The 57,671-nt window shown below is 52.7% G+C and carries 46 protein-coding genes and 9 tRNA genes (1 of these 55 running past the window's edge); 31 read left to right on the forward strand and 24 right to left on the reverse strand.

Annotated features, from left to right (window positions below; all coding sequences use genetic code 11):
- Both ACTUJZ_RS00005 and ACTUJZ_RS00010 read left to right on the forward strand, forming a co-directional pair.
- A partial coding sequence (locus ACTUJZ_RS00005; RefSeq protein ID WP_463634222.1) for a transposase occupies window positions 1–480 on the forward strand: 480 nt, incomplete at its 5' end.
- Between the two features lie 610 nt (window positions 481–1,090).
- Complete coding sequence (locus tag ACTUJZ_RS00010; protein WP_463634223.1) at window positions 1,091–2,878, forward strand: GGDEF domain-containing protein; 1,788 nt, start codon at window positions 1,091–1,093, stop codon at window positions 2,876–2,878.
- A 34-nt stretch (window positions 2,879–2,912) separates the two neighbouring features.
- On the opposite strand, the gene ACTUJZ_RS00015 is transcribed toward ACTUJZ_RS00010, so the two are convergent.
- The 6 genes from ACTUJZ_RS00015 to asnS form a co-directional block, all read right to left on the reverse strand.
- Window positions 2,913–6,062: an efflux RND transporter permease subunit gene (locus ACTUJZ_RS00015; protein ID WP_463634225.1), complete on the reverse strand. Its 3,150-nt coding sequence runs from the start codon at window positions 6,060–6,062 to the stop codon at window positions 2,913–2,915.
- Between the two features lie 9 nt (window positions 6,063–6,071).
- The gene (locus ACTUJZ_RS00020; protein WP_463634226.1) at window positions 6,072–7,220 is read right to left on the reverse strand and encodes an efflux RND transporter periplasmic adaptor subunit; all 1,149 of its coding nucleotides are present in this window, start codon (window positions 7,218–7,220) and stop codon (window positions 6,072–6,074) included.
- Between the two features lie 115 nt (window positions 7,221–7,335).
- Window positions 7,336–7,938 carry a PqiC family protein gene (locus ACTUJZ_RS00025; protein WP_463634227.1) on the reverse strand — a complete coding sequence of 201 codons (603 nt, stop codon included), beginning with the start codon at window positions 7,936–7,938 and terminating at the stop codon, window positions 7,336–7,338.
- Window positions 7,938–9,581, reverse strand: a complete 1,644-nt coding sequence (pqiB, locus tag ACTUJZ_RS00030) for an intermembrane transport protein PqiB (protein ID WP_463634228.1) — start codon at window positions 9,579–9,581, stop codon at window positions 7,938–7,940. Before pqiB ends, ACTUJZ_RS00025 begins: the two co-directional genes overlap by 1 nt.
- On the reverse strand, window positions 9,574–10,722 hold the full coding sequence (locus ACTUJZ_RS00035; protein WP_463634229.1) for a paraquat-inducible protein A: 1,149 nt from the start codon (window positions 10,720–10,722) through the stop codon (window positions 9,574–9,576). The genes pqiB and ACTUJZ_RS00035 overlap by 8 nt, the downstream gene beginning before the upstream one ends.
- 167 nt (window positions 10,723–10,889) lie before the next feature.
- Window positions 10,890–12,287 carry an asparagine--tRNA ligase gene (gene asnS, locus ACTUJZ_RS00040; RefSeq protein WP_463634230.1) on the reverse strand — a complete coding sequence of 466 codons (1,398 nt, stop codon included), beginning with the start codon at window positions 12,285–12,287 and terminating at the stop codon, window positions 10,890–10,892.
- Window positions 12,288–12,582: 295 nt separating this feature from the next.
- Between asnS and ACTUJZ_RS00045 the strand changes: the two genes are divergently transcribed.
- Entirely contained in the window at window positions 12,583–12,954 is a 372-nt protein-coding gene (locus tag ACTUJZ_RS00045; RefSeq protein WP_463634231.1) for a hypothetical protein, read from the forward strand.
- Between the two features lie 11 nt (window positions 12,955–12,965).
- On the opposite strand, the gene ACTUJZ_RS00050 is transcribed toward ACTUJZ_RS00045, so the two are convergent.
- Window positions 12,966–13,937 (reverse strand): calcium/sodium antiporter, encoded by a 972-nt coding sequence (locus tag ACTUJZ_RS00050; RefSeq protein WP_463634232.1) that lies wholly within the window; start codon window positions 13,935–13,937, stop codon window positions 12,966–12,968.
- Window positions 13,938–14,277: 340 nt separating this feature from the next.
- On the opposite strand from ACTUJZ_RS00050, the gene ACTUJZ_RS00055 reads away from it, so the two are divergent.
- Window positions 14,278–15,744, forward strand: coding sequence for a RimK family protein (locus ACTUJZ_RS00055; RefSeq protein ID WP_463634233.1), 1,467 nt, complete (start codon window positions 14,278–14,280; stop codon window positions 15,742–15,744).
- A complete protein-coding gene (locus ACTUJZ_RS00060) occupies window positions 15,744–16,859 on the forward strand; it encodes a peptidase C39 family protein (protein ID WP_463634234.1) in 1,116 nt (371 codons plus the stop codon). The genes ACTUJZ_RS00055 and ACTUJZ_RS00060 overlap by 1 nt, the downstream gene beginning before the upstream one ends.
- A 75-nt stretch (window positions 16,860–16,934) precedes the next feature.
- Here ACTUJZ_RS00060 and ACTUJZ_RS00065 read toward each other — a convergent pair whose 3' ends face one another.
- The 3 genes from ACTUJZ_RS00065 to bioA form a co-directional block, all read right to left on the reverse strand.
- Complete coding sequence (locus tag ACTUJZ_RS00065; protein WP_463634235.1) at window positions 16,935–17,204, reverse strand: hypothetical protein; 270 nt, start codon at window positions 17,202–17,204, stop codon at window positions 16,935–16,937.
- A 235-nt stretch (window positions 17,205–17,439) separates the two neighbouring features.
- On the reverse strand, window positions 17,440–17,970 hold the full coding sequence (locus tag ACTUJZ_RS00070; protein WP_463634236.1) for a DUF2937 family protein: 531 nt from the start codon (window positions 17,968–17,970) through the stop codon (window positions 17,440–17,442).
- Between the two features lie 26 nt (window positions 17,971–17,996).
- Window positions 17,997–19,268: an adenosylmethionine--8-amino-7-oxononanoate transaminase gene (bioA, locus tag ACTUJZ_RS00075; protein WP_463634237.1), complete on the reverse strand. Its 1,272-nt coding sequence runs from the start codon at window positions 19,266–19,268 to the stop codon at window positions 17,997–17,999.
- A 98-nt stretch (window positions 19,269–19,366) separates the two neighbouring features.
- On the opposite strand from bioA, the gene bioB reads away from it, so the two are divergent.
- Genes bioB through bioD form a run of 4 tightly spaced genes read left to right on the forward strand, consistent with a single transcriptional unit; the run spans window position 19,367 to window position 23,053 of the window.
- Entirely contained in the window at window positions 19,367–20,455 is a 1,089-nt protein-coding gene (gene bioB, locus ACTUJZ_RS00080; protein ID WP_463634238.1) for a biotin synthase BioB, read from the forward strand.
- Window positions 20,455–21,621: an 8-amino-7-oxononanoate synthase gene (gene bioF, locus ACTUJZ_RS00085; protein WP_463634239.1), complete on the forward strand. Its 1,167-nt coding sequence runs from the start codon at window positions 20,455–20,457 to the stop codon at window positions 21,619–21,621. The genes bioB and bioF overlap by 1 nt, the downstream gene beginning before the upstream one ends.
- Window positions 21,614–22,372, forward strand: a complete 759-nt coding sequence (locus ACTUJZ_RS00090; protein WP_463634240.1) for a methyltransferase domain-containing protein — start codon at window positions 21,614–21,616, stop codon at window positions 22,370–22,372. The genes bioF and ACTUJZ_RS00090 overlap by 8 nt, the downstream gene beginning before the upstream one ends.
- Window positions 22,373–23,053 carry a dethiobiotin synthase gene (bioD, locus tag ACTUJZ_RS00095; protein WP_463634241.1) on the forward strand — a complete coding sequence of 227 codons (681 nt, stop codon included), beginning with the start codon at window positions 22,373–22,375 and terminating at the stop codon, window positions 23,051–23,053.
- On the opposite strand, the gene pepE is transcribed toward bioD, so the two are convergent.
- Window positions 23,021–23,746 carry a dipeptidase PepE gene (pepE, locus tag ACTUJZ_RS00100; protein ID WP_463634242.1) on the reverse strand — a complete coding sequence of 242 codons (726 nt, stop codon included), beginning with the start codon at window positions 23,744–23,746 and terminating at the stop codon, window positions 23,021–23,023. The genes bioD and pepE overlap by 33 nt on opposite strands.
- Window positions 23,747–23,920: 174 nt before the next feature.
- Here pepE and azu point away from each other — a divergent pair, with 174 nt between their 5' ends.
- From azu to ACTUJZ_RS00125, 5 genes are all read left to right on the forward strand, one after another.
- Window positions 23,921–24,370, forward strand: a complete 450-nt coding sequence (gene azu, locus ACTUJZ_RS00105) for an azurin (RefSeq protein WP_463634243.1) — start codon at window positions 23,921–23,923, stop codon at window positions 24,368–24,370.
- Window positions 24,371–24,472: 102 nt separating this feature from the next.
- Window positions 24,473–24,952, forward strand: a complete 480-nt coding sequence (locus ACTUJZ_RS00110) for a low molecular weight protein-tyrosine-phosphatase (RefSeq protein ID WP_463634244.1) — start codon at window positions 24,473–24,475, stop codon at window positions 24,950–24,952.
- Window positions 24,949–25,917, forward strand: coding sequence for a FecCD family ABC transporter permease (locus ACTUJZ_RS00115; RefSeq protein WP_463634245.1), 969 nt, complete (start codon window positions 24,949–24,951; stop codon window positions 25,915–25,917). Before ACTUJZ_RS00110 ends, ACTUJZ_RS00115 begins: the two co-directional genes overlap by 4 nt.
- Window positions 25,914–26,657 (forward strand): ATP-binding cassette domain-containing protein, encoded by a 744-nt coding sequence (locus tag ACTUJZ_RS00120; RefSeq protein WP_463634246.1) that lies wholly within the window; start codon window positions 25,914–25,916, stop codon window positions 26,655–26,657. Before ACTUJZ_RS00115 ends, ACTUJZ_RS00120 begins: the two co-directional genes overlap by 4 nt.
- 104 nt (window positions 26,658–26,761) lie before the next feature.
- Window positions 26,762–28,102 (forward strand): class II 3-deoxy-7-phosphoheptulonate synthase, encoded by a 1,341-nt coding sequence (locus ACTUJZ_RS00125; RefSeq protein WP_463634247.1) that lies wholly within the window; start codon window positions 26,762–26,764, stop codon window positions 28,100–28,102.
- Between the two features lie 31 nt (window positions 28,103–28,133).
- On the opposite strand, the gene ACTUJZ_RS00130 is transcribed toward ACTUJZ_RS00125, so the two are convergent.
- The gene (locus ACTUJZ_RS00130) at window positions 28,134–28,481 is read right to left on the reverse strand and encodes a hypothetical protein (RefSeq protein ID WP_463634248.1); all 348 of its coding nucleotides are present in this window, start codon (window positions 28,479–28,481) and stop codon (window positions 28,134–28,136) included.
- A 182-nt stretch (window positions 28,482–28,663) separates the two neighbouring features.
- Here ACTUJZ_RS00130 and ACTUJZ_RS00135 point away from each other — a divergent pair, with 182 nt between their 5' ends.
- The 5 genes from ACTUJZ_RS00135 (at window position 28,664) to ACTUJZ_RS00155 (ending at window position 33,460) form a co-directional block, all read left to right on the forward strand.
- Window positions 28,664–29,053, forward strand: coding sequence for a DUF3224 domain-containing protein (locus ACTUJZ_RS00135; protein ID WP_463635213.1), 390 nt, complete (start codon window positions 28,664–28,666; stop codon window positions 29,051–29,053).
- A 68-nt stretch (window positions 29,054–29,121) separates the two neighbouring features.
- Window positions 29,122–29,463, forward strand: a complete 342-nt coding sequence (locus tag ACTUJZ_RS00140; RefSeq protein WP_463634249.1) for an FKBP-type peptidyl-prolyl cis-trans isomerase — start codon at window positions 29,122–29,124, stop codon at window positions 29,461–29,463.
- Between the two features lie 217 nt (window positions 29,464–29,680).
- Complete coding sequence (locus ACTUJZ_RS00145; protein WP_463634250.1) at window positions 29,681–30,454, forward strand: hypothetical protein; 774 nt, start codon at window positions 29,681–29,683, stop codon at window positions 30,452–30,454.
- A gap of 266 nt (window positions 30,455–30,720) precedes the next feature.
- Window positions 30,721–31,383 (forward strand): PA14 domain-containing protein, encoded by a 663-nt coding sequence (locus ACTUJZ_RS00150; protein WP_463634251.1) that lies wholly within the window; start codon window positions 30,721–30,723, stop codon window positions 31,381–31,383.
- Window positions 31,384–31,594: 211 nt separating this feature from the next.
- Window positions 31,595–33,460, forward strand: coding sequence for a diguanylate cyclase (locus ACTUJZ_RS00155; protein ID WP_463634252.1), 1,866 nt, complete (start codon window positions 31,595–31,597; stop codon window positions 33,458–33,460).
- A gap of 42 nt (window positions 33,461–33,502) precedes the next feature.
- Here ACTUJZ_RS00155 and ACTUJZ_RS00160 read toward each other — a convergent pair whose 3' ends face one another.
- The 4 genes from ACTUJZ_RS00160 to ACTUJZ_RS00175 form a co-directional block, all read right to left on the reverse strand.
- Window positions 33,503–33,928 (reverse strand): hypothetical protein, encoded by a 426-nt coding sequence (locus ACTUJZ_RS00160; protein WP_463634253.1) that lies wholly within the window; start codon window positions 33,926–33,928, stop codon window positions 33,503–33,505.
- A gap of 63 nt (window positions 33,929–33,991) precedes the next feature.
- Window positions 33,992–34,207 carry a DUF3820 family protein gene (locus tag ACTUJZ_RS00165; RefSeq protein ID WP_463634254.1) on the reverse strand — a complete coding sequence of 72 codons (216 nt, stop codon included), beginning with the start codon at window positions 34,205–34,207 and terminating at the stop codon, window positions 33,992–33,994.
- Window positions 34,204–35,994, reverse strand: a complete 1,791-nt coding sequence (locus ACTUJZ_RS00170; protein ID WP_463634255.1) for an ABCB family ABC transporter ATP-binding protein/permease — start codon at window positions 35,992–35,994, stop codon at window positions 34,204–34,206. Before ACTUJZ_RS00170 ends, ACTUJZ_RS00165 begins: the two co-directional genes overlap by 4 nt.
- A gap of 64 nt (window positions 35,995–36,058) precedes the next feature.
- Window positions 36,059–38,014 carry an acyltransferase family protein gene (locus ACTUJZ_RS00175; RefSeq protein ID WP_463634256.1) on the reverse strand — a complete coding sequence of 652 codons (1,956 nt, stop codon included), beginning with the start codon at window positions 38,012–38,014 and terminating at the stop codon, window positions 36,059–36,061.
- A gap of 236 nt (window positions 38,015–38,250) precedes the next feature.
- On the opposite strand from ACTUJZ_RS00175, the gene katG reads away from it, so the two are divergent.
- From katG to ACTUJZ_RS00190, 3 genes are all read left to right on the forward strand, one after another.
- Window positions 38,251–40,464 carry a catalase/peroxidase HPI gene (katG, locus tag ACTUJZ_RS00180; RefSeq protein ID WP_463634257.1) on the forward strand — a complete coding sequence of 738 codons (2,214 nt, stop codon included), beginning with the start codon at window positions 38,251–38,253 and terminating at the stop codon, window positions 40,462–40,464.
- A 197-nt stretch (window positions 40,465–40,661) separates the two neighbouring features.
- Window positions 40,662–41,630, forward strand: coding sequence for a GTP 3',8-cyclase MoaA (moaA, locus tag ACTUJZ_RS00185; protein WP_463634258.1), 969 nt, complete (start codon window positions 40,662–40,664; stop codon window positions 41,628–41,630).
- Between the two features lie 39 nt (window positions 41,631–41,669).
- A complete protein-coding gene (locus ACTUJZ_RS00190; RefSeq protein ID WP_463634259.1) occupies window positions 41,670–42,209 on the forward strand; it encodes a GNAT family N-acetyltransferase in 540 nt (179 codons plus the stop codon).
- Here the strand turns inward: ACTUJZ_RS00190 and ACTUJZ_RS00195 are convergent.
- Both ACTUJZ_RS00195 and ACTUJZ_RS00200 read right to left on the reverse strand, forming a co-directional pair.
- Complete coding sequence (locus tag ACTUJZ_RS00195; protein WP_463634260.1) at window positions 42,206–43,843, reverse strand: hypothetical protein; 1,638 nt, start codon at window positions 43,841–43,843, stop codon at window positions 42,206–42,208. The genes ACTUJZ_RS00190 and ACTUJZ_RS00195 overlap by 4 nt on opposite strands.
- 59 nt (window positions 43,844–43,902) lie before the next feature.
- Window positions 43,903–44,952 (reverse strand): Kelch repeat-containing protein, encoded by a 1,050-nt coding sequence (locus ACTUJZ_RS00200; RefSeq protein WP_463634261.1) that lies wholly within the window; start codon window positions 44,950–44,952, stop codon window positions 43,903–43,905.
- A 306-nt stretch (window positions 44,953–45,258) separates the two neighbouring features.
- Here ACTUJZ_RS00200 and ACTUJZ_RS00205 point away from each other — a divergent pair, with 306 nt between their 5' ends.
- Window positions 45,259–47,274, forward strand: coding sequence for a S8 family peptidase (locus tag ACTUJZ_RS00205; RefSeq protein WP_463634262.1), 2,016 nt, complete (start codon window positions 45,259–45,261; stop codon window positions 47,272–47,274).
- Between the two features lie 75 nt (window positions 47,275–47,349).
- Here ACTUJZ_RS00205 and ACTUJZ_RS00210 read toward each other — a convergent pair whose 3' ends face one another.
- The 5 genes from ACTUJZ_RS00210 to ACTUJZ_RS00230 all read right to left on the reverse strand — a co-directional run bounded on the left by ACTUJZ_RS00210 (window position 47,350) and on the right by ACTUJZ_RS00230 (window position 50,884).
- The gene (locus ACTUJZ_RS00210) at window positions 47,350–49,308 is read right to left on the reverse strand and encodes a PAS domain-containing hybrid sensor histidine kinase/response regulator (RefSeq protein ID WP_463634263.1); all 1,959 of its coding nucleotides are present in this window, start codon (window positions 49,306–49,308) and stop codon (window positions 47,350–47,352) included.
- Window positions 49,309–49,310: 2 nt separating this feature from the next.
- Window positions 49,311–50,126, reverse strand: a complete 816-nt coding sequence (locus tag ACTUJZ_RS00215; RefSeq protein WP_463634264.1) for an alpha/beta fold hydrolase — start codon at window positions 50,124–50,126, stop codon at window positions 49,311–49,313.
- A gap of 481 nt (window positions 50,127–50,607) precedes the next feature.
- A tRNA-Val gene (locus ACTUJZ_RS00220) sits at window positions 50,608–50,683 on the reverse strand.
- Window positions 50,684–50,707: 24 nt separating this feature from the next.
- A tRNA-Val gene (locus tag ACTUJZ_RS00225) sits at window positions 50,708–50,783 on the reverse strand.
- A 25-nt stretch (window positions 50,784–50,808) separates the two neighbouring features.
- Window positions 50,809–50,884: transfer RNA gene (locus ACTUJZ_RS00230), tRNA-Val, on the reverse strand.
- Window positions 50,885–51,137: 253 nt separating this feature from the next.
- Between ACTUJZ_RS00230 and gltX the strand changes: the two genes are divergently transcribed.
- The 6 genes from gltX to ACTUJZ_RS00260 all read left to right on the forward strand — a co-directional run bounded on the left by gltX (window position 51,138) and on the right by ACTUJZ_RS00260 (window position 53,698).
- Window positions 51,138–52,547: a glutamate--tRNA ligase gene (gltX, locus tag ACTUJZ_RS00235; RefSeq protein WP_463634265.1), complete on the forward strand. Its 1,410-nt coding sequence runs from the start codon at window positions 51,138–51,140 to the stop codon at window positions 52,545–52,547.
- Window positions 52,548–52,658: 111 nt separating this feature from the next.
- Window positions 52,659–52,734 (forward strand) — tRNA-Ala (locus ACTUJZ_RS00240).
- A 203-nt stretch (window positions 52,735–52,937) separates the two neighbouring features.
- Window positions 52,938–53,013 (forward strand) — tRNA-Glu (locus tag ACTUJZ_RS00245).
- 150 nt (window positions 53,014–53,163) lie between these two features.
- Window positions 53,164–53,239 (forward strand) — tRNA-Glu (locus tag ACTUJZ_RS00250).
- 117 nt (window positions 53,240–53,356) lie between these two features.
- Window positions 53,357–53,432: transfer RNA gene (locus ACTUJZ_RS00255), tRNA-Glu, on the forward strand.
- Between the two features lie 190 nt (window positions 53,433–53,622).
- Window positions 53,623–53,698 (forward strand) — tRNA-Glu (locus ACTUJZ_RS00260).
- 372 nt (window positions 53,699–54,070) lie between these two features.
- Here ACTUJZ_RS00260 and ACTUJZ_RS00265 read toward each other — a convergent pair.
- A complete protein-coding gene (locus ACTUJZ_RS00265; RefSeq protein WP_463634266.1) occupies window positions 54,071–54,421 on the reverse strand; it encodes a hypothetical protein in 351 nt (116 codons plus the stop codon).
- Window positions 54,422–54,615: 194 nt separating this feature from the next.
- Between ACTUJZ_RS00265 and ACTUJZ_RS00270 the strand changes: the two genes are divergently transcribed.
- A tRNA-Ala gene (locus ACTUJZ_RS00270) sits at window positions 54,616–54,691 on the forward strand.
- A gap of 616 nt (window positions 54,692–55,307) precedes the next feature.
- On the forward strand, window positions 55,308–57,671 hold the beginning of the coding sequence (locus ACTUJZ_RS00275) for an Ig-like domain-containing protein (protein ID WP_463634267.1). The gene runs 7,350 nt beyond the window's last position; 2,364 of the gene's 9,714 nt are visible here — the first part of the coding sequence; the start codon lies at window positions 55,308–55,310; its stop codon lies beyond the right edge, outside the window.

Consider the following 57,671-nt stretch of genomic DNA (forward strand, 5'->3'; position numbering starts at 1 on the left):
TATCAAGCCTGGCAGACGCTTGATGAGCAGGTGAGCGCCATCAGCCAGCGCATGCGACACAGAATCAATGCGCATCCAAAGTGTAAAAAGCTCCAGGCGCTGGAAGGGGTTGGCGAAGTCAACGCGCTGGGATTATATCTGGCAATGGGCGATACCGGTGCCGCGTTTAAAAATGGCCGCGAGGCTGCTGCATGCATCGGTTTAACCCCGAAACAATACTCGACAGGGGGAAAAACCGTCTTGCTGGGTATCAGCAAATATATTGCCAACAAAAAGCTGCGGGCTAATCTGATACAAGGCGCGCTGGCAAAAGCCAGGGTGCTTACCTACAAAGAGCCCGAAACCCCCAAAGACATGTGGCTTAAAGCGCTGATTGAACGAAGGGGCCTGCGCCGGGCTGCTGTCGCGCTGGCGAATAAAACGGTGCGAACAGCCTGGTCAATACTGCACCACAATACAGAATACCAGGCGGTTATCTAAACAAAAAATCTTTAACACAGAGTTACTGCAACACGAAAATGCCAAAGTAAACAGGTTAGACCGACCTTCAAAAGCCTGATCATCCCGGCAGTAAGCTGATACTGATTTCGCGAATAGGCATGAAGGTGCGAATACATGCATGGACAGGGTTAGCTACCCAAATAGAGTCCGAATATACGCACGCATCAAACTTTTTACTGGGTCACAAACGTGTTGCTTAACAGGAGGAGTCCATATACGGGATGACGATGGGAAAGCGTCGGGGTGTCCAAGTGCTCCGTCATAGCGGCGTACGCCGCTATCTTCTTGGGGACCTGAGGTGTGTGTATGGGGAAAAGGAAGTCTGAGGCAAAGCCAGGAAGGCAGAGAGATCCCGACTTTCGCGGGATGACCACGGGAGAGTGTTGGGATGACGGGTTTGAACTGCGGGGTGACGGAACGAAACGTCAGGGGAGCGGGGTGTTAAATGCCGGAGGCGGCGGAGCATCAAATGCCAGGGTTTCGAATATGACCGAGACGCGGTATAGTGCTGTCCAAAGTTCTGCCCGGGATGGGGCAGGTAGGAAAAGTGCGGCGGAGAAAGGATACGTTGAGAGCAGTTCTGTATTGTTTGCTTTGGGTCATTGCCCTGCCAGCAACAGCGGTTCCGGTAAGCGCGTACATTGATGCCCGTACTCAGTTGTTGCAGTTAAGCCCCGCCGAACGTGAGCGCCACGAACATACCCGGTTGCTTTTTGCCGCCGATACTCCACTCAGCCAGTATTTCAATCTGACATCCAAAGTCTCTGCTGACGCTGGTCCTGCGCTGGTGGTGCCACAAGAGTTAATCACACAACTTACCGATCATCCGTATGTGCAGCTTGAAGCGCAAATCCTACGTCAGGGTGCGCTTATTCGCGAGCAGGAAGCTCCCGCGCTGGACCGGTTGACAGAACTGGCCGAGCAGGCCCGGGCTCAGGATTGGCCGCGGCTGGAGCGCCTGGCCACGCGAATGTCTGTGCGCCAGGCCATCTTCCATGGCTATTATTTTAGCGCCATCATGCAAATCCAAAAAGTTGTGCAAATGCTGGCACCGGGCCCGGCCCAGGCTGATCCGTTTGAGTACCGCCTGGCCGATGCCTATCTGGATCTGGCCGACATTTTTTATTATCTGGGTGATGGCAATATGTCACTAAAATATTGCCAGTTTTATCAGCAATACCCGGCACCGACCGCGGAGGCGAGGATTTCCGGTGGGCTGTGCGAAGTGCGGGCCCGTAGCCATTTGCAGCAATACAACACCCTGTGGCCATTACTGGCCAGCCTGAAACAGCAGGCCCGCCAGCATCAACTGGCAGAGCAGGAAGTCCAGCTGGCGCTGGCCACCGCCAAGGCTTACCTGAAGCAGGAAAAGTACCGCCTGGCCAACGAGTTTGCTTCTGAAGCACGCTTTGTTGCCCGCTACAATCAGCTGCGGCCGATGCCCGGCCTGGACCAGTATCATGCGGTTGAGGCCGCCGCTGCGCTGGGTCTAAAGCAATTTGAACTTGCTCAGCTGCACCTGGAGCATATGCAAGACTTGTTGCAAACCCACCGGGTCAACCAGGCTCGCTATCATTATCAACTGGCTCAGCTCGAACTGCAGGCCATGCTGTATACCCAGCAAGGGGCGTATGAGCTGGCTAACCAGCTATACCGCCAGATGCGGGCCTTGGAGAGCGCTCGACAGCAGCAGTTCGACGTATTAGAAGAAGTCTCGGCGTTCACCGACAAAATTCATCGCCAGCAATTATCTTACCTGGCATTGCAGGCCACGCTAAACGAAACCCGTTCTGACAATATGGCTACCCTGGCGGCTGTGGCCAGTGTGTTCGCCGGGATCCTATTGTTGCTATCAATGCGTTTGCTACATCAAAAAAAGCGGGTGGAGGAGTCAGTAAAAAAAGATCCGCTGACCTTGCTGGATGCCCGCTGGTACAGTTTGCAGCAACTGCAGCAGATATTGGATAGCAACCCTGAAGTGGTCAGTGTGGCATTGCTGGATATTGACCGGTTTGCCCAGGTCAACAAAGCACTGGGCTCGGTAGCCGGTGACAAGGTGCTCTCCGATGTGGCTGCGATGATCCGGGCACAGGCTGGCCCAGATGACGTGGTCGGCCGCTACGGTGGCGAGGCATTTGTGCTGGTGTTGGTCAACAAGCGGCAGCATGAAGCCGAGAATGTGGTAGAACGCTTACGGGCCCATCTTGGGCAAACCGACTTTAGCCGCGAGACCACCACAGTGCGTCTGCGCTTTTCCTGCGGGCTGGTCAGTGTGCGAGGAAAATATCATGCGGGGGCGCTGATGGAGGAATGCGAAGAACTGTTGCAAGTGGCCAAGGCCCGAGGGCGTAACCAAACCCGCAGTAAAACCGTGTAGCCGGCACCAAAGTGCCGGCGGTTAGCCTTAATCTTTAGCCATTGACTGGGCTTTGCTCGGGCGGTTGCGGGTGCAAGGTACGCTGACGCGCCGCTCTGATCAGCCAGCCACAACCGCGCTTGGCGTCTTCCAAAACTATGTACAAACAGGGCACCAGCAACAGGGTGACCAGCGTGGCGTACATCACGGCAAAGCCTAATGCCGCTGCCATGGGGATCACAAAGGCGGCCTGCAGGCTGGTTTCAAACAAGATGGGCAACACCCCGGCAAAGGTGGTGATGGAGGTCAGTGTGATCGCCCGAAACCGCGCAGTGCCAGCCAGCGCCACCGCTTCGCGGATGGAATGGCCATCGCGCCGGGCCTGGTTCACATAATCGGTCATTACCAGTGAGTCGTTGATGACCACCCCGGCCGCGGCGATGATGCCAAAAAAGGACATCATGGATAAATCCAACCCCAGCAAGAAATGGCCCCAAATTGCCCCGGTCATGCTAAAGGGAATCACTGACATGATGATAAGTGGCTGACCGTAACTTTTCAGCGGCACAGCCAACAGCACATACACCATGATCATGGCGGCAATAAAGAACATCTGCTGTTCATTTTGCTGCGCCTGTTGCTCTTCAATATCTCCGCCTAGTTGGGTCAGCACACCCGGGTAACTGGCCTGCAGTTCCGGCAGTAAGTCTTTGCGTACGGCAGCCACCGCTTCACCGGGCTCCACGGCTTCTTCATCAATGGCACCCCACACATACACACTGCGAAACCCGCCTTCACGCCGGATATAGCTGATACCCGGTGCTTCGGTCAGGCTGACCACATCGCCCAGCATTACCTCACGGCCGCCGGGTGTGCGGATCACCGAGTATTTTAGCTCGGCAAATTGCTCGCGGGTCAGTTGCGGGTAACGCACCATCACCCGCACTTCTTCGCCATTGCGGATCACGCGCTGGGCTTCGCCGCCATAAAAGCCGGCGCCCACCTGGCGAGCCACATCGGCCAGCGTCATGCCTAAGTCATAGGCCACCGGGCGCAGGGTCATCTGCACTTCCTTGCTGCTCGGGTCGATGGTGGAGCTGATATCGTACAGCCCGGCTTGTTGCTGCAGCATGGCGATAAACGCCCGGCCGGCCGCGTTAAGCTCAGCAATGTCAGCGCCGTATAACAAAAAGCCAAATTCGCCGTCGCCGCCACCACTGTTTACATCATCGGCGATGGATAAGGATTTCATGCCGGCGATTTCGGGCATGGCTTCGCGCCAGCGGCGGGCCAGTTCGAAAGTATTGAAGGGTCGTAGTGGCTCATCCACCAGCGGCACCACTACACGGCCACTGGTCCGTTCCTGATTAAACGCCAGAATATCCCGCACCATGGCCTGGCCGGTTTCCTGTTCAATCTCGGCATCTACCTGCCAGATGATGTTCTCGATGGTTTTTAGGGCATCGATGACCGCACGATCAGAAGCAGTTTCGTTCATTTCGATACGAATAGACGGAAAATCATGGGGCACTTTAGGGTTAGGCACATTACGCACATAATTGGCCATGATCAGGCCTACGCTGATCATCAGCACCACCGCAAACAAAGCCAGTACGGTATAGCGCCAGTGGGTGGCTTTGAGTACCAGGCGTTTGTAGGGGCCGTGCACAAACCCATTAAAGCGTTTATTAAAGCGCGCTCGCCACGAATGTTCGGCCACCGGCGGAAAGCGGGTATGGGCAATATGCGCCGGTAAGATCAGCTTGGATTCAATCAGGCTGAAAGCCAGACACAGGATCACCACTACCGCAATGTTATAAAAGAACGCACCATCCGGGCCACTGCTCAACGTAAACGGGGCAAATACCGCGATGGTGGTCAGTACCCCAAAGGTGGCCGGTGTGGCGACCCGTCGGGCACCGCGAATGACATTGTCCACGCCGCTACCTTTACTCTCCACCTCGGTATAAGCACTCTCGCCAATGACAATGGCATCATCCACCACAATCCCCAGCACCATGATAAAGGCAAACAACGAAAGAATGTTGACGGTCACACCAAACATCGGCATCAGCATCAATGCACCAAGAAAGCAGATGGGCAGCCCCAGCATTACCCAAAATGCCAGCCTGAAACGCAAAAACAGGGTCAGCAGCAGGGCTACCAGTAATGCCCCTTCGGCCAGGTTGGTCAGCATCATCTCCAGCCGGGCATTCAGGTAATAGGTCATATCCACCAGCACCTCGAGCGATATGCCCGTCGGCAGGGTTTTGTTGCGTGCTTCAATATACTGTTTAACCGTTTCGGCCACCGGCACCATATCCTGGGTGCGGGTAGCCCGTACGGCAATGTAGATAGCATTTTTACCCGAGTAGTTAAAATACCACTCGCCTTCGGTAAAGCCGTCTTTAATAGTGGCCACATCCGACAATAAAACCCGTGCGCCGGATTCGCCGATTTTGACCGGGATCTGGCCAAAATCCTGGCCCTGATAATACTGGTTTTCGACCCGAACGGAGATCAGCCCGGCGTCGGTACGCAGCTGTCCGGCAGACAGATTGGCCGAGTAATTACTGATGGCCTGGCGCACATCGTCGATGGTCAGATTGTATTTGCGTAGCATCATCGGCTGGATTTCGATGGCAATCTCATCAGCCGGGTCGCCCACCTCTACCAGTGACACATTGTCCAGTTGCAGCAATTCATCCTGAATTTCTTTAGCCAGTGGTTTAAGCTCGCTAAGCGGCACATCGCCCACCAGCGGCATTTCAATCACATTTTGCTGAAACTCTTCCTGCTGAATATTGACTGGCTCCATGCCGGCCGGGAAGGTGGCAATACTGTCCACCCGCAGCTTTACCTTATCCAGTACATCGGTCAACGGTGCTTTTTTGTCTATTTCCAGCGTTACCCGCCCCGAGTTGCGAAATGCCCGGGACACCACCTGTTCAATCTCGGTGACATCCTTGATGGCTTCTTCAATCTTGATCAGGATACTTTCTTCAATTTCCTGCGGGGAAGCGCCCGGGTATTGCGCGGATACTGTGATGTAGTTGAGTTCGATATTCGGGAACATCTGGCGCTGAATGGTGAGAAAGCTGACGATGCCCATCAGTAAAATAAACACCATCAACAGGTTGGCGGCCACCGAATTGCGGGCGAACCAGGCAATCAGGCCGCGGTGGGTATCTAAAGGTGTGTTCATGCCAGCCCCTTACTGTGGTTGCCGGGCAACCAGGTTGTCATCCTGGTCAGCCACTTTGACAGCCATGCCGGGCTGCGGGTATTCCGGCAGGGTCAGCACCACACTGGCATTGCTCAATTCGCCCCGAATCAAAAAATCTTTGCCGCTTTCATGCACCACATCGACCGGGCGTGAAAACAGGGTGCCATCCTCGGCCAGTAACCAAATCTGGTTTTTGGTGATAAGGGATTGTGGCACCCGGTACACACTGGTAAGGGTTTTACCGCTAAAGCTGACATTCACATAGGCGCCAAATTTAACCCGTGGCTGGCCATTGCGCAGGCCGTAGGGGTCATCAATACGTAATACCAGGTGGGTCATGCGGGTGGCTGCATCCACCAGGCCGGCTTCACGATGAATTTGCGCAGTAAAGCTGGCATCCGGGGTGGCGGCGCTGCTTATCTCAACCGGGTGTCCGGCCAGGCTGGGCGGCAACAAGGCACGATCAAAGCCGGCCACCGGGAACGTTACTTCGGCGGTTTCCACATTGTGCAGGGTAGCCGCCAGCGTACCGGTTGTGATGTATTCACCCACACCCACTTCCCGCGACACCACCAGGGCATCATACGGAGCTACCACATCGCAGTTTTTCAGGTCGCGCTGGGCAATTTTAAGCATGGCTTCGGCTGATTTAACCGCAGCGGCGGCGCTAAGTAATTGAGGCTTGCGCAAATACAGATCGCTGACCTGGCTATCGGGCAGGGTACGTGCTTCTTTGGCAGCAACATCGGCCTGGGCCTGTTCCTGAATCAGTTGGGCCTGGGCAGCGCTAAGCTGGGCTTCGGCCTGAAGCAACGCAGCTTCATAGGCATCGCGCTCAATGCTAAATAACACATCACCACGGCGCACCAGGCCACCGGTGACAAAGCTGGGGTGCCAGCCGGTAACTTCGCCGGTAACCTGGGCGGCCAGCCGGGTGGTCTCAAGCGGCGCTACTTCCCCATAGGACTGTAAGGTGACGGTATAATCTTCGGCGTTAAGGTTATCCACGGTCACCACCGGGCGGGTGTCGATTGACTCGGTAGTTTCAGGTTCCGGTGCGGTGGCGACCACGCCATAGGTAAGCGCACTGCCAGCCAGGATGGCCAGCAGTGGGACAACGATCTTTAAGCCTTTCATAAGCGTCACAATTTATTAGCGTTGAGGATATTGTACGCTTCAATACTAGGTTAATCTTTGCCCAAATGTAACGACTTATTACGAAAATTGCATGAATGTGTAAATGGCGGCGCGATTAGTTAGCCGCCGCGGTCCCGCTGTCGTTATTCTGTAAAGCCAGGCTATCCTGGGCCAGGTCTTTGGCCAGCCGGGCCACCAGCTCACGCATTTTTTCGACGGTATGGTCAAAGCCATCCTGGTCCAGTGCCACCCGATAATCAAATCGTTGCTGCACCGGGCTGCGGTTGGGCGGAAACAGCCAGTACTGGCCCTTTAACACCACATCCCCTTCGTGAGTGGCAATAAAATCATGCAATTGTAAGGTAACCCCAATCGCCTCGGCCTGCTCATACACTGACTGGGTAAACACTTCGACCTGCTGGTCGCGCCACAAACTTTCGGTCAGGGCCTGTAGCATGCCGCTGGCCAGCGGTTCGGCCCACACATGCTGGGCGGAGAAAAACACCGTGGCCGGGCCGGTTTGCATGGCCAGGCCGCGCTGTTTGAGATAATCCGGCAGAGTCAGTTTATCCATGCGCAGCTGACCACGGCTCTGGCCATCATTGGCTGGCAGCTCAAAGGCGGGCGAGTGTAGCAGATAGTAGTTCAGGCCAGCTGGGGCAGAGCTGCATCCGGCCAGCATCAGCCCGGCGAGGGTGCTCAGTATTAATCGTTTCATTAGTCTTGCTCCTTGGCGCGGGCCTGCGGTTGGCGGTCCTGCTCAGCCGGATTGGAAAACAGCAGGCTGCTGGGCCGCTGGTTAAGTTGCAACAGCAGTGGCTGCAGATTACGCATGGTTTCCTGCATGGCATCCACGGTATCCTGAATTTCGCCCTGGCTCAGGCCGCCTTCGGAATAATTGCGGATAAGGGTCGACATGTCGGTGAGCACCTGATTGAGATTACGGTTCAGCGCCTGGGTATCCAAGTCGGTCAGCACCGTTTCTACATCAGAGCTGGTTTGTTCCAGCGCATTGGCCGCGGCTTTCATATCGGCAATCACTTCGCGGGTGTCACCCACTAAGGCATCCAGCGGCAGCTGATTGATTTTATCCAGGATCGCATCGGCTTTTTGCGAGATTTGGGTAAACTCGTTCGACATGGTGGGGATCACTTCCATGCCATTGATGGTTTGCATGGTGCCGGCTTCGGCTTTGCTGGCATGATGCAGGTCTACATACAAGCCACCGGTGATCACATTGCCCATACGCAAGGTGGCGCGTAAATCCCGCTCTACCCAGTTTCGCAGGGTGCTGCGCACCGCTTCCAAGCTTTCCGGCGTGTCCTGCTCACGCACCTTGCCCGGGTAAATCTCAATCACCACCGGGATGGGGTAATCTTCGTCCAAAATGGTGCCCTGGGTCACATCGATAGCATTGATTTGCGTCACTTCGCCAATTTCGATGCCGCGGTATTCCACCGGCGCACCCACGGTGAGCCCGCGCACGGTTTCATCAATCAGCAGCAGATATTGGGCAGCCATCTTATAGCGGGTGTTGTAGGCATTGGTCTGGTCAGAATAAATGGTAAAACTGGATTCGCCGGAGACCCGCGGACCGGGGGGGGTATCTTTAGGGATCCCAAAAGTAATGCCGTTGGCCAGTAAGGTCTCTAAACTGCCGGTTTCAATTTCCACGCCGCTGGAGCGCAGGTGCAGCTTGACCCCGCTGATATTCCAAAAGCGGGTATTTTGGGTGATGAGCTTATGATAGGGAGCTTCAATAAACGCCGAATAGTACACTTTACGCTCATTGATATTAAATTCAGATTCTTCAAATTCGCCGACTTTGAAGCCTTTGTAAATGATCGGGTCGCCGGGCTTAAAGGCAAACCGGTCATCACTTTTTAGCGTCAGGTGCAGGCCCGGGGTGCCTGGTGGGGTGGCCGGAGGGCGTTCCAGCGCCACAAACTGTCGCTGGTCGGCACCTTCGTCGTTGGCCGACATGGCAATGTAACTACCGGAGATCAGGGTATTTAAGCCGGACACTTCAGAAAAGCTGATGCGCGGGGAGACCACCCAAAACTGGGTTTTATCGGTCAGCAGCCGCTCGGCGCTGGCTTCCATACGGGCGGTGATGAGTACCCCGTCCAGATCCGGTTTCAGCTCAATTTTTTTCACCTGGCCCACATCAAAATCCCGCACCTTAATGGGGGTTTTATTTACTTCGATGCCGGTGGCCGACTTCAATTCGATGGTGATCAGCGGGCCCTGATCCCGCCACTGAATGTAGACCATCCAGCCGCCCACGATGATCACCAGAATCGGTATCAACCAGATCTTGGAAATCCGCCGGGTGGACTTTAACTGCGCGTCTTCACTCATGTATTGCTTTCCTGTTTATCCAAATTAACCTCGAATCAAAGGTGATGGCGGCGACCATGGTAACAAACACCACCGCACAAAAGGCCAGTGCCGCCGGGCCCGGATACACCGCCACGGTATTGCCCAGCCGGATTAGGCCCACCAGAATGGCCACCACAAACACATCAATCATCGACCAGCGGCCGATGGCTTCGGTAACCCGGTAAAATTTAATGCGGGTGCGGCGGCGCCGGGTGTACTGGTGCTGCACACTAAAATTGAGCCACGCCAGAATGGCTATCTTGCCAATGGGCACAATCACGCTGGCCACCAAAATCACCAATGCTACCGGATATGACCCAGATTGCCAGAGGGTGACCACGCCACCAATGATGGTGCTGGGTTCGCTGGTACCAAATAACTGGGTATGCATGATGGGCAGAGTGTTGGCTGGGATATACAGCACACAGGCGGTAAGCAGCAAGGCCCAGGTGCGCTGAATGCTGGCCGAAGCGCTGTCGCGGGTGATGGGGCGGGGGGCTGGCAAACGGCCGTCAAATAACCACAGGCCTGCGCGGTTTTTATCAAAATTCAGCAGTGCCATGCTCAAACAGGCTGCAAAGCCGATAAAAGCAAAAAACGAGGTGCCAAAATTTACCTCGGCCATGGAGGTGACTTTGATCAGGCTGACCAGGGTCCCCACCATAAAGACTTCGGCCATACTCCACTGGCTTAAATTACGCACCATGTAATACAGGTGAATCAGCCACGGAGGCTTACGGTTGACCATGTAGCACAGGGATATGGCAGTCAGGCCCAGTAGCACCAGGCAGGGTATGATCAGTATCGCCAGCCCGGTGATAATGGCCAGGCCAAGATAATCCTGCTGCATCAATACATTTAAGGTGTCGGCCACATGCAAAGTGTGCTGCTGCCCATTGCTTTTGAACACCAAAAATTCATAAGGCAGGCTCAGTACCAGCAAAAATAACGCGGATACCGCAAACGCCAGGGTATGTTCAAACCCAAACCGGCGAAAGGTCAGCAGGGCATGATGGCAGGTGGGGCAAAACGCCTCCTGGCAATGATCCAGCGCCGGGATCTTTACGCTGGTGTAGCACTGGTCACAGGTAATGGTGATGGGTTGCCCCTGGTTATGCATGCAGTCTCGCTCATTTACTGTTCAATCAAGGGCATGGCGAGCCCCATGAGTCTAATCATAGAGAATATTCGTGCTGACTCCAACTGGATCAGCAAATGGGCCAGCACACCGCTGGCAATAAAAAAAGGGCCTGTCATGCGACAAGCCCTTTCTGATACGGTGCCCGCTTAAAACGCGGCGTTGCCCGGGGTACGCGGGAACGGGATCACATCGCGCACATTTTGCATCCCGGTCACATAGGCCACCAGGCGCTCAAAGCCCAGGCCAAAGCCGGCATGCGGCACAGTGCCGTAGCGGCGCAAGTCACGATACCAGGCATAGTCTTCTTTGCTTAAGCCCATTTCTTCTAAGCGGGCATCAAACACATCCAGGCGCTCTTCGCGCTGCGAGCCACCGATAATCTCACCGATACCGGGGGCCAGCACATCCATCGCCGCCACGGTTTTACCGTCGTCGTTGATGCGCATATAAAAGGCTTTGATGTCTTTAGGATAGTTTTGCATGATGATCGGCGCACCTACATGCTCTTCGGCCAGGTAACGCTCATGCTCAGAAGACAGGTCCACACCCCATTCCACCGGGAATTCAAACGATTTGCCTGACTGTTGCAGGATCTCGATGGCATCGGTGTAATCCATGCGCACAAAGTCTGAGCTAACCAGTTTTTCCAGGCGATTGACCACATCTTTGTTGATGCGCTGGGCAAAAAAGGCCATATCATCAGCACGTTCTTCCAGTACCGCCTTACACACATATTTCAGCATGTCTTCGGCCAGTTGCGCCACATCTTTGAGCTCGGCAAACGCCACCTCTGGTTCAATCATCCAAAACTCTGCCAGATGGCGTGAGGTATTGGAGTTCTCAGCACGGAATGTCGGGCCAAAGGTGTACACCTTGGACATTGCGGTACAATAGGTTTCCACGTTCAGCTGGCCGGATACGGTCAGATAGGTTTCTTTACCAAAAAAGTCTTCTTTGTAATCCACCTGGCCCTGGTCATTCATGGGCAGGTTCATCATATCGAGGGTGGAAACGCGGAACATTTCACCGGCGCCTTCGGTGTCACTGGCGGTCAGGATCGGGGTGCTGATCCAGTAGTAACCCTGCTCATGGAAAAAGCGGTGAATGGCCTGCGACAAGCAGTTACGGATGCGGGTCACCGCACCAATCACATTGGTGCGTGGGCGCAGATGCGCATATTCACGCAAATACTCAATCGAGTGGCGCTTGGCCGCCATCGGATAGGTGTCTGGGTTTTCTACCCAACCCACCACGGTCACTGACGTCGCGTCTAATTCTAACGCCTGGCCCTGGCCTTGCGATTCTTTGACAACCGCGTCCACAGACACAGAACAGCCGGTGGTCAGGCGCTGAATATCTTCATAATTGGGCAGAGAATTTAACGCGATAACCTGGACCGGATCAAAGCAGCTGCCATCGTGCACAGCAATAAACGACAAACCGGCTTTGGAATCCCGGCGTGTTCTAACCCAACCTTTTACGGTCACCGATTCGCCAACTGCGTACTTGCCGGCAAGTACGTCGACCACGGGCGCGTGCGTCATTATGTGTTCTCCGTCTGATTAATCTTTAAAGTGCGAAATCATCGCACACTCATCATAAATGTGCATCTGTTTGACTAAACCGAATGAAGGCGTGCCGCGAACAGCAGGACGATTGCCAGATTTACGCTACAGTTATTGTATAACATGTGGTTTACCCGGCTGCTGCAGAAAGAAGCCGTAAAGGTCTGCTAACCGGTTTAAGACGTTGCATGATTTCTTGCGTATTAACACGCGTTAGTATACTCAAACCTATAACGGATGCCAGAGTTCATTGAAGCAAATAACGCAAAAAAACGTGTCCCGTACAGTGTTTAACCGGCGCAGCAAACCGCGTACCCGCGATGTGTTCTATCGGTGTGTGGTGGGTATCAATGTGTTGGCCTGGAGCCTGCTGGTGGTGGCCTTTATGGTATTTCACCTGGCCCGGCCGGATTTTATCGCCGGAGTGCAGCGCTACTGGGGCATCGCAGGTAATACACAGTGGTCGTGGCCGCATCTGGAGGTGTTTTTTTTGCTGGTACAAAGTGCACTGGTGATGTCGTTGCTCACACTACTGCTGAGCATCCGCCGCAATCGTCGCCGTAACGACGATTTTGGCGTGAATGTGTATGTGTTGATGGGGATTGGGCTAGTGACCCTGGCAGTTCTGGTGCTCTCGTTCATTTAGCCCGTATTTTCTTAACCCACAAAGGCGGAATTGATCAGATACCAGGTATACACCCCGTACACCACCAAAAAGATGCCGCCTTCTAATCGGTTGAGGCGGCCCTGGCCTTTGATTCCAATACAAAATACAAACAACGCGACTGACAAGCCCAGCATCAGCAGAATGTCGCGGTAGAAAAAGCTTTGTTCGATGGGGGTAGGGTTGATCATACCGGCCAGGCCCACCACCGCTAGGGTGTTAAACATGTTGGAGCCAATCACATTACCCAGCGCCAAATCGTGTTCATTTTTGCGTACCGCCATCAGCGATGAGGCCAACTCAGGCAAGGAAGTACCGATAGCTATCACGGTCAGGCCAATGATGGTGTCACTGACGCCAAAGTACTGGGCAAATTCCACCGCGCCCCATACCAGAATGCGCGAACTGGCAATCAACAAAACCAGGCCCACCAACAGCCAGACCGTGTTCATTTTGACCGACTGATCGGCACTGTCCATCTGCTCTTTGTATTCTTCGGCTAATGCGTCGGTATTACCTTTGGCACCCTGCCAGACACTCCAGCCCATTAACACAATGAACAAGCCTAATAAGGTAAAGGCATCGTCTTTAGACAAGGTAAAATCTAACAGCATCCAGGCGGCAATAAACATAATGGCCAGCATGATAGGCAGCTCGCGGCGGATGATTTCTGAGCGCACCGCAATGGGACTAAGAACTGCCGTTAAACCCAGCACCAATGCAATATTGGCAATGTTGGAGCCAAACGCATTACCCAGCGCAATCCCCGAATTGCCCTGCATGGCGGCAAATACCGACACGATGATTTCCGGCGCGGAGGTACCAAAGCCGATGATCACCATCCCGATAATCAATGGGGCCACATTGAAATGGCGAGCGACGCCTGCTGCGCCATCCACAAATTTACCGGCACTCCACAATAACACCGGCAGCCCAACTAAAATCGCAACCGTTGCTAGTTCCATATTGACTCCTCAGAAAAACGCCGGGCACTATGCCCTTAAGCGCTATTTATACTCTTATTAAATCCACCGGGGACCGGTATGGGGTAACCAAACGCTGGCCAATGCAGGCTTAGCGCAGTTTTTAAACGTGTTTCAGTATGCTTATTTTGTACCAGATAATTTCCCGCCAGATAACGTCAGTGTATTACCCGCACAGGTCGGCCCATCATTTTTGCTCATCGTAACGATGAAAATTTACCGCTGACATTTTACTGTAAAAACCAAGGGGTTGCCGTACACTGCGAAGATAGCATACATTGACTCATGCTCTTACTTCTACAACTCCAAAATTTGAGACCCCATGCACAAAACACTCATCATTGCTGATCACACGCACCTGTTTGCGCATACTGACCTGCAGGTAATGACCTTCGATGCTTATCTGGCAAACTTCCCGAAGCTCAATGAACCCAAAACCCGGGTGATCAACCTGTGTGACACCGGCCAGTATTTGAGCCATGGCTATTATTGTTCGCTGCTGGCCCAGGCGCGCCAGCACCGGGTATTGCCTGCGGTAAACACCATCAATGATTTGCGCATGCTGGCCGACAGCGACACACCGCCACGGCTGCCTTTGCCTGAAAGCATCAGCCACCAGGATATTGTGTCGTTACCGTCCACGATTTATGTACTGTTTGGACAAACCCAGGATCAGAAGTTAGCGCCATTGGCCCAACTGGCTTTTAAACACTACCCGTGCCCCATTCTAAAACTGACCTTACACGTGGCCCCGGAAGGCGGCGCGGTAATTGGCTTTGTGGAATGTCGTGCCTGCGGCTTTTCAGAATTACCGGATAATTTGCATCGTTATGCCATCGAGCAGGTGGAAGCGTTTGCCGAAACCGCCTGGCGTGCGCCGGCCAAGGGCAAAAAAATGCGCTGGGATATGGCCATTTTGGTGGATGAGTCTGAGTCGACACCGCCCAGCGACCGTAAAGCCCTGAAAAACTTTGTCAAAGCAGCTGAGAATGTAGGCATTCATGCAGAGATTGTCAGTCACCTTAAACCGCAGGATATTGGCCACTATGATGCGCTGTTTATTCGCGAGACCACCGCCATTGAACACCATACCTACCAGCTGGCCCGCGCCGCTGAGCGTGAAGGGCTGGTGGTGATTGATGATACCCAGTCGATCCTGCGTTGCTGTAATAAGGTCTTTTTGCAGGATGCGTTTACTTACCAGCAGGTTCCGGCGCCGCAGAGCCGGTTTGTGAGCAATGCCGATGCGCAAACCTGTAAACAGCTGGTGGCAGAGCTGGGCTTACCGCTGGTATTAAAATTACCGGAAAGCTCGTTCAGCCGCGGCGTCTACAAGGTTGAGCACGCTGAAAAACTGCAGGATAAACTGCACAGCATGCTGGAAGAATCTGCGCTGGTGCTGGTACAAGAATATATCTTTACCGAATTTGACTGGCGCATTGGTGTGCTGGGCGGCAAGCCAATTTATGCGTGTAAATATTTTATGGCCCGTGATCACTGGCAGATCTACAACCACAAAGGTGAACAATTTGACTCTGGCGGCTTTAGCACCATGGCCACCTTTGAAGTGCCCAAACCAGTATTACAGGCTGCGGTAAAAGCTGCCCGCGCGGTGGGCAACGGGCTGTACGGGGTGGACATCAAACAAAAAGGCAATGATGTGTTTGTGATTGAAGTGAATGACAACCCCAGTATTGATGCCGGTGTAGAAGACAAATATTTAGGCAAAGCTTTGTACGAACTGATAATGCAGGAGTTTGTTGATCGCCTGGAACAACGGGGCCGTTGATGGAGCAAACTGTGTCGTCGGTGGTCATCAGTGAAGCTGTGCCAGAAGATATTGATGCATTATGGGCGCTGGAACAGCGCTGCTTTAGCAGCGATCGGTTAAGCCGTCGCCGCATGCGTTACTATGCCCAGGCCAGCCATGCTGAATTTGTGGTGGCGCGCCATGCCCAGCATGTCGTGGGCTATGCGTTACTCTTGTGCCGGCGCGGCACTCAACTAACCCGCTTGTATTCCATAGCGGTGGATCCAGATGCCCGCGGCCTGGGTGTGGCCGGTTCATTGTTACGTGCGCTAGAAGAGAGGGCGCTGTTGCGGGGAAAGCCGTTTATGCGTCTGGAAGTGGCGGTGGACAATCAGCCAGCCATTGCGCTGTATAAAAAAATGGGGTTTAAGCAGTTCGGTATGTATAGCCATTATTATGAAAACGATGCCGATGCGCTGCGTATGCAAAAAGCCCTACACTGGCCAGCACAGGTCGTAGCGCGCCATCCCTACCCCTGGTACCGGCAAACCACCGAATTTACCTGCGGACCGGCAGCGCTGATGATGGCAATGGCGGCGCTGGAGCCAGATTACACCATGACCCAGCATGACGAGCTGGCTATCTGGCGCCAGGCTACCACCATTTTTATGACCTCCGGGCATGGCGGGTGTCATCCTATTGGGCTGGCACTGGCGGCGCAGGATAAAGGCTTTGTACCATCCGTGTGGCTTAACCAGCCATTACCGCTATTTACCGACGGCGTGCGCAGTGAACATAAAAAGCACATCGTTGAACTGGTGGAACTGGAGTTTGCCGAACAGGCGGCTGCACAGGCCATTCAGGTACAGGAATTTGCGTGGCAGTTGGACGATCTAACGGCCGCGCTGGCGCAAAACCACACAGTGGTGTGCTTAATCAGCACCTATCAGTTTGATAAGCGTAAAGCCCCGCACTGGGTGGTGGTTACCGGTATCGATGACACTTGCGTGTATATCCACGATCCGGATCCGCTGGAAGATGATGAAAACCCGGTCAATTTCCAGCATATCCCGGTGGCTCGCGAAGACTTTTTACGCTTAGCCAGCTATGGCAAACGGAAAATTCGCACCGCACTGGTGCTAGCCCCGGCCTGACCGGGGCGCGCCAGACGGTGTCGATTCTCAAATGCCAATAGCCTCGGCGTTAAAGCAACGCGTTGGCGTAAATGCTTAGCGGCTGCTGACACGCCGGTTGAAGTCTTTTAACGAGTCCACCAGCGCGGTGAGCTCATTATTGCTGCCACGGTAGGCTGCCGGTTTGGTAAAACGCGAGCCCTTAATGGCCCGGTCAAACGGATGGCTCGGGTCAAAATCGGTAGTCCGCTGTTGTAGTTTTGTCCATTCGCTGTGTAAAGACGCAGGAATAGCATGACGCTTGGCGACCAATTTGTCTCTTAATTGCAACGCCTGTCCAATCAATAAGGTGTTGTCATGTTTCATAGTACAACCTATTTTGTCGCGGTAAATCAACAAGCTGGATGGCTAATAAAAATACAACCAAATATTTTACTTACCATCTGCCTGGTCCCATTAGATTTTTTGCAAAATCAATACCGGCTGTCACAAATTGTTAAAAAACTGACATAAAGGCTTGTTCTAGGGGAAAAAGACCTGTCTGCTGAAAAAGGATGAGGCAAAACCGACGGCGTAAAGGTTACAGACCCGTGTAAGATCGTTAATGGCGGTGGGCAAACCGAATCGGTTTTTTGCGAAGCCGGCTCACGCCTTTTACACACAAAGCGGGTGACCATAATAAGAGGTTGACGAGTATTGCCAGTACCAGGCTGAAACCGACCGCTGCCGGCACCAGTGGCACTGAAGGTGAAAAATTACGGGCCACCTGCCGTAACGTTGTATAGCGGGCCGGCTGAAACATGTACCACGCCTGCTCAAAATAATTGCCCTGCTGCAGGGTGGCCAGGCCGCTGCGCAGTTCCTCCAGTTGGGCTAACTGGCCCGCTTTGTTGCGGGCATCCTCACGCACCAGCGCATCTTCATTTTTCTGCAGCGCCTTGACCATTGCTTCTACATCACTGTAGCCAAACTGGCGGGCCAGGGTGCGATATTCGTTCACCGTCTGTACCCGCGTATCATACGCCCCGCTTAAATACTGCCGATAGTGGTCTGCCAAAATCGGAATTTGCAACGCGGCCACAAACACCGCTGCAAAAATGATTTTGTCGACCACATTCACCAGAATTTTCATACCTATCGGATTCCCGTTGTGCCGCTTCAGGTTCGGGCCAGCGCATCGTAAATGGCGTTGGTCAAGCGGCTAAGTTGTTCAGGTTCAATGATATACGGTGGCATGATGTACACTAGTTTATTAAACGGGCGGATCCACACGCCGGCCTTTACAAATAAACGCTGCAGGCGGGCCACATCCACCGGCTGGTGGGTCTCCACCACACCAATGGCGCCCAGCACCCGCACATCCTTAACGCAGTCTAACTGTACACAGCGGGGCAACTCTTCGTGCAACTGCTGCTCAATCTGCGCCACCTGCCGAGCCCAATGGCCTTCTTCCAGCAGGCTCAGGCTGGCATTAGCCACCGCGCAGGCCAGCGGGTTGCCCATATATGTTGGACCATGCATGAACACTCCCGGTTCACCCTGGCACACGCCCTGGGCCACATCTTCGGTACACAGGGTGGCGGCCAGGGTCATGTAGCCGCCAGTGAGGGCCTTGCCTACACACATTATATCCGGGCTAATGTGCGCGTGTTCACAGGCAAACAATTTGCCGGTGCGGCCAAAGCCGGTGGCAATTTCATCGCAAATCAACAGCACATCATAGGTATCACACAATTGACGGCAGCGTTTGAGATATTCGGGGTGATAAATGCGCATACCACCGGCGCCCTGGACCACCGGTTCGATGATAAGTGCGGCCATTTCATGATGATGTTGGGCAAATAATTCTTCCAGCGGTAGAATATCGTCTTCGCTGAAGGTCTGGCCAAAGCGGGTTTGCGGCGCCGGGGCAAACAATTGCGGCGTCAGCACGTTGGCAAACAGGCTGTGCATGCCATTAACCGGATCGCATACCGACATTGCGGCAAATGTATCGCCATGGTAGCCATTGCGCGGCGTCACAATCTTGTGTTTATCCGGCATGCCCTGGCAGGCCCAGTATTGCAGCGCCATTTTCAGCGCCACTTCAACCGACACTGAGCCCGAATCCGCCAAAAAGACCCGCTCCAGCCCGGCCGGTGCCAGCTTGAGTAATCGCCGGCAGAGGCTAACAGCCGGATCATGGGTCAGCCCACCAAACATCACATGGGAAAAGGCATCGATTTGCGCGTGCGCGGCGGCATTTAGCGTTGGGTGATTGTAACCGTGGATGGCGGCCCACCAACTGGACATGCCGTCCACTAACTGCTCACCACTGGCCAGTTCAATGATTGGCCCTTTTGCCCCGGTCACTTCGTAGCAGGGCAGGGGGTTGATGGCGGAGGTATACGGATGCCAGATATGACGTCTATCAAATTCAGTATTGTTCAAAATATAACCACTGGTAAATGTTGGTGATTGGTCAGAGTTGACAACTCGGCCGGTGCGCATAGACTAAGCCAGCCATAATAATTAGTAAAGGACAGGCCATGACCGCTGCACCTCATGTTGCTTCGCCAGCGACAGCCATTCGCCACAACTGGACCCACGCTGAAGTACAGGCATTGTTTGATATGCCGTTTAATGATTTATTGTTTCAGGCTCAAACTGTGCACCGGGCTCACTTTGACCCCAACCAGGTACAGGTGTCAACGCTGCTTTCTATCAAAACCGGTGCCTGCCCGGAAGATTGTAAATATTGCCCGCAAAGTGCCCGCTATGATACTGGACTGGAAAAAGAACGCCTGCTGGAAGTGGACAAGGTGATCCAGCGTGCCAAAGAAGCCAAAGCAGCCGGCTCGACTCGCTTTTGTATGGGCGCCGCCTGGCGCAACCCCAAAGATCGCGATATGCCATATGTGACCAAACTGGTCACCGAGGTAAAAAAGCTGGGCCTGGAAACCTGCATGACACTGGGCATGTTATCCCGCGAGCAGGCGCTAACCCTGCGCCAGGCAGGGCTGGATTATTACAATCATAATCTGGATACCTCACCGGAATATTATGGTGATATCATTACCACCCGCACCTATCAGGACCGCCTGGCCACGCTGGACAATGTGCGCGAAGCCGGTATGAATGTGTGTGCCGGTGGCATCGTCGGGCTGGGCGAATCCGATAAAGATCGGGCCGGGTTGTTAATGGCGCTGGCCAATTTGCCGGAGCATCCGCAAAGTGTCCCCATTAATATGTTGGTCAAGGTAAAGGGCACACCTATGGAAAATGTGCAGGATCTGGAGCCCTTTGCATTTATTCGCACCATTGCGGTGGCGCGTATCATGATGCCGGCGTCCCATATACGGCTCTCTGCCGGGCGTGAAAATATGAATGAACAAATGCAGGCGCTGTGCTTTATGGCCGGCGCCAACTCCATTTTCTACGGTTGTAAACTGCTTACCACCTCTAACCCGGATACCCATGAAGATGTGCAGCTGTTTCGCAAACTGGGCATCAACACCGAACGCACCCGCGACTTTTCGGATGAAGCCCATGCGCATACCCTGCAAGAAGAAATGGCCGGGCAGCAAACCGACCCCCTTTTTTATGATGCTACCCAAACCTCGGCAGTGGCCCGCTGATGGCATTTGACTGGATTGAGCAGGCGCTGAGCACGCGCCGCGAGCAGGGCTACTGGCGCGCACCGGTGGCCGTGGAATATGAAAAAGACGGTATTATTTGCATTGACGGCAAGCACTATCTGAATTTTTCCAGCAATGATTATCTGGGCATGCGTCATGATGAAGGTGTGTTGCAAACCTGGGTGGAAGGGCTGGCGCAGTTTGGCGGCGGCAGTGGCGCCTCGGCGCTGATCACCGGCTATACCCAGGCCCACCAGGCACTGGAAGCCTACCTGGCAGAGCATTTACAGCGTGAGGCGGTGTTATTGTTTAACTCCGGCTTCGCCGCCAACCAGGCACTCACCCAGGCATTGTTTGCCGAGCCGGGCACGCTGTTAGCCGATAAACTGATGCACGCCTCGTTTGTGGACGGCGCACAAGCTATTGATGCGCAATTTAAGCGTTTTGCTCACAATGATCTTAACCATTTGTCGGCGTTGTTATCGCGCCACCATCACGCTAACACCCTGATTGCCACCGAAGGGGTCTTCAGTATGGATGGCGATAGTGCACCGCTACGCGAGCTTAGCACGCTGGCCGCCGACCACCACAGCTGGTTGATGGTGGATGATGCCCACGGATTTGGTGTGCTGGGGGAAACCGGCATGGGCAGTGTGCAGGCGCTTAGTTTAAGCCAGGCCCAGGTGCCGGTGGTGATGGGCACCTTTGGTAAAGCGGTGGGGACCGCCGGAGCCTTTGTGGCCGGTTCGCGGGCCCTTATCGAGCTGTTGGTCAACACCGCCCGCCACTATATCTATTCTACGGCCATGCCGCCCGCGCAGGCACTAGCTACCCTGTATTCGCTGCAACAGCTGGCCGGCGGCACACGCCAGCAAACCCTTGCCGATAATATTGATTATTTTCGCCAGTGCGCCGCGCAGGCCGGGTTGGAACTGATGCCGTCCAATAGCGCCATTCAGCCGGTGCTGGCTGGCAGCCCGCAGCGCGCACTGGCCTTATCGAACGCATTGCGGGCGCGCGGCATGTGGGTACCGGCAATCCGCTATCCCACTGTACCAAAACATACCGATCGCTTACGGGTGACCCTGTCCAGTGTGCACACCCAGCAGGATTTGCAGGCATTGTGTGATGCCCTGGTCCTGGCGCAGGAGTCGCTGGATGACTGAGCCGCTGCTCAATATGGCCCGCCAGTTTAGCCGGGCGGCACCACAGTATGATGCGCTGGCCAATGTACAGCAACGCATCGCCCAGGCTGCGTTAACCCTGTTACCCATTAGCACCGGCCGGGTGCTGGATATTGGCTGTGGCACTGGCCGGCATACCGCCGCACTGGCGGCGCGCGGGGCACAGGCGCTGGGCATGGATGTGGCGGCGGGCATGGTGCGCATTGCCAGACGCAACTATCCGGACGTAAAGTTTTTTCAGGCAGATGCTTATCAGCTGCCGGTGGCTTTGGCCAGTGTTGATCAGGTGTTTTCTTCTATGGCGCTGCAATGGTGCAGCCAGCACACGCAGGTGCTGGGTCAGGTTAAACAGGCGCTTAAACCTGGCGGGGTGGCCGGGCTTAACATCATGGTGGCCGGCTCGTTTGGTCAGCTTAGTCAAGCCCGCTGCAGGGCCGCGCTGGCGCCGGCCACCAATCCGCTGGCCAGCCATGACCAGTGGCTGGCTAGCGCGCGCCAGGCGGGGTTTACGGTACGCAGCGCCATGCAACAGGACTACACCGAGTATTTTGACGATATCCTGCCCTTGTTGCGCTCCATAAAAGCAGTGGGCGCCGGGGCGTTGACCCAGGCTTGCTCAAGCAAACCTTTATTACGCGCAGATTTGCGCCGCCTGGCCGATTGCTACCCGCGGACGGGCGACCAGCAACTGGCGTTAACCTATCGGGTGTCGCATTTATTACTGGAGCATTAAATGAAGCGTTTTTTTATTACCGGCACCGATACCGAAGTGGGCAAAACCCATTTTACCGCAGCCTTGCTACGTGCCTGTGTCATGAACGGGCGCAAAGCCGTGGGCTACAAGCCAGTGGCGGCTGGATGTGAGTGGGTGGATGGCCAGGCGGTCAATGAGGATGCATTAGCGCTGTGGCAGGCCGGTAATCTGCCGGTCAGCCTGCAACAAGTCAATCCGGTGGCGTTGATGCCAGCCATCGCACCGCACATTGCTGCGGAACAGGCGGGGATCACCTTGAGTTGCGATGCGCTGGTGGCCGGCTACCATAACCTGGCGGCTTACGAACCGGAGGTATTGCTGGTAGAAGGAGCGGGCGGCTGGCAGCTGCCGCTGGGTAAGGATGTGTGGATGCCCGATGTGGTGGCAGCACTGGCGTTGCCGGTGATCATCGTGGTGGGCATGCGCCTGGGGTGTCTGAATCATGCGATGCTCACCGCTCAGGCGATACGTCAGCGCGGCTTGCCGGTGGCAGGCTGGGTCGCCAATCAGCTGACCGCCGAGCCCATGCCCAGCTACGCGCAAAACCTGGCCACGTTAACCCGGCACATGCCGGGGCCGTTACTGGCCGAGCTGCCGTATGCCGACGGCCCGGCCACCGCGCAGCATTTAAGCGCTCACCTTACTGATATACTGGGATAGGTCGGCGGTAGGTTGGATGGCGGTTTTTTCTGTGCCTTCAAACACAAAACCTTCCACATCCCCCAGCAGGGTCAGGCGGCCCTCGCGCAGACTCAGTGCAGTGCCTTCCGGAATGGCCAGCACCGGCGTTGTGGGATTGAGCGCGGTAAATTCAGCCAGCCGCTGGTCGCGGGTTTCGCCGTTAAAACCGGGCGGGGCGTAGTTGCTGTAATGTGGGTTTAGCTGGCAATTAAGTACGCCCAGAGCGGTAAATGAAGGCGGCTCGATGATAGGCATATCATTGGTGGTTTTGATACTTTGGCCGCAAATGTTAGAGCCGGCACTCCAGCCTACATACGGCGTACCACTGTGGATGGCATCGCGCAGCGCATCCAGCAGATTATGCTGGTACAAAGTGGCCAGCAGATTAAATGTATTGCCCCCGCCAACCACGATGGCCTGGCCTTCACTGGCAGCATCACGGATGGCCTGCGCCGGATCGGCATAGGTGTGCAGGCCAGTCACTTCAAATTCTGGCAGCGCCTGGGCCACCTTGTCACAATAAGCATCCCAGCTGCTGCCCACCCCGGCATACGGCACAAACAACAACTTCTTTTTCTCACCCAGGTGACCCAGAATAAACGACTTCGCATGTTCAAGATATTCTTCACTGCCCTGGCGGGAACTGCTCAGCATTAGCACATGAGCGCGCATACGCGACTCCTTTTCAATGATATTTAAACGCGCTAAGCCTAGCGCACTTCCATCTGTAAAGCGATTAGCCAGCAGGCAGTCTAAACTTTAAGCAGGCATGGCGCGTAATCATTTACGTTGTAATTCGGCGACTTTTCTGCTCTGATGCAGACAAGATAAAAATGAGGAAATGTCATGAAATTCAAAAGTTTGTTAGCGTTGGTGTTGTTCGGTGCAGCCTGGGTTGCCCAGGCTGAGGAATGCCAGGCCACCATCGAAAGTAACGATGCGATGCAATACAACAAAACCGAGATGACGGTACCGGCGAGCTGTGACGAATTCACGGTGACCTTAAAGCATACCGGTGAAATGGAAAAAGCGGTCATGGGCCACAACTGGGTGCTCACCACCGAGGGCGATGCTCAGGCAGTGGTCGCCGATGGTATGGCAGCCGGCATGGATAACGGCTATCTGAAACCTGACGACGAACGGGTGATTGCTGCCACCGACCTGATTGGCGGCGGTGAGGAATCCTCAGTGACCTTCTCAGTGAGCGATTTATCGGCGTCTGAGTCTTACACCTTTTTCTGCTCGTTCCCAGGTCACATGAGCCTGATGAAGGGCACCTTAATGGTGAAAGAATAAGCCACTTGCGCTGGTGCACCCGCACCAGCGCTGTTTAGCCCACTTTTCCCTGCTTATCTTCGTGTTACACTAGCGCTTTTAACCGATTAAAAGAGTGCATGCATGTCGCAGCCAACGTCTGCCCCTTCTGTATTATTTGTGTGTTTAGGCAATATTTGCCGCTCGCCTACGGCTGAAGCTGTCTTTCGGCACAAAGCGCAGGCCGCTGGCCTGGCGGTTCACATCGATTCTGCCGGCACGCATGGCTACCATATTGGCAAATCGCCGGATAATCGCTCGCAGGCAGCAGGGCGGGCACTGGGCTACTCGTTTGAGGGCATTGCCTGTCGTAAGGTCGAGACGGGCGATTTTGAAAAGTTTGATTACATCATCGCCATGGACCACTCCAATGTGGAAAATCTGAAAAAGGTCAGCGATCCTCAGTATCACGCCAAAATTCAGTTATTCTTGACCTATGCCGAGGCTGATTATGACGAAGTACCGGACCCCTATTATGGTGGCAAAAAAGGCTTTGAGCTGGTGCTTAGCCTGATTGAACAGGCCAGTGATGGCCTGGTTCGGGCGCTTTTGCAGCGCCAGTGAAACCGCACGCTTCCCATCAGGTTTGCCGATGGCTGAGCCTGGCCGGCGCATTGCTGACTGCCGGGTTATTGCTTGCTGATGCAGTAACCACCTCCGGGCCGGTGTATACCCACATTGCGCTGCACTTACAGCTGCCGCTGGTATTGACTGCCATCCTGGTAGGCGCCAGCCTGGCGGTTAGTGGCGCCACATTACAAATCGCTCTGCATAATCCGCTGGCCGATCCGGGCATCATCGGCATCTCCAGCGGCGCCAGCCTGATGGCGGCTATTTTGCTGCTAATTGTGCCAGCCGCCTGGCAGCTTAATTATTTTTACTGGTTGCCCCTGACCTGTTTTGCCGGCGCCTTGCTATCGACCTGGCTGATCTACCGGGTGGCCAGGCGCCTGCACACCGCCACCACTGCGGTGATCCTGGCTGGGGTGGCCATTTCTACCGTAGCCAGCGCGCTGATGGGCTGGCTGTATCTGGCTGCTGATGCCCAGGCCTTGCGTAATTTAACCTTTTGGCTAATGGGCAGTCTGTATCAAACCGACTGGTATATTCTGGCCTTAGCCGGCCCGGTCATGATCGGTGCGCTGGTCTATCTGCTTGCCCAGCGTCGCCAGCTTAACTGGCTGTACGGCGGGGCCAGCCTGGCCCAGGCTGCCGGTACCCAGCCACAAAAACTCATCCGCAATAGTTTAATTGCCAGCGCTCTGGCGGTGGGCGCGGCTGTGTCGGTGGCCGGCTCGGTGGCGTTTGTGGGGCTGTTGGTGCCGCACTTTTTGCGCATGCTCATCGGCTTTGACCACCGCTATCTGTTACCCGCCTGTGCTGCTGGCGGCGCAGTAGTTTTACTGCTGGTTGCCACCCTCAGCGAAGCCTACAGCGGCGGTGTATTACCGGTATCCATGATCACAGCCAGCGTAGGCGGCCCCTTACTGCTGGTGGCGCTCTACCGGGGGCAATGGAAAAGCGTATGATGGTGTTAGAGGGGGTGTCACAGCACAACCGCCTGTGTGAGATCAGCGCGCAGCTGCACCATGGCCAGTGCTGGCATGTTGTGGGTGAAAACGGGGCCGGTAAATCGACGTTGCTCAAAATACTGGCGGGGCTGCTGCCCCCCGACAGCGGGACCATAGCACTGGCCGACCGTGCGCTGGAGCAGTGGCCGGCCAGCCAGCTGGCCGCTGTGCGCGCCTACCATGATCAAACCCACTCCGCATTGTTTGATATCCCGGTGTATCAGTATCTGCAATTTTATGCCGCCCAGGCAGACGTCCCCGCCATCCTGCTAGACAGCCTGGATATTCATCATCTGCTTGAGCGCCCGCTCACTCGCTTATCGGGCGGGGAATATCAGCGGGTCAATCTGGTCAGAAGCCTGGCGCAGGTGTGGCCATGTGTGAGTCGGGGAGAGAGCTTACTGGTACTGGATGAGCCATTACAAGGGCTGGATGTGCGCCATCAGCAGGCGCTGCTGGATTTGCTGAGAGGCCTGTGCGCCCAGGGCAATTGTGTGGTGATGTCCAGCCACGACTTAACGGTCAGTGCTCGCTTTGCCAGCCATGTGTTGCTGTTGAAAAATGGCCGGGCGCTGGCCTGTGGGCAGCCGGTAAAGGTAATGACCCAAGCCAATCTGACAGCCGGCTTTGGCATCGCTTTTGACATAACAAATAACCAAAACGCTGTACAAATTCAACCGCGCTGGTCTGCTGAATAAGCAAAAACGTGGTAAGCTCAAAGATGGTCGGCCGGGTTTAGTGTGCATGTTGGCAACCGCTTGGCCGTGGCATAGTTGATGTTTGGTAAAGCACAGGAGTACGCGTGGAAAATTGGCAGCCCGATAGCTGGAGAAGCAAACCGATTCTGCAGCAACCTGAATATGATGATAAAGCCCAGGTGGCGCAGGTGGAACAAACCCTGAGCAAGTATCCGCCGCTGGTGTTTGCTGCCGAAACCCGTGAACTGCGCCGACAATTAGGCGAAGTGAGCAAAGGCAAAGGCTTTTTACTCCAGGGCGGCGACTGCGCGGAATCATTTGATGAGTTCAACGCGCCTAAGATCCGCGATACCTTTAAAGTCATTTTGCAGATGGCGATTGTGCTGACTTTTGCCGGCCGTTGCCCGGTCACCAAGGTGGCGCGGATGGCCGGCCAGTATGCCAAGCCACGTTCGTCGAATGAAGAAACCATCGGTGGCATCACACTGCCCAGTTATCGCGGCGATATTATCAATAATTTTGAGTTCACCGAAGCCGCCCGCCGGCCCGATCCGAACCGTCTACTGGATGCCTACCATCGCAGTGCCGCCACCCTGAACCTGTTACGGGCTTTTGCCCAGGGCGGCCTGGCGGATCTGCATGAGGTCAATCGCTGGAACATGGCCTTTGTGGAGAATAACCCGCTTAAAGAACGCTATGGGGATATTGCCCGCCGGATCCAGGACACACTGCAGTTTATGGATACTATCGGCATTAATGCCTCCAATACGCCGGCGCTGCATGAAACCTCCTTATTTACCTCACACGAAGCGCTGCTGCTCAACTATGAGCAGGCTCTGACCCGCATCGATACCCTAACCGGCAAGCCTTACAACTGCTCGGCGCACATGGTATGGATTGGCGAGCGCACTCGTCAGCTCGACCATGCTCACGTCGAGTTTTTCCGTGGGATCCATAATCCCATCGGAGTGAAGGTGGGGCCCACCATGGATGAAGACGAGCTGATCCGCCTGACTGATGTGCTCAACCCGCATAATGATCCCGGCCGTCTTACGCTCATCACGCGGATGGGCGCGGACAACCTGGAGCAAAACCTGCCGCGCCTGTTGCGCCGGGTCAAACAGGAAGGCCGCAATGTGGTGTGGAGCTCAGACCCCATGCATGGCAATACCATCAAAGCTAGTAATGGGTACAAAACCCGTAATTTTGATGCGATCTTAAGTGAAATTCGCCAGTTCTTTGCGGCTCATGCGGCTGAAGGCACCCATGCCGGCGGTATTCATCTGGAAATGACCGGCCAGCATGTCACCGAGTGTACTGGTGGGGCGTATCAAATCAGTGATGAGGATCTGGCCCAGGCCTACAAAACCCAGTGCGACCCGCGCTTGAATGCCGATCAGGTATTAGAGATGGCCTTTTTAGTGGCTGATCATCTGCGTACGTAATCACCTCCACGGCCAGGCTTAAGCCTGGCGCTCAGGCCTCTGCCTCGCTGGCGATATAGGTCGCCAGCGCTGCTTCTCGTTCTGCTTCAGTTAATATCCCGGTGAAAATCGTCTTGCGGCGCAAGGCTTTGGTACGCGCATCCATGGCCAGCAACAACGCATTAAACACCGCCTCATCGTCTCTGGCTTCTAAAATGCCCTGCCATAACAGGTAACTGCCATAACTGAGCAAACCGTCTTCAAAGCGTTGATTTAAATTAAGTTGCACGGTTTGAAACAACTCTGGGTTTGCAAAACATTTTTGCGCCATGGCCTGATGCATATGCAAAATCTGGCGGTCTATCAATACCTGCTTTTGTCGTTTGGGTCTGGCAAACATCGCAACATCCTCTGAAATAAACGCGTGTCCGCATTTTTACCGGCCAGGCCCTGCTACTGGGCCCGGGAAAAGTCCCGGATCAAAGCAACACGTAAAAGGCCTGGATAAATTGCATGTATAAGTATACAGTTATTCTGCTAAGGATAACAAGATGACCAACCATGCAAACTATTACCGGCACAATGACCGTGACCCTGGATGCACTCCCGGCCCAACACGAGGGGCATCACTCACTTCAATGCGGCCGTATGGCATTGCAAAAAAACTATGAAGGAAAGCTTACCGCCAGCGCCAGCGGGCAAATGCTCTCCGTGATGACCGCTACGCGCGGATCAGCCGGTTATGTTGCTCTGGAGCATGTGAGCGGCAGCCTGGACGGGCGCAGTGGTACGTTTGTGTTGCAACATACAGGCAGCATGAATCGCGGCGATGAAGCGCTCACCGTGATAGTTGTGCCCGACTCAGGGACCGACGAATTAGAAGGCTTGCAAGGCAACATGGTGTTCGAGCGCAACGGGGAAGGGCACAGTTACACGTTTCGCTACGCGTTGCCGGCGCTGCAGCAAGCTTAAAGCGCGTATGTGCCTCGGCCCGGCGGTAATGCTGAGGTATACTGCCGGTTTTGAGTAAGGAATACACCATGCAGACAACTGTAGAATTTGACGATCTTGAAATTGGCAGCGGCAAAGCGGCTGAACGCGGCGCGCTAATCACCGCGCATTACCAGGGCTGGCTGTCCGATGGCACCCTGTTTGAGTCTTCGTATGACAAAGGGCGTCCATTTCAAACTGTGTTGTCAAAAAACAAAGTGATTCAGGGCTGGTTTATCGGCCTGCAAGGGATGCGGGTCGGCGGCAAGCGGCGCTTACAGGTGCCGGCTGAACTGGCGTACGGGGAACGCGCCATCGGTACCAAGATTCCGGCCAATAGCGACCTGGTGTTTGAAATTGAGTTGCTTGAAGTGCTCACCCGCGACGATTAATTTTCTCTAGCGTTTTGGTTATAAATAGCCAAACTTGCATCTGCTTTATGCCTCTGTAGAGCAAATGTTCTATCTATTTTTAATCTTTTTTATGCGGCAAATCAATTACACACAGTCTATGCTTCTAAGGCTAATAATTCAGTCTTAGATGAAGCGCGTGTAGTCTCATCGTTGTTTTGACTCATGATAAATGACCAAATTAACGAGGATACAAAAGATGAATAGAATTAAAAGCTGCTGGCCGCTACTAGCATTTATGTTGCTTTGCGTGAGTTCGTTTCAGGTATTTAGTAATGAACATAGCGATAAGACAGCATCTGAAGAAATGCTGGCAGAGATGTGGGTGATGGTACCCAAGGCCGGGAAGATGCGTGAGCTTGAGCAGGCTCTAAAGGAGCACCTGAAATTTCGCCAATCTAAAAATGATTCGCGAGACTGGCATATCTATTCGCCAGTCTTGGGTCACAAACTAGACCGCATTGCAGTTCGTGCTAACAACTTCACCTGGGAGGATATGGATAGCTACAAAGACTGGAGCAAAAATAACAATGTTTCTCAACATTGGGAGGACAAAGCAGGTCAGTTGGTAGAACATTATCACCACTATTTAGCTATCGAAGATCGTGAAAATAGTCATTGGGGGCAAGACGTATCTTACAAGTATGTAGGTGTAACCAACTATTTGCCTAAAATTGGCCATGGCGAAGCCATCAATAAAGATATATCCATGTTATCTGATGCCGCCAAGAAGCAGGGCTGGCCCTATCACTGGTCATTTTCCCGCGCAGTAGGCGGCCAAGGTGAGCTAACCCTTGCCGTGCCTTACGAAAACTGGGCGGCCATGGCCAAACCAGAAGAAAGCTTTGCCGCTATGCTGGCAAAGCATATGGGCGATGAGAACAAAGCTCGAGAATCCATGGAGCGTTGGGCCTCTCATTTTCAAAAAATTGACTACAACATCTGGTCGCTGCGCAGTGATTTGATGGAGTAGCTTTGAACAAACAGGTAATTTTATGCCCTGCGCCAGCAGGGCATCCTGCCATTTAGTGGTACTGCCCGCTCAGAATATACCCCCCAAGAATATAATAACCATCGTTTAAAAAGCCGGGCAAAGACCGTCAGTTTTTTTTACAGCCTTAATCCGTCATGTGCGCGCTATTTTTTAAGCTGTTGATATATAGTATAATTTAAAGTTGGCACCAATATTGCTAAACTCTGCCGTCTCTAAGGAAAAAGTACTACAAGCAGGAAGCACTGATGAAAAATATTAAGAAAACACTGACCGGTTTAGCCACACTGGCATTGATGGCCACTCAGGCAAATGCCGCCTTGCTGGTCAATGTGTATGACACCGATGTGAAGGTTAGAAATTTCGCAGAAGCCGAGCAAACTATCGCCGGAACCTGGGGCAATGTGGTGCAGTACACCGAACAAGCCGACACCATCAATTTTTGGGATGGCAAGAATCCGCGCAAGCAGGGCTTTTTTAATCCTTCCATGGCATTCACCGGTGGAGCAACAAATAAATTCGCGATGACTGTAGAAGGCCAGTTCTATATCGATAACGCTGGTATCTTTACCTTTGGTACCAATGCCGATGACGGTGTACGTCTGCGCATTAACGGTGCCGATGTTATTTCTGATAATAATCGTCACCCGGCAAAAACATTTTTACAAGAGGTTGAATTAAGTCGCGGCTGGAACACTCTGGACTTTCTGTTTTTTGAACATACCGGTAACGCCACAGTAGAATTATTTGCCGCCGAAGGCAGCTTCAATGCATTTGACAGCAATGCCTTTCGCCTGGTGGGCGACACCGACAATGGTGGCCTTGAAACCCGCTTGAACGTGAGCGAACCGTCTGTGTTTGCCCTGTTAGGTCTGGGCCTGATACTGGCGGCGCGTCGTCGTAAAGCCTAAGCACTAAATCATTTATTGTGTAAACCCGGCTCCGGCCGGGTTTTTTTATGCACAAAAAGTATGTTAGCCGGTGTGATAGTGTGAAGGATGCAAAAGACTAGATCCTGCCGGCAAACTGCGTATTATGGAGCAGGCGCGCTAACAAAAATAATACGCTAAATGGATTTTTGCCATGCCTCTTTTACGCTGCATATTTGCAATTTGTGCTGTATTGCTTCTGTATACTCCGGCCAGCCAGGCTGAGGTGGTGTACAGTTCCTCGCAGCAGCTGGATGTCGACTATTACAATGAACTGATCGTCGAGCAGCCCACAGAATTAATTGAGCAATTGACCCCGCTCATCAGTAATGATTTACTCACATCCCCGCCTCAGGTTGAGCTTCAGGCGCGCTATCTGATTGCCAGTGCCTATTATTATTTATCCCAGCGCAGTGCCATCAGTGAGGTAGCCGAGCCAGGCCTGGAACTGGCCAAAGCGCAACAAAACTGGCGTTATGAAGCCCGTTTTAATGGCATTCTGGCAGTAGCCGCGTTGAACGAGGCACTGTTTGACACTGCTGTAGGCTTTACCCAGACATCGCTGGAGCTGGTGGAAACCAATGCAGCCGGTTCGGCGCTACATGGTGAATTATTGTTACTGGGCGCTCAGGTCTATTATGAATCCGGCGCGATCCAAAATGCACTGAGGGTGATGGTCAGAGCCAATGACATTTTTACCAACCTAAAAGATGATAAAAACCGTTCTGAGGCATTAGCCAGTATTGCGCTCATGTACGATGAGCTGGGCCAGCCGCAACAAGCAATAGACTATTACCACAAATCGCTGGCGCTTATCGACCCTGAACATAACAAGGTCGAGACGTCCATCACCTACTACAATATTGCTCTGACGTATCGCAGCATCGAACAGCCTGAAAAAGCCCGTGAATATGCGTTGTTATCCTATCGATATGCCATCGAAGCCGGTGACCTTGTTGGTGCTGCTTATGCCGAATATGAGCTGGCTTCGCTGCAAGAGGATGCCGGTCAGCTGCAAATTGCTTACGACCAGGCGCAAGCATTATTACCAGTGTTCATCGAGCACGATATCACCGGCATGGTGATCCTCAATCATCTGCTTATCGCTCGGCTCGGGGCGCAGTTGGACAAAACCGGCTGGCAGCAGAACCTGGCAGCTGCTAAGCCGCTGGTTGCCAATACGCCAACCCTGAAACGCCGCATCGCCCTGGCGCGTAGCCAGGCGCAGATTTTCGCCCATACCGGCCAGTATAAGCAAGCCGTGCAGGCCTACAAAACCTGGGTTGAGCTGGCTGCAGAGCAGTTAACAGAAACCCAGCTGCAATCCACCCGGCGCTATCAGGCGATGTTTGAACTTAAAGAGGCCGAGGCTGAAAACCAGCTGTTACTGACACAAAAAAAGCTGGCTGAAGCCGAGCTGGAGGCGAAAGAATTTCGCCAGTGGGTGCTGCTTATTCTGGCAGTGTTGCTGGTTCTGGTGCTGGCCGGGGTGGTGATTGGTCTGATTCTACAGGTCAAAACCAAGAAAAAATTTAAAAGCCTGGCGCTGCTGGATGAACTCACCCAGGTACGTAACCGCCGCAGCATCAGTGTGTTTGCGCAAAAAGCCATAACCGCTGCCCGCCAGCAACACCACAGCCTGTCATTTGCCCTGATTGATATTGATCATTTTAAACAGTTCAACGACCGCTATGGCCACGATGTGGGCGATGAGGTGCTTAAGCAAGTGGCGCAGGCTCTGTCGCAGGAGCTGCGCACCGGGGATGCTTTGGGCCGCTGGGGTGGGGAAGAATGGCTGATTGTGTTACCCGGCAGTGAGCTAAGCAATATGCCGGCGATTTTCAGCCGCATTCAGCGCCGCCTGCAAAATATTCGCCTGGATAACGTGGCCGCCCCGGGCGTTAGCGTCAGCATGGGCTGTACCGCGCTGGATCCTACCGACCAATCGCTGGAAACTGTGATCAAACGTGCCGATGAGGCGTTGTACAAAGCCAAACATCAGGGCCGAGACCAGGTGGAGTTCAGCCCCGCACTGGCCCTGAACAATATAGCGGTGTGATTAACCAGAATAGAACGCAACCAAGTAGCAATTATCCTCACATTACTGATCCGGGGAGTGCGAGTTGGAAAAAATATTATAATAGTATGTTGCCGACCAGGTCAGCATCATGAAGCCGGTCAAGGAAATAATGTCGATGGCCAGTGCCAGATTACCGGTAGGGGTGGGGCTAACCAGACCGAGCGTGGTGTACCCTGAAGCAGCCATATGCAAGAAATCGCTAAACACCGGATTATAATCTTTGGCAAACCCTGCGATGCCCCACCATTGGTTTAAAATATACAGATGCGACGCATACCAGGCAATTTCGACCAGATGTAAAACAAAAATACACATAACCACGGAACTACTCATGAAAAAATGTGAGGAACTCCGGTGGGACAGCCGGGTAATTGCGCGCAATGCCCAATAGTGAAAAATGATGACTGCAAGAGTCATGGCGATGCCAAGAGCAATAGTGATAAGCATTTTCCTTCCTTTTACTATCAGTACTGCTTATCAAAATAATTAGTTTGGCGTTAATTTCTCTTTTCAGTCTTCTTCTAACAACGGCGCCACCACCGACTCCAGGCCGTTTAGCTTGATTTCATACAGCAGTGCCAGCTGCCGGCCCAACCGGGTGTCGGGAAAGCCTTGCTGATAAAACCACACCAGATAAGGCTCGGGCAGATGAAATAGCCGGCGCCCGGCATATTTGCCAAACGGCATCACCTGATTAACTGCCTCTTTGATCTCCTGCGGGTTCATCGCTCTTGCTCCTGTTGTTGCGCCTGCCACAGGCGGGCATAGTGACCTTGCTGGTGCAGAAGGGCTGTGTGCGTGCCTTGTTCCACCACCTGGCCCTGATTGAGTACCACTATATTGTCCGCATCGGTGATGGTGGACAGGCGGTGCGCGATGACCAGGCTGGTATGGCTGCGGGCGGCTTCACGTAATGCCTGCAAGATGGCCTGTTCGCTGTGGCTGTCTAGTGAGGAGGTGGCTTCATCAAAAATCAAAATTCGTGGCGCTTTCAATAACGCCCGGGCTATGGCCACCCGCTGTTTTTCGCCGCCGGATAATTTGAGACCGCGCTCACCCACCTGGGTCAGGATCCCTTCAGGCAGGCTGTCAATAAACCCGGTCAGATGTGCCAGCTTTGCTACATGCCACACGTCTTCATCGCTGGCATCAGGTTGACCATAGCGAATATTTTCCTGCAGCGAATCGTTAAACAACACGGTGTCCTGCGGCACAATCCCCAGCACCTCCCGCACACTGTGCTGGGTGGCCTGGCCAATATCCTGGCCGTCGATCAAAATACGGCCTCCGGTAGGATCGTATAAGCGAAACAGCAATTTGACCAGGGTCGACTTGCCGGCACCACTGGCCCCCACCACCGCAACTTTCTGGCCCGGAGCAATGCTCAGTGAAAGTTCGGATAAAATCGGCCGCTGCGCATCGTAAGCAAATGACACTTTATCAAACACCACATGGCCGGCACCGGGCGTGAGAACAAAAGCATCCTCGGTGTCCTGCACTTTGGGGGGGCGCTCCAACAATTCAAACAGATTGTGAATATTGGCCATGGCGCCACGGATCTCGCGATAAACAAAACCTAAAAAGTTCAGCGGCATAAACAGCTGCATGGTGAAGGCATTGATCAGCACAAAGTCGCCTAGCGTCATGCGGCCCTCGGCAACCCCCAGGGTGGCGTTGGCCATCATGGCGGTCACCGCAATGGCAATGACCAGTGATTGGCCGCCATTTAACGCAAATAGCGACAAGCGGTTTTTGCGCCGCGCCTGCTCCCATTCGGCCAGCGCGGTGTCATAGCGGTGGGCTTCAAACTCAGCATTATTGAAGTATTTGACGGTTTCGAAATTCAGCAGGCTGTCTATGGCGCGGGTGTTAGACGATGAGTCGGCCTGGTTCATGGCATGCACATAGCGGGTGCGCCAGTGGGTGGCTTTGACCGAAAACGCCACATAAGCAATCACCGCGCTGACGATAATCAGCGCGAACGACATGCCATACTGGGTCAGCAGTAAGCCCACCACGATAATGATTTCCAGGCAGGTGGGCAAAATATTAAATACCAAAAAACGCAGCAAAAAGCTGATGCCGCTGGTGCCACGTTCGATATCACGAGACAAACCACCGGTCTGCCGTCCCAGATGAAAGCCTACGTCCAATGCGTGCAAATGATTAAATACCCGCAGCCCCAAGCGGCGCATAGCGCGCTCGGTGACCCGGCCAAACAGGGTATCGCGCACTTCACTTAAGAGAGTGTTTAAAAAGCGCAGGCCACCATAGGCGGCTACCAGAGCCAGCGGCACCGCCAGAGCAATGGTGGCCGGATCGTCTACATCCAGGCTGTCCACCACATATTTGAGTACATAGGGCAGGCCGATAGTGGCGAGCTTGGCAGCAATCAGGCAAGCCATGGCCAGCGCCACCCGGCCGCGAAATTCGAACAGATAGGGGGTTAGTTGCTTAAGTGTCTGCCAGCGCACTGGCGTGTCAGCAGGCACAGAAAAACGATGTCGGGGCATGCAGGCAAAATCAGGTTTGGCAAGGTTGCCAGCATGCTACCTTATTCCAGGCGTATCGGCTATGTCAGGCTTGGGTAAGCACGCGGCGCAGCGCAGCCGTGAACGAAGGGTACAGCACCTGGTTGCCATAGCCAGACAAATGATCGCCATCAAAATACAGAGGTTTCTGGCCCACATACACCGGGCAGATGTAGTCGCTGCACAAGGTTGGCAGTGGATCCCATATCTGAACTGCGGCAAACTGGCCAGCCAGCTGCTGCAAATTACTCATAACCGGGGCGCGGGTGGCCTCCTGGACAAAGCGCGGCTGCCAGCGCTGAGTCTGACAAGTGGGATTGGTATGATTAAACCAGTCCGCGCAGCGAAAGGGGATATAGCCAAACACCGGTTTGGGCGCATCAATCACAATGTGGCGGGTGACCTTACTCAGTTTGCTCAATACCTGCTGGCTTTCGGCCAGTGCATGCTGGCGCTGCTGGCGAGCGGCCGGGCTGTTAATGGTGGCATGCACTTCAGCCAGCGAAGAAGGCTGCATCCGATATTGATTGGTAAACCGATATGCTTTCAGGCTGGCTAAAAAAATGATGTCGCGATCGCTAGCCTGTTGTTCGATTTTTTCAAGCCAGCGAGCCAGCTTTTGCGCGCAAGGCGCATCGCCGTCTAACACAGGCTCGAGCAGGTTGGCCAAGCCGCAACCGCCCTGGCTCATGATGTTTATCGAGATACCGGTTTGCCGGCTAAGCAGCTTGAGCATACTGCCATACGCCCCGGCATGGGAATCGCCAATCACCCATAAGGTACGCCCGGCAAGATCGGGCAACGGCGCACCGTCAGGCAATTTTGAGGGATTACTGTGCGGGTACCAGATTGCGCGCTCACTGGTGACACTTTGGCTCAACTGCGGCTGATGGGCAAAACCAGCATGCGCGGTCACACTCAGTGCAACCACTCCGGCCGCTGCACCGGTGAGCAAACGAGCCGGGGGAAGCTGGCGTAAGCGTGGCCAGTGACTGAGCCGCGATTCAATAGCATGATACGACAAGGCTGCCAGGGAGAAGGTCAAGAGTGCGGCGGCCAACCATTCGGGGTAAGTTTGCAGGCCCACAGACCAGCGAAAAAAGGTAAACACCGGCCAGTGCCACAGGTACAGCGAATAGGATAAGCGCCCGATATACCGTAGCGCTGATAATTGCAATATGCCTGCGTGATGGTCAGCGCCCCGGGCCACAATGCCGTGCAGCATCAGGACAGTACCGGTGACCGGTAATAGTGCCCAGGGCATGGGAAAGGCATCTTTTCGGGCCAGCAATAAGCCGGCGACTACCAGCACGCCACCGGCGGCCAGCCACCAATGGGCCAGGCGTCCACTACGCGGTGGGCGACTCGCGTGCCACTGGCACAGCAATGCCCCGGCAGCCAGCTCCCAAAAGCGGCTGGTTAGTAAATAATAGGCAGCATTAGTATCTGAAGTACTGTATTTGGTGCTCAAAGCCAGCGAGACAAGGGCCAGCCCGGCCAGCGCAAAGCGAGATTTTTGTTGCAGATAAAAATAAAACAGCAGGGGAAAGATCAGATAAAACTGTTCTTCTACTCCCAGGCTCCAGGTGTGAACAAACGGATTAAACTCCACTGCCGGCGAAAAATAGCTGTCAGTGTTATTGGCCAGGGCAATATTACTTACGCCAAAAAAAGCCGCCAGCCCGGTGGTGGCGATGGACTGACTTAGCCAGGCCTGCGGAATAAATACAATCACCAACACGGCGGTAACACTCAAACACACTGCCAGCGCCGGCAATAAGCGCAGCACCCGGCGCCGGTAAAAGCTTGCTAAATAGGGAAGAAAGGCGGTGTCGCCATGTTGCATCAGTGACCGGGCCACCACATAACCGGAGATCACAAAAAAGATATCGACGCCGGTAAACCCGCCAGGCAATAGCGTTGCTTCCAAATGAAACACCATCACTGCGAGCACCGCTATTGCGCGCACACCATCAATGGCAGAAAAGTAGCGGTGTTGCATGCCAGGCTGGCTCCTTTAAATCACAAAACACTTGCTGCAAGCAGGTTTAATGCCATCTGCTGGCTACTGACTCATGCCAGGTTCTCATCTGCAATAGAAAAAACCGATAACGTTAATCGGTCTGGTTTTCACAACTTTTCTAATACTTTATCAGGTGCGCAGCGTAGAAATACGAATTTACAACCACCACTACTGACACCACCTGTGCCAGCAGTGGGACAACAGGAGACATTTTCATGTCTGAAACCTACCCAGGAACAGGTAAATGCCCGGTGCTACACGGCAGCAACACAAAAATGAATGGCCCGGGCACCCAAAACCGCGACTGGTTTCCCGATATGCTCAACCTGCGTATTTTGCACCAGCACGACACCAAATCTAATCCGCTTGACCCAGACTTTAACTACCGCGAAGCCTTCAAAAATCTTGATTACGATGCGTTGAAGCAAGACTTGCACAAGCTCATGACCGATTCCCAACCGTGGTGGCCGGCAGACTACGGCCATTACGGGCCTTTTATGATCCGAATGGCCTGGCACTCAGCCGGAACCTATCGCGGTGCAGACGGCCGGGGTGGCGGTTGCAACGGCAATCAGCGCTTTGCACCGTTATCCAGTTGGCCGGACAACATCAACCTGGATAAGGCGCGTCGCTTGTTATGGCCTATTAAGAAAAAATACGGCAATGCGATTTCCTGGGCAGACTTGTTTTTACTGACCGGCAATGTGGCGTTAGAGTCTATGGGCGTTGAACCCGTTGGCTTTGGCGGCGGCCGTGAGGATATCTGGTCACCGGAAGAAGATATTTACTGGGGCTCGGAAGACAAATGGGAAGCCAACCAGCGCTACGAAGGAGAGCGTGATCTGGAGCAGCCACTGGCCGCCACTCAGATGGGGCTAATTTATGTGAACCCAGAAGGACCAGATGGTAACCCTGACCCAAAATTGTCGGCCATGGATGTGCGCGAGACCTTTGATCGCATGGGCATGAACGACTATGAAACAGTGGCGCTCTGCGCCGGCGGGCATACCTTTGGTAAAGGCCATGGCGCAGGCGACCCCTCCCATGTTGGACCAGCGCCGGATGAATCGCCCATGGAACAGATGGGCTTTGGCTGGAAAAACAACTATGGCTCAGGTAAAGGCCGCGATACCATCAGTAACGGCATTGAGGGCGCCTGGACACCGACACCGACAAAGTGGGATTACAGCTATTTTGAAGTTCTGCTGAAGTACGACTGGGAATTGGCCAAGAGCCCGGCCGGCGCCTACATCTGGCATGCTAAAGGTCTGGCCGATGAAGACCATGCGCCGGATGTGGAGAACGAGGCTGAAAAAGTCAAAATCATGATGACCACGGCGGATATCGGCTTTAAAGAAGATCCGGAATATCGAAAAATTGCTGAGCATTTTCGTGATAACCCGGAAGAATTTAAGCAAGCTTTTGCCGAGGTCTGGTATAAATTGCTGCACCGCGATATGGGGCCAAAATCCCGCTATCTGGGTAAAGAAGTGCCCGAACGTGATTTTATCTGGCAGGATCCGGTACCTGAGGTAGACCATGAACTGGTTGGGGAGCAGGAGATCAGCCAGCTCAAGCGTAAGATCCTGGACAGTGGCTTAGATCAAGCTGACCTGATTGTGACCGCCTGGGCCTCGGCCGCCAATTTCCGCGGTTCCGATTTTCGCGGCGGCGCCAATGGTGCGCGTATTCGCCTGGATCCGCAGAAGGACTGGCAAGCCAATGAGCCTGAACGCACCGGCCCGGTGATCGATAAGCTGCAGCAGCTGGCGGATGACTTTAACCAGTCGCAACAAGGCAATATGCGCATTTCCCTGGCCGATATGATTGTGCTGGCCGGTGGCGCAGCCATCGAGCAGGCCGCAGAAAAAGGCGGCTATCAGGGGCTGACTGTGCCGTTTAGCCCTGGCCGCACCGATGCTTCTCAAGAGCAAACCGATGTGGAAAACTTTGAGCTGCTGGAGCCAGAAGCCGACGGGTTCAGAAACTTTATGAAAACCCGCTACACCTACACCGCGGAAGAAATGCTGGTGGATAAAGCGCAGCAATTGGGCCTGACCGCACCGCAGATGGCTGTGCTACTGGGCGGCATGCGTGTGCTCAATACCAACTACAAACGCACTGAATTGGGTGTGTTGACTGATAAGCCCGGTGTGCTGAGTAACGATTACTTTATCAATCTGACCGACATGGGTGTGGAGTGGGGCATTACCTCCGATAGCTCTGATCAATATGAAGCCCGCGATCGGGACAGCGGCAAAGTCAGATGGCGCACTTCGCGGGTGGACATGGCGATGGGCGCCAACGCCCAACTGCGTGCACTGGCAGAAGTGTATGCTCAGGATGATGCCAAAGACAAATTCGCCCGCGATTTTGTTAAGGTCTGGGTCAAAGTAATGGAAAACGATCGATTCGATCTGATTGATTAAACCAGAGTATTCAACCAAGGCCGCTTTTTTAAGCGGCCTTTTTAATGCCTGACTGTCGGCTGGGCCTTATTTGACATGGCGTGCGTACTTATCTTGTAAACAGGTATAAGCAATCGTCAATTATTGCTAAGCTGGCACATCGGGCCCATTGTTCATTGCCGGCATCCAGAGGGCCCGGTGCCAGCGCAGGAGAATGTGTGTTAGAAGATAGCTTTGGCCGCCGCTTTCATTATTTGCGGCTGTCCATCACCGAAGCGTGCAATTTTCGCTGTCAGTATTGCCTGCCGGATGGCTATGACGGTCCGCCTAATAGTGCGTTTTTAACGCTGCCGGAGATTGCCACTTTAGTTCAGACATTCGCCAGCCTGGGCACATCTAAGGTGCGGATCACCGGGGGCGAGCCCAGTCTGCGCAGAGATTTTACTGACGTCATCCGGCTTGCCGCAGATACTCCCGGAATCCAGCGTGTTGCCGCTACCACCCATGGCGCCAGACTGGCCAGCCAGGCCCCAGCCTGGGCGGCCGCCGGGCTGGACCAGGTGAATGTGAGTATTGACAGCCTGGACCCCAATCAGTTTGCTGCCATCACTGGCCAGGATAAACTACAGCAAATATTACGCGGCCTGGGTACCGCGGTAGACGCAGGTATAACTGTGAAGGTTAATACCGTGTTGATGCAGAATTTTACGGCCAACCGATTGCAGCGATTTTTGGACTGGGTCAAACACACCCCGATCACACTGCGGTTTATTGAATTGATGGAAACAGGCAATCATAGCCAGTTTTTCAACCAGCAGCACCTGTCCGGCGGGCCGATTAAGGCACGCCTGGAGGCGGACGGCTGGCAGCGTATAGACCAACCCGTCCATGCCGGCCCGGCACTGGAATATACCCATCCGGATTTTCAGGGAAAAGTGGGCTTGATCCTGCCCTACAGCAAAGATTTTTGTGCAAGTTGTAATCGACTTCGGGTAGCAGCTAATGGTAAATTACATCTGTGCTTATTTAGTGAACAAGGGCTGGATATTCGCCCCTTCCTGACCGATGGGGATGTATCAGGACTTGTGCAGTATTTGCGTGAAGCGCTGACCGATAAGCATATATCACATTATCTGCATGAAGGAAAAACCGGCGCGACCCGCAACCTGGCGATGCTGGGCGGGTAAATACCGGGTATTAATAACAATAGGGCAATGAGGTGAAGCATGGAGTTTGCTGAAACCGAACGACTGGCTTTTAGCTATGTTACCGCTGAAGATGCGGAATTTTTATGGGAATTGGACCAGGACGAGGAAGTCATGCGGCATCTCAACGGTGGCCAGAAGACCACCCGCGCCGAAATTGACAGCGTCTTTTTACCGCGCCTGGCAGCCTATGCAAATCCTGTATTGGGGTGGGGGCTGTGGAAAGTTACCCTCAAAGAAACCGGCGATGCCATCGGCTGGGTTCTGGTACGGCCCTTTGGTTTTTTCACTTCTCATCCTGAAATCAACAATCTTGAACTAGGCTGGCGCTTTAAACGTCAATACTGGGGTGAAGGCTATGCTTCAGAAGCCGCAGCCGCAATTCGTGATGGCTTGGCGCTGACCGGGATCAGCAAGTTCTCCGCCGTTACCCTGCCAGAAAACCACGCCTCTATTCGCATAATGGAAAAATTGGGTATGCAGTTTAGTCATACACAGTTTTACGAAGACAGTGTGTTTAATGAAAATGTGGTCGTGTACAGCCAGCATCTGCCTGCTTAACTAAATAATTGGTTTATCGCCAGTTGAATATCCTGATAGTCCGTTTGTTGCTGGCTGTCCAGTTCGGTCGACTCGACGGTTTGCTGGCATTGCCGGATCAAAGCTCTGACTTGCTGGTGGCCCAGGTTGCTGCGATTGCGATGATGGTGCAGTTGCGCCACAGTGGCCTGCAATAACTGCAGTGCAGTGGTAACACATTTGGGGGTAATCTGTCGGGCCTGCTGTAGTAAGACCATGGCGTGAGCATAATGGGTTTGCTGCATTGCCTGTTGCGCTTCCTGGCGTAATTGCAGATGACTTTTGGTGGTCATCTGCATTTGAGCTAAATGCTGAGCAAGGCAATTGTGTAACAACCCCGACGGGCATTGCGCCAGTGCATGAGTCAGTACACCGATGGCCTGGGCTGGGTCACCGGCCGTATGCAGCGCTTTGGCCAGCTCTAACTGATCTTCTGTGGTCAGTGCGGGGTTTTTCAACCAAGTCTGAAGGTTTGCTGCACTGACGGTGTGGCCGCTTATCAAGGCCAGACGGGCCTGGGTAATACGATAAGCCGGGGCCACCTGCCAGGACGGAAATGTTTCGACTACACGTTGCAGCCAGGCTTGCACCCGGCCATACGGCGGCGTTTCAGCGGCTTTATCAGCCATGTGTTCTTCGTCCATGCAAGCGCGCGTTGCCAGCAATAAGGTCTCAGCATTAAGCTGCCCGGTCTGCTCGGCAAACACCACAAAGCGCTCTGCTGCCTGCACCGCCACCGTGTAATCGCCGCATAGCCGGGCCAGTAGCACTGCCTGATAATGCCTGGTCAATACAAAAGGCGAGATGTCACACAGTAAGTGGGTTGTCTCCAAAGCGGCATCGTAATCCTGTTGACGTAAATACAGCTGGCCCATCATGTTATAGGCCAGCAGAGCAAATGCGGGATGTAACGACAGCGACAGCAATTGCTTTTCTGCCTGGGTGTATTCTTCCAGTGCCAGGCTACAGGCCACACTGCCCCTAACGGCCCAGCCGCAGACATGCTGGTTGAGCACCTGGGCATAAAACTCAGCAGCTTTTTGCCATTGCCCGGTACGGGTCAGGCTGATGCCTTTTAACTTTAGCCAGTGGGTGTAACAAGCCAGGTTGGTTTGTTGGAGAATGGCCGCATCAAGTACAGCCAGATTCTGTTGCCAGTCCAGGGCATCACTGTGACTGTGCATTTTCAGGCCTAACTCCACACTGGCCTGAAAGCGGCTGACCAAGCGATGCAGGCGGGTCAGCAGGGCCGGACGTTGATACGGCGCGACAATAAATTCGTCCACCTGCAATTCCATACTGGCATTGACCAATTCATTACTGGCGTCTGCAGAGATGAGCAGTAACGCAGAAAACTCGCTGATTGCCTGGTGCTGCTGTAAGTGCTGGTAAATGTGTAGTGCCTGGCAGACTGGCGGAGTATCGCAGACACCGATGATCAGCGCATGGGGCGGGGCGTCTTCCGTTGCCAGGGCCTGAATTTGCGCCAGCGCTTCGTGGGGATCGCGAGCGATATCCAGCTGGGTCACCCCGGCTTCCATCAGTGACTCATCAAGTTGTGCCATACTGTGGGCAACAGGGCACAACAGCAATGCGCGAATAGGAAGGCTGGCCATACCTGGCTCCAACTTAAATGAAGGTGAATAAGAGTATATCGGCAAGCTGCTCGATTTGCTTAAAGAGAAAGTTCCCGATGGCTGACCACTTTGTCCGACACTTGTTGCGCCGGCCCCATGCCACCCAGGGTAACCCAGCCATGGGGCGTTGGGAGCAGGCCCCGGTGATCCATAGTGGCGCTGGCTGATTGGGTGATGTGCCATTGATTAGTGGTGATATCAAATGACCAGATAGCCTGGCTGGGCTCGGCTGGTTTGTCATTGTACCCCATGCCATTGTAGTTATACGGGTTGCTGGCACCGCCCACAAAGATCACCTGGTTGGCATCAACATCCCCGGCCGCCGCCATACGATAACGTGCGTCACCGGTAGGGTGAGGAATTTTTTGCCAATCGATGTCTAAATGATTTTGCGGGTTTATCTGCCCTTTATAGCATCCGGTATGCGCCGCAAAGGTACGGCGGGCTAATTGCTGTGGCTCTACCGCTACGCCGTCACACACCACCATGGTATTGCCGACGATGCCGCCAGCCTGGCCAAAGACTGGCTTACCCAAAAAAGGGCTGGCCTGCTGCCAGCTATTTTCTTGCGTGTCGTACACCTGCACCAGATTGACATTGCCGCTGTTATGCCAGCCGGAGACCAGATAGATATAGCGCTGCTGATACACTAGCGCCACGGTGTCATCCACCGGTACCGGCATGGCAGCCTGTCGGGTGTAGGTTTGCGAAACTGGCTCGTAGCGGTAAACATCCGGCGCACTGATTTCAGTGTGATCCTCTGCCACGGTGTACCCGCCGAACAAATACACCGCCTCATCGACTCCGACTGCCACCGCCGCCAGCCGGCCTGCCAGTGGTAGGCTGGAGGGCACCGAAGGAATGGCTTGCCAGCCTGTGTGGTTGCCATTTTTGTCAATTTTTAGCTGCCAGGCACGGTTGTGCACATCACGGTATGTTTTGCCTTTTGCCAGACCCATAAAACTAAACAGATACTGGCGCTCATCAATTTTCACCGAGGCCACAGCATTGTTGGTTACCGGCTCGGGTAACGGTGGTAAAGGCGCGGCTGTCACTGTCTGAGAATATAAAAAGGGCAGCAAAAACATGCCAAGACCTGCGCAAATCTTGCTCATCACCATCATGTCGCTCTGTTCAAAAATGCAGGGTTTGAGTGTAAAGGGCGTAAGCGCTATATGCCAGGCCTGTGGGCATAACTTTGAGGAAAAATGCTTTTTAAACGAGCGGTTAGGGATCTTTTGAGCGCTCAAAATAACTAGGGGGATACCCTCATAGCTTATCCGGTAGCTGTTTGCGACGCTAAAAATGTACCCAACAGGGCTTTTAACCGGAGTAAAATGTGAAACTAAAAATAAACCTGATCATGGCTGGCCTGATATGCGCCGGCCAGGCCCATGCTGATGCCATTATTGGCGATAAATTGTCACAGCAGTTGCTTACCCCCCCAAGCCCACTATGATGTCATTGTCAGTTTTGATGAGCATGCCGCCATTGACAATGTGCTGCGCCCGCTCGCGGTGCCTTATCTGGGATTACAGACATTGCCCATGGCCGGGGCAACATTGACCCGGGTGCAAATTGACCAGCTCAAAGACCATCCGGACGTGGTCAGTGTGTATGCCAATGCGCCGCTTGAATACTATAACTATGAGTCAGGCGAAATCACCGGCGGCCACTATGTCCAGGACCAATATGGCGTGACCGGCGAAGGCACAGTAATTGCCGTGTTAGATTCTGGCGTGGATGCCACCCATCCTGATCTGGCCTTTGGCGAGACCGTGATTGAGAATGTGAAAATCATTGGTGATTTAGACCTGACCGGCGGCAATACCACCTTCTTAGAAGGCGTACCCAATAGTGATACATCATCTGGCCATGGCACCCACGTGGCAGGTACAGTGTCTGGCAGTGGCGCGGCTTCTGCCGGTGATGAACGTCGGGCATTCTATCATGATGGGATTGCTCCTGGCGCTAAGCTAGTGGGCCTGGGGGCCGGTGAGGGTTTAAATATTTTGTTCGGCCTGCAAGGGTTTGACTATGCCATCGCCAATCAGGAGCGGTTGGAGATCGATATTATCACCAATAGCTGGGGCGGCGGCGACGGCAGTGAGTTCGACCCCAATAACCCCATCAACCAGGCATCGTTTGAAGCTTATAAACGCGGCATGGTGGTGGCGTTCGCAGCCTCAAATTCCGGCCCTGACGACAATACCCTGAATCAGTATGCTATCGCTCCGTGGGTGATCAATGTTGCAGCAGGAACCAAAGACAAAGAACTGGCGGATTTTTCCAGCCGGGGCGTGGCCGGGCATCCGGAAAAACTGCCGGATATCACCGCGCCAGGCGCGGGCATTACCTCAACCCGCGCGGTAAATACTGTCATCGGCGCGATGGGGCCGGTGGTGGATCCGGCGCACCCTGAATATTATCAGTATTATCACACTATCAGTGGTACCTCGATGGCGACCCCGTTTGTGGCAGGCGCTGCAGCGCTGTTGTTGAGTGTGAATCCGGATTTATCTCCGGACCAAATCGAAGCAATCTTAAAACAAACCGCTGATCCTATGTCTTATCTGCCCCATGAGGTGGGCGCAGGATATATCAATGTGCTTGCCGCCATTGATACCGCCTACGTAACCCAGGGCGAGCGATTACAGTTTTTGCACGGCGATACCCAATGGGCCAGCCAGGGCGCCTGGGCCATGGCAGATAATAACGATGCACGCTTTACGTATATCGGCGAGTGGGAAGAGGGCCGGTCGAAGCAAGCCTTTGGCGGTGACTATCGTGAAGCCGATGATGACGAGGGCACCATTTTGGCCAGCGTACGCGGCGACCGCATTCGCCTGCATTTTCTGGTTACCGATGAAGATGACGGTGTGGTGCGGGTTGTGTCCAACGGGAAAACCATAGGCACTGCCAATGTCAGCGGTGCCCACGCCAGCGAAAACAATCCACAGCAAGTGACGGTAGCGTTTTCCGGTTTAGGTAATCAAACCATCAATGAAGTAGAAATTCACACTGGCGATGAAGATGTCCTATTTGATGCCATGGAAATTGATGGCCAGCTAATGGAAAGCGATGTGAGCTACACCCAGGAAACCACCACCGAAGAAGGCACCATGGGGCCGTCTGCCGAAAATCTGCAGGTGCAGGAGTTTGTGTTCGACACCACCGATAGCGATATTAATATCGATGCTGAACTAAGCTGGGCGGGCGTAGCGGATCTGGATTTTTATCTGCTTAATGCAGCCGGTGACACTGTGGCGTCAAGCGCCAGCCTGGGTAATCCAGAAACCCTGAGCTACTGGCTGGAACAGCCCGGCACCTATACCTTGCGTGTGAGCGGCTATATTAGTGCAGCAACGCCTTTTACCGTGACACGCACCATTACCCGAGCCAGCAAATAGCTGAGCGGGGGGAATTAATCAGAAGGCCTGCCTATGCAGGCCTTTTTATGCTCGAATGACAGAGGTAGCTTTGTTTTATTGCTTAGAAGGGCCGGGGAGGTCTGCGAGCAATTGTTTTAACTCTGAATAGTCCAACGGTTTTGTGAAGTGTTTATTAAAGCCAGCCGCAAAAGCCATCTCTTTGTCTTTTTTCTGACCCCATCCAGTTAAGGCTATCAAATATATCGGTTGCCCCCAGGGGGTTGCTCGAATTTGTTTGGCGACTTCATAACCAGAAATATCCGGTAACCCAATATCTGAAATAATAATATCGGGTAACCCTTTTTCCGCCTCTATGATACTTGAAATACCATCGTAAGCACGTGCTACCTTGTGCCCCTCGATTTCCAGTAATACTGCCAGGCTATCTACGGCATCTATGTTGTCATCAACAATTAAAATATGCTTCTTGCGATTTGTGCTACTCGCAGTTGCCTCTTTGGAATGAGGTTTGGCTGACCCACCTTTAAGTTTTGGCAGAGAAACAGTGAACCGACTTCCTTTGCCCGGGCCATCACTGTGCGCTGTGACAGTGCCTCCGTGCATTGCAACCAATCCGTATACCAGAGCCAGACCAATACCCAGGCCACCCCCATCTCGCTGTAGTGCCGGTTCCAGCCGGGAGAACATATTAAATATTGACGAAAGTTTGTCAGAAGGAATACCGATCCCTGTGTCTGAAATAGACACATTAATTTTTTCTGCATTCTGTGACAGGGTTACAATGATATTGCCTTGTTCAGGCGTATATTTCACCGCATTCGTTAAAAGGTTTACGATGACCTGGGTAAGGCGAGTGGGGTCCCCGTCGACTGCCAATGACTGTTCGGGCTGCTCGATGGTCAGTTCATGATGCGCTTCTTTAATAAGAGGTAGAGTAGATTCTATAGCTAATTGCACCAGCATTTTTAAATCAACATGCTCTTTACGCAACTCAAGACGCCCCTGGGAAATCCTCGTGATTTCAAGTAAGTCGTCAACGAGATGGGTCATCTGCGAAACATGCCGGTCCAGTACATCGCGATACCAAGTCAGTGAATCATTAATCGCTGATTTTTCTCGCATGATTTCGATAACGTTGCGGATAGGGGCCAAAGGGTTGCGTAACTCATGGCCTAATGTTGCCAAAAATTCATCTTTTTGTTTATCAGACTGAGTGAGCTTCTCGTTTAAATCTGATAGCGCCTGTTCGGTGGCTTTTTGTTTCGAAATATCAATAAACACCCCGAAAACCGCTTCATAATCACCCTGTTCGTCATAGGTTGCCTGGCCGCGGCTTATCATTGTCAACCACTCGCCGGTAGCTTTTTTAAGTCGAAACTCTACCTCATAAACGTTTTTTTCTATAATAGACTGTTTGATTTTCCGGCGGACCAGAGGTAAATCCTCGGGATGGATTAATTTTTTAAATTCGACGTACTCATCCCACTTTTCATCATGATGGCCAGTAAGTTGTCTAAGTTGCGAGCTCCAGTGTAGTTTGGATGTAGCCTTGCTAAAAGTAAGAATGCCCATGCGCGCGCTGGCTATGGCCAAACTTAAAAAGTCGCGGCTTTCTTGCAGTTGGTTTTGTGTGGTCGCGAGCTCATTTAATGACTGTTCGAGCTCGGTGCGTGCATTGACCAATTCTTTTTCATACGCTTGTCTGTCTTTGGCGATAAAAAAAGCGAGTTGATAGATTTTCACTTCGCCTTTTTGGCTTGTGTTTGCATTGAGTAAAGTAGGGATAGTGCTCTGATTAGCACCTTTAAGTTCTACCAGTACTTCCGCTACCTCGCCCTGTAAGTGCATCAAAGGTAGCCAGTGGGTGTGATAATAAATCTTACTACCTATAGAGAGCAGATCTGTAATTTGAAAATCAGTTGTGAGTATCTCTGGGGTATAGCCAAGCCATTGCGCAAAAGTGGCATTTACCTTTAGAATTTTTCCATTTGAGCGACACCAGACTAAACCGCAAGGAGCATGTTCAAAATCAAGTACTTCGTCATCGGTCACGTTTACGACTCTGAGTGCGAAGATAAATTATGCAAAAATTGTTTCATTGCACTGATGCATTGTTCGGGTTCGCTCATATGCGGGCAGTGTCCTGTATTATTGATAATAGTTATAATGGAGTTTGGCATGGAGCGTTGTACGTATTCACCTACGCACTGAGAAGCAATAAAGTCATCACTACTTTGCAGTATCAGTGTTGGGGTGTGGCATAAACTAAGACGGTGGCGGTCATCCGCAGTAAATGTAGCACGAGCAAATTCCTTCGCTACCTTCGGATCTGTGCGACAAAAGCTATTGGTAAGCTCTTCACTTAACTCAGGTAGCTCTGGTGCGCCCATTATCTTTGGTGCCATCGTGCTAGACCACCCTAGATAGTTACTGTCCAGAGTATCACATAATTCTTGAATATCAGCCTCAGAAAATCCCCCGACATAGTCTTCTTGGTTGGTGTAACACGGGGACGGCCCCACCATTACATGAGCCGCGAATTTTTCCGGTGCTTTTATACTGGCAATTAACCCGATAGAAGCACTTACTGAATGGCCAACAAAAAAGACTGGTGATTCAGCTGTCGCCTCAACTACTTCCAGCAGATCATCGGCATAGCCTTCTAATGTACTGTATTTCTTACTATCATAGGCTGACAAATCAGACCTGCCACTTCCAACCAAGTCATACAATACAGTGCGATACTGATCTCGAAATGCAGGCTCAACGAATCGCCACATCGACTGATCACAGCCGAAACCGTGTGAAAATAAAATAGACTGGGGCCCCTGGCCTTGAATAGTAATGTGATTGCGCGCAGTAATATCCATATTTTCTTAAAGCCGTGATGTAAGGTTGTGACTCACTCTAATGCAGGCTAATCCTGAGATCCAGTTTGTAGCCAAAAGAATTAAACGAGCCTGGTTTTAAAATATTGGAAAGTGCTTAAAATAATATATTTTTTCAATAAATCAAGTAGTTGCTACAGATACAATCTGTAGGGCAGAGGCGGCTATTTAAAGTTAAATATGCGGCGACGCGGTTGCACACTTAAAAAAGCACTAAATATTGCAGTGACTCACCGGGTACCGGTTGAACCAGTATCGTAATGTTAACGAAAAGAAAGTAAATACAGGGAGAAAGTGGTGGACGCTACTGGGACTCGCCGAGAAACGGTTGAACCAGTGTCGTAATGTTAACAAAAAGAGAGTAAATACAGGGAGAAAGTGGTGGACGCTACTGTGACTCGCCGAGAAACGGTTGAACCAGTGTCGTAATGTTAACAAAAAGAGAGTAAATACAGGGAGAAAGTGGTGGACGCTACTGGACTTGAACCAGTGACCCTCGCCTTGTAAGGGCGATGCTCTCCCAACTGAGCTAAGCGTCCATATTGTAGTAAATGATGAAGAGGTGGTGGACGCTACTGGACTTGAACCAGTGACCCTCGCCTTGTAAGGGCGATGCTCTCCCAACTGAGCTAAGCGTCCTCATCATTTACATTACAAATCAAAGTGGTGGACGCTACTGGACTTGAACCAGTGACCCTCGCCTTGTAAGGGCGATGCTCTCCCAACTGAGCTAAGCGTCCTTTGATTTGTGACTTGCCGTCTTGGGCAAGTGGGGCGGTATTATAGAGCCACGATGAAAACTGTCAACACCAATCATCTACAAAAAGTAAGAAAAGTGTTTGTTTGCTCGAAAAGTCACCATTAAGCCTTGTTTTGCTTAATTTTCCTGCAGAATCCGTGGCTTAATCGTACCTCAGAGTAAGCAACAGTATTTTGCCCCCGCCCGAACACTGGTAGAATACTGCCACTTTTTTATTCTTAAAGAGAGCACACATGTCTGTTGTAACTCGATTTGCCCCAAGCCCAACCGGCTATCTTCACGTGGGTGGCGCCCGTACGGCTTTATATTCCTGGTTATATGCAAAAAGCCAGGGCGGGGAATTTGTTCTGCGTATTGAAGATACTGATATCGAACGTTCTACCGAGGATGCCAAACAAGCCATTTTAGATGGCATGCAATGGTTGGGCTTAAACTGGGATAAGGGTCCGTATCTGCAAACCGAGCGCTTTGACCGCTATAAAGAGCTGGTGGATCAATTGCTGGCAGAAGGCAAAGCGTATAAATGCTTTATGAGTGGTGAAGAGCTGGATGCCATTCGCGAAGAGCAAAAAGCCCGTGGCGAAAAACCGCGCTATCCTGGCACCTGGCGTGATCGCACCGATCATCCTGAAGGTCAGTCATATGCAGTGCGCTTTAAAAATCCACAGGAAGGTACGGTTGTTATTAACGACCATATCCGTGGCAAGATTGAAATCAGCAATACCGAACTGGATGATTTGATCATTGCTCGCAGCGACGGCACGCCCACTTACAATTTTTGTGTGGTTGTAGATGACTGGGATATGGGCATCACTCACGTGGTGCGTGGTGAAGACCACATTAATAATACGCCGCGCCAGATTAATATTTTAAAAGCCCTGGGCGCACCAGTACCTGATTATGCCCATGTATCGATGATTTTAGGTGACGACGGTAAAAAGTTGTCCAAGCGTCATAATGCCGTGAGCGTAATGCAGTACCGTGATGATGGCTTTTTGCCACAGGCGCTGCTGAATTATCTGGTTCGTTTAGGTTGGGCACACGGCGATCAGGAGATCTTTTCACTGGATGAAATGATTGAGCACTTCAGTCTGGATGCGATTGGTCAGTCTGCATCGGCCTTTAATACCGAAAAACTGATCTGGTTGAATCAACACTATATGAAAGAGCTGCCCGCCAGCGAAGTGGCCAGCCATGCCAAATGGCATTTTGAAGAGCAGGGCATCAGTTTAGAAACCGGCCCGGTGTTAGAAGATGTAATAGCTATTCAAGCCGACCGCGTTAAAACCTTAAAAGAAATGGCACAAATCAGCCGTTACTTTTATGAGGACTTCAGTGAGTTTGATGAAAAGGCAGCCAAAAAGCATCTGCGTCCGGTAGCTAAAGAGCCACTGGAGCTGGTTAAACAAAAGCTTGAAGCAATTAAAACCTGGAACCCTGAAAACATTCAGGCTGCTATTAATGCGACGGCTGAAGAATTAGAAGTAGGCATGGGTAAAATCGGCATGCCATTGCGGGTGGCAGTGACCGGTGGGGGCAATTCACCTGCCTTGGATGAAACCCTGAATCTTATTTCTAAACAGAAAGTTGCGCACAGAATAGACAATGCGCTCAAATTTATAGCAAACAGGGAAAATTCATAAATATTCCCTAAAAAACCGTTGACAGGGCAGTGGGGTATGCCTAGAATGCGCCCCGCTGTCACGGAACAACAAACACCACGTACAGTGGGTTAACGTTGTTTCGGTAAGTACGGGGCCATAGCTCAGCTGGGAGAGCGCTTGCATGGCATGCAAGAGGTCGGCGGTTCGATCCCGCCTGGCTCCACCAAATTTAGATGATGCGCGCAAGCGGGTTGTCGCAAGTAAGATTAAGTTCTTAGGTTAAGATTGTCATTTTACTAAAAAAATAATCTTACATAAAATGTCTAAGTCCAATGCTCTTGTGAGCAGGATAAGGCCGAAAAATTTTAATGTTGAAATTTTTCCCAGACAAAATTTTATCGTTGCAGTGCAACGATGAACAAAAATTTTGTCCCCTTCGTCTAGAGGCCTAGGACACCGCCCTTTCACGGCGGTAACAGGGGTTCGAATCCCCTAGGGGACGCCATTTTTACGGTGTCACAGTCCGCAACTGTGAAGTTCTTAGGTTAAGGTTAGGTTACTTGGGGCTTATTAGTCGTCAGTAAACCAATAAGATGCTAATGCATTTCACCTTACAAAAAATCTCAAAAGCCCAGCTTTTGAAGAAAGATTTTTTGTCCCCTTCGTCTAGAGGCCTAGGACACCGCCCTTTCACGGCGGTAACAGGGGTTCGAATCCCCTAGGGGACGCCATTTTTACGGTGTCACAGTCCGCAACTGTGAGGTTCTTAGGTTAAGGATTATATTCTTTTTGCAGAGTATTTCCTTACAAAAAATCTCAAAAGCGTAGCTTTTGATGGAAGATTTTTTGTCCCCTTCGTCTAGAGGCCTAGGACACCGCCCTTTCACGGCGGTAACAGGGGTTCGAATCCCCTAGGGGACGCCATTTTACGGTGTCACAGTCCGCAACTGTGAAATTCTTAGGTTAAGACTACTATTCTTTTTAAGATGGTACTCTTACAAAAAACGTCTAAGTCTAATGCTCTTATGAGCACGAAAAGGCCGAAAAATTTCAATGTTGAAATTTTTCCCAGACAAAATTTTATCGTTGCAGTGCAACGATAAGCAAAAATTTTGTCCCCTTCGTCTAGAGGCCTAGGACACCGCCCTTTCACGGCGGTAACAGGGGTTCGAATCCCCTAGGGGACGCCATATACAAAACCAGCCTTCGGGCTGGTTTTTTTATGCCTGTTATTTACTGAAAATCCAGTTATCCCGGCGCAGGCCGCGATCTCCTAAAGGGCATGGTACGCCTGCAGAAGGCGGTAGTTGTCGGCATTTGAAGTAACCCAAGGAGATCCCGGCTGCTGCCGGGATGACGATGAATTGACGAAAGCCGTAAAGAAAGACCGTCCTCGCAACAAAAGTCGCGATCTCCCACCTGTCACGGCAAGCTTAAAAAAGACGGTAGTTGTGAGTATTAAAAGCTACCCAAGGAGATTCCGGCTGCTGCCGGAATGACGATGTTGTATAAGGCGTAGGCCGGGATGACGATGAGTTGGCGAAAGTCGTAAACAAAGACCGTCATTGCGACGAAAGTCGCGATCTCCCAAGGGCATGGCGAGTCTGAAAAAGGCGGTAGTTGCTGGCTTCAAAATATTCCAAGGAGCTCCCGGCGGCTGCCGGGATGACGATGAATTGGCGAAAGCCGTAATAAAAGAGCGTCATCGCGGCGCAGGCCGCGATCTCCGTGGGGGCATGGCAAACCTGAAAACGGCGGTAGTTGTCAGCATTATAAGCAATCAAGGAGATCCCGGCGGCTGCCGGGATGACGATGAATTGGCGAAAGCCGTAATAAAAGAGCGTCATCGCGGCGCAGGCCGCGATCTCCGTGGGGGGCATGGCAAACCTGAAAACGGCGGTAGTTGTCAGCATTATATGCATTCTAAGGAGACCCTGGTTGTTGCCGAATGACTAACTAACAGCGGTGCGAACAAAGAATAAGCAAACAGCTTCTGGTTAACTATATTATTTAAATAAACCGTTGACACGGCAATGACTTATACCTAGTATCACACACGTTGGTTAGGGCTGAGAACGCCAGTTCTCGTGTTGCTCAGACAAACATCGGGGCCATAGCTCAGCTGGGAGAGCGCTTGCATGGCATGCAAGAGGTCGGCGGTTCGATCCCGCCTGGCTCCACCAATCCTTCATTGATGCATATCAGCATATTTATAGTTTCAATATTCTTTTGTCGTTCGACAATAACCTTATTTTTATCTTTGATTAATCTAGCCTACAAGCTGAATAACTCGTCGCCGTGGTGCACTTTAGTCTATAAAAAGTAAAGTTTCTGATACCTTGTATACTCACAAATAACTTCTCATACCTATTGTTTCCTACGCTTTAATAAAAAGCGAAATTGTCGTTCTTTCCGGATGAAGGGTTCAGCACTTTTGCCAGCCGGCAGGCGCTTCAGTTTGCTTCGGTTTTCTAAAGTCTAGGGCTCACAATATTGAAATTTTCCGCCATATTCCCAGCACTGAGATGGTTGTCTGTGGTTAAGTCAGCATTAGCAAATAGACCAGGCATTTATGACAAGGTGAAATTGGGCGCGGTGTGCATTACTGTGTTTCCCGCCCTGCTTTTACTCGCCGCGAGTGCAGCGTTGGCAAATAATGATTTAAGAACATATCAATTACGAAGCGATACCCGGCCTGTTTCATATTCCACCGATTCTAGCTATAGAATCTGGACAATCAGCGCACCAGATCTTGCCATCAATTTAGTACAAAATTCAGAAAGTTCTGACTTCAACCATGTGGATGCGGGCGACTCGCTAAGCTACAGCATTGTTGTCACCAATATGGGTGGCACAGAAGCTTCTGATTTGACTCTGGCCGTGCCGGTTGTGGATGGCCTCGAGCCGGCAAGTGTGGCAACTGTTCAAGTCGATAATGTTAACACGGCCGATTATAGTGGCTCATTAGAAGCAGGAACCTTTGCTCTAAACCAAACGTTAAAAGCTGGTTCCACGCTCTCTGTTACCTATACCAGGGATGTCTCGAATAATGTTATTCCCAATCAATCACTGACTTCAACTGCGTCGGTGAGCTGGAACAATGGCGCAAATGATGCGCCATTGCAATCGGGCACAGCTACCAGCGAATTGACTGTAGCGTCTGCTCAGATCGCTTTAGCTGTTTCCAGTGTTAATCCGCAAGGGTCAGCCGACCACATCGTGGTGGGCGATGTCCTCAGCTACGATGCCACTGTGACCTTACCCGAAGGAATTGTGAATGCGCTGACGGTGAATGTCACATTGCCGGCCGGTTTGGGTTTTGTTTCCGGCAGCGAACAACTGGATGCTACTGGCTTTAGCGGTACTGCGGGAGCCTTGCAGTCCGCTGTAATCACGACCAGTAGAGACGGGGTTCAACAAATAGTTATAGAGTTGTCAGGAACAACTACCACTACAGCCAACGGTAATAGCAGCGATAACAGCCTGGTGATTGCTTTTCAGGCTGATGTGAAAGATTCCGAAGCCAATAGTGCCAGCAGAGCTTTGCAAAACAAACAAGCATCAGCCAGCATCGGCTATACCGACTTTTCCGGCGCCGCGGTAAGCGCGAACACCACCAAACAATTTGCTGAACATGATCTGGCTATCACGAGCACAGTGACTCCGGCTGAAGGGCTTTCGGCCGGTGATACCATTACCATCCAGTATGTCGTAACTAATAATGGAACTGCGCCAGCTTACGATGTGGTGATTTCCGAAGCGGTCAATACCAGCTTGCTGGATGCAACGTCTATCACCGCCAGCACCACGCCGGCCGGCTATAGCTTTGGCTTTACTGCGAATACCGTTACCTTCACAGCAGCTGGCACTACCGTGTTGCCACCGGGCCAAAGTGTCACCGTGGCCTATCAGGGCGTTGCCCGCAGCAATGTTCAAAGCGGCGCAGCCTTTACTTTAAATGCACAGGCGGTGGGCGATAGCCAGCAGGGTAGCCCTAAACTGCAGCGCGCCCAAACCCGCACTCGCGAGACGGTGGCCGCCACTGAAAACCCGACGGTTGAAAGCATCACCAGCATCGGCTCGTCTGCCACCTGGACCGCCCATCGGGCCACCCCAGAGCTGGCCATTGGTGAAACCCAAACCTATGAAGTCACCGTCAATATTCCTGAAGGTCTGACCCAGGATGGCACCGAAAATCGACTATTGAGCGTGCTGCTGCCTGACGGTCTGCAATATATTGCCAATAGCGGCAAGCTGGCAGAAGTATCGGATAGTGGCTTGCAAAGCAGCGTGCTGACGCTGTCACCCACAGCGCAAAATGTGTCTGTAGGCCAGGACGGCAAAACATTACTGGTGAATGTCGGTGATGTGCAAAACAATGATAATGATAACAATGCTGAGCAACTGGTTTTTACCTTTAAAACTTTAGCGCTCAATACTACGGCCAATAACCGCGGCGACACTAAATCGGTCCAGGCCAATATTAATTACATTAATCAGGCCAACAGGTTGCAAAGCCATCACCAAAGCACCCAAAGTGTGATTGTGGAGCCTAATGTAGGTGCAACTTTAACGGCTAACCCCACCAGTGTCACCGGTGGCCAGACAGTCACCTTCACGCTGGTACTGGAAAACCAGAGCGGTACCCATGTGGCGCGTGGCTGGGACTGGCTGCTGGCACAAACGCTGCCCTCCAGATTGACCTACAGCGCATTGCAGTCTGCAATTTTGTCCCGTGGCAATGTCGATGTCGCCGCGTGCTTAGGCCAATCCGGCCAGGAAATAAGCGTCAATGCAAATTGTCTGGCGCAGGGCGAGCGCTATCTGGCCCCGGGCGAGACCATCACCCTGATATACGAGGCCAACGTAGATCCGGCGATTGGTTTTGAAGAGCAAATCAATGCTGAAGCGACAGTCTCGCTGACCAGCCTTAAAGGCAACGGCAGTGAACGTTCACTCGACTCGTTTTCCGGTAGTGCTGGCAGCGATACCGGTGAGCGCACCGGTACCAACCGCAAAAATACCTCGAACCAGGCGGTTAACCAACTGCGTGCGGTAGCTAGCGAAACCCTGGTGGCGGGCGCACCGCAGGTTTCCCTGCAAACGTCGGCGTCTGACGTGGTAATTGGCCAGGCGTATTCGTACACGGTGAGCTTTTCGCTG

This window comes from Alteromonas sp. WD8-37, assembly GCF_055326825.1.

Excerpts from the sequence above, each read along its gene's own strand:
- ACTUJZ_RS00110 (WP_463634244.1), top strand. The coding sequence starts at position 24,473 with ATGTCGCAGCCAACGTCTGCCCCTTCTGTATTATTTGTGTGTTTAGGC.
- ACTUJZ_RS00055 (WP_463634233.1), top strand. The coding sequence starts at position 14,278 with ATGCACAAAACACTCATCATTGCTGATCACACGCACCTGTTTGCGCAT.
- ACTUJZ_RS00050 (WP_463634232.1), bottom strand. The coding sequence starts at position 13,937 with ATGGAACTAGCAACGGTTGCGATTTTAGTTGGGCTGCCGGTGTTATTG.
- bioF (WP_463634239.1), top strand. The coding sequence starts at position 20,455 with ATGGCATTTGACTGGATTGAGCAGGCGCTGAGCACGCGCCGCGAGCAG.
- bioB (WP_463634238.1), top strand. The coding sequence starts at position 19,367 with ATGACCGCTGCACCTCATGTTGCTTCGCCAGCGACAGCCATTCGCCAC.
- ACTUJZ_RS00140 (WP_463634249.1), top strand. The coding sequence starts at position 29,122 with ATGCAGACAACTGTAGAATTTGACGATCTTGAAATTGGCAGCGGCAAA.
- ACTUJZ_RS00205 (WP_463634262.1), top strand. The coding sequence starts at position 45,259 with ATGCTGATGCCATTATTGGCGATAAATTGTCACAGCAGTTGCTTACCC.
- ACTUJZ_RS00135 (WP_463635213.1), top strand. The coding sequence starts at position 28,664 with ATGACCGTGACCCTGGATGCACTCCCGGCCCAACACGAGGGGCATCAC.
- ACTUJZ_RS00130 (WP_463634248.1), bottom strand. The coding sequence starts at position 28,481 with ATGTTTGCCAGACCCAAACGACAAAAGCAGGTATTGATAGACCGCCAG.
- ACTUJZ_RS00025 (WP_463634227.1), bottom strand. The coding sequence starts at position 7,938 with ATGAAACGATTAATACTGAGCACCCTCGCCGGGCTGATGCTGGCCGGA.
- ACTUJZ_RS00070 (WP_463634236.1), bottom strand. The coding sequence starts at position 17,970 with ATGAAAATTCTGGTGAATGTGGTCGACAAAATCATTTTTGCAGCGGTG.
- ACTUJZ_RS00170 (WP_463634255.1), bottom strand. The coding sequence starts at position 35,994 with ATGCCCCGACATCGTTTTTCTGTGCCTGCTGACACGCCAGTGCGCTGG.
- asnS (WP_463634230.1), bottom strand. The coding sequence starts at position 12,287 with ATGACGCACGCGCCCGTGGTCGACGTACTTGCCGGCAAGTACGCAGTT.
- ACTUJZ_RS00090 (WP_463634240.1), top strand. The coding sequence starts at position 21,614 with ATGACTGAGCCGCTGCTCAATATGGCCCGCCAGTTTAGCCGGGCGGCA.
- ACTUJZ_RS00060 (WP_463634234.1), top strand. The coding sequence starts at position 15,744 with ATGGAGCAAACTGTGTCGTCGGTGGTCATCAGTGAAGCTGTGCCAGAA.
- ACTUJZ_RS00175 (WP_463634256.1), bottom strand. The coding sequence starts at position 38,014 with ATGCAACACCGCTACTTTTCTGCCATTGATGGTGTGCGCGCAATAGCG.
- pqiB (WP_463634228.1), bottom strand. The coding sequence starts at position 9,581 with ATGAGTGAAGACGCGCAGTTAAAGTCCACCCGGCGGATTTCCAAGATC.
- ACTUJZ_RS00015 (WP_463634225.1), bottom strand. The coding sequence starts at position 6,062 with ATGAACACACCTTTAGATACCCACCGCGGCCTGATTGCCTGGTTCGCC.
- ACTUJZ_RS00150 (WP_463634251.1), top strand. The coding sequence starts at position 30,721 with ATGAAAAATATTAAGAAAACACTGACCGGTTTAGCCACACTGGCATTG.
- ACTUJZ_RS00035 (WP_463634229.1), bottom strand. The coding sequence starts at position 10,722 with ATGCATAACCAGGGGCAACCCATCACCATTACCTGTGACCAGTGCTAC.
- ACTUJZ_RS00265 (WP_463634266.1), bottom strand. The coding sequence starts at position 54,421 with ATGCTGACAACTACCGCCGTTTTCAGGTTTGCCATGCCCCCCACGGAG.
- ACTUJZ_RS00190 (WP_463634259.1), top strand. The coding sequence starts at position 41,670 with ATGGAGTTTGCTGAAACCGAACGACTGGCTTTTAGCTATGTTACCGCT.
- ACTUJZ_RS00020 (WP_463634226.1), bottom strand. The coding sequence starts at position 7,220 with ATGAAAGGCTTAAAGATCGTTGTCCCACTGCTGGCCATCCTGGCTGGC.
- ACTUJZ_RS00145 (WP_463634250.1), top strand. The coding sequence starts at position 29,681 with ATGAATAGAATTAAAAGCTGCTGGCCGCTACTAGCATTTATGTTGCTT.
- katG (WP_463634257.1), top strand. The coding sequence starts at position 38,251 with ATGTCTGAAACCTACCCAGGAACAGGTAAATGCCCGGTGCTACACGGC.
- ACTUJZ_RS00165 (WP_463634254.1), bottom strand. The coding sequence starts at position 34,207 with ATGAACCCGCAGGAGATCAAAGAGGCAGTTAATCAGGTGATGCCGTTT.
- gltX (WP_463634265.1), top strand. The coding sequence starts at position 51,138 with ATGTCTGTTGTAACTCGATTTGCCCCAAGCCCAACCGGCTATCTTCAC.
- bioD (WP_463634241.1), top strand. The coding sequence starts at position 22,373 with ATGAAGCGTTTTTTTATTACCGGCACCGATACCGAAGTGGGCAAAACC.
- ACTUJZ_RS00200 (WP_463634261.1), bottom strand. The coding sequence starts at position 44,952 with ATGTTTTTGCTGCCCTTTTTATATTCTCAGACAGTGACAGCCGCGCCT.
- ACTUJZ_RS00120 (WP_463634246.1), top strand. The coding sequence starts at position 25,914 with ATGATGGTGTTAGAGGGGGTGTCACAGCACAACCGCCTGTGTGAGATC.
- ACTUJZ_RS00215 (WP_463634264.1), bottom strand. The coding sequence starts at position 50,126 with ATGGATATTACTGCGCGCAATCACATTACTATTCAAGGCCAGGGGCCC.
- ACTUJZ_RS00065 (WP_463634235.1), bottom strand. The coding sequence starts at position 17,204 with ATGAAACATGACAACACCTTATTGATTGGACAGGCGTTGCAATTAAGA.
- ACTUJZ_RS00195 (WP_463634260.1), bottom strand. The coding sequence starts at position 43,843 with ATGGCCAGCCTTCCTATTCGCGCATTGCTGTTGTGCCCTGTTGCCCAC.
- ACTUJZ_RS00160 (WP_463634253.1), bottom strand. The coding sequence starts at position 33,928 with ATGCTTATCACTATTGCTCTTGGCATCGCCATGACTCTTGCAGTCATC.
- pepE (WP_463634242.1), bottom strand. The coding sequence starts at position 23,746 with ATGCGCGCTCATGTGCTAATGCTGAGCAGTTCCCGCCAGGGCAGTGAA.
- azu (WP_463634243.1), top strand. The coding sequence starts at position 23,921 with ATGAAATTCAAAAGTTTGTTAGCGTTGGTGTTGTTCGGTGCAGCCTGG.